General features: G+C 69.1%; 42 protein-coding genes and 1 tRNA gene. 18 read left to right on the forward strand and 25 right to left on the reverse strand.

What is annotated here, in order from left to right; all coding sequences use genetic code 11:
* Positions 1-1671 (reverse strand): Ig-like domain repeat protein (locus ACWFRB_RS20715; RefSeq protein ID WP_452643145.1); only part of this gene is annotated, 1671 nt, incomplete at its 3' end.
* A gap of 530 nt (positions 1672-2201) precedes the next feature.
* Between ACWFRB_RS20715 and ACWFRB_RS20720 the strand changes: the two genes are divergently transcribed.
* Positions 2202-3389 (forward strand): trypsin-like peptidase domain-containing protein, encoded by a 1188-nt coding sequence (locus ACWFRB_RS20720; protein ID WP_452643146.1) that lies wholly within the window; start codon positions 2202-2204, stop codon positions 3387-3389.
* Here ACWFRB_RS20720 and ACWFRB_RS20725 read toward each other — a convergent pair.
* The gene (locus ACWFRB_RS20725) at positions 3386-4786 is read right to left on the reverse strand and encodes an MFS transporter (RefSeq protein ID WP_452643147.1); all 1401 of its coding nucleotides are present in this window, start codon (positions 4784-4786) and stop codon (positions 3386-3388) included. The genes ACWFRB_RS20720 and ACWFRB_RS20725 overlap by 4 nt on opposite strands.
* A gap of 208 nt (positions 4787-4994) precedes the next feature.
* On the opposite strand from ACWFRB_RS20725, the gene nhaA reads away from it, so the two are divergent.
* Genes nhaA through ACWFRB_RS20740 form a run of 3 tightly spaced genes read left to right on the forward strand, consistent with a single transcriptional unit; the run spans position 4995 to position 7780 of the window.
* Positions 4995-6281, forward strand: coding sequence for a Na+/H+ antiporter NhaA (gene nhaA / locus ACWFRB_RS20730; RefSeq protein WP_452643148.1), 1287 nt, complete (start codon positions 4995-4997; stop codon positions 6279-6281).
* A gap of 2 nt (positions 6282-6283) precedes the next feature.
* On the forward strand, positions 6284-6817 hold the full coding sequence (locus ACWFRB_RS20735; protein WP_452643178.1) for a phage holin family protein: 534 nt from the start codon (positions 6284-6286) through the stop codon (positions 6815-6817).
* 33 nt (positions 6818-6850) lie between these two features.
* Positions 6851-7780 (forward strand): alpha/beta fold hydrolase, encoded by a 930-nt coding sequence (locus ACWFRB_RS20740; protein WP_452643149.1) that lies wholly within the window; start codon positions 6851-6853, stop codon positions 7778-7780.
* A gap of 61 nt (positions 7781-7841) precedes the next feature.
* Here ACWFRB_RS20740 and ACWFRB_RS20745 read toward each other — a convergent pair whose 3' ends face one another.
* Genes ACWFRB_RS20745 through nth form a run of 4 tightly spaced genes read right to left on the reverse strand, consistent with a single transcriptional unit; the run spans position 7842 to position 11113 of the window.
* Positions 7842-9032, reverse strand: a complete 1191-nt coding sequence (locus tag ACWFRB_RS20745) for a MarP family serine protease (RefSeq protein ID WP_452643150.1) — start codon at positions 9030-9032, stop codon at positions 7842-7844.
* The gene (locus ACWFRB_RS20750) at positions 9029-9736 is read right to left on the reverse strand and encodes an NUDIX hydrolase (RefSeq protein WP_452643179.1); all 708 of its coding nucleotides are present in this window, start codon (positions 9734-9736) and stop codon (positions 9029-9031) included. Before ACWFRB_RS20750 ends, ACWFRB_RS20745 begins: the two co-directional genes overlap by 4 nt.
* 14 nt (positions 9737-9750) lie before the next feature.
* Positions 9751-10425 (reverse strand): TlpA family protein disulfide reductase, encoded by a 675-nt coding sequence (locus ACWFRB_RS20755; protein ID WP_452643151.1) that lies wholly within the window; start codon positions 10423-10425, stop codon positions 9751-9753.
* A 7-nt stretch (positions 10426-10432) separates the two neighbouring features.
* Positions 10433-11113 carry an endonuclease III gene (gene nth / locus ACWFRB_RS20760; RefSeq protein ID WP_452643180.1) on the reverse strand — a complete coding sequence of 227 codons (681 nt, stop codon included), beginning with the start codon at positions 11111-11113 and terminating at the stop codon, positions 10433-10435.
* A 185-nt stretch (positions 11114-11298) separates the two neighbouring features.
* On the opposite strand from nth, the gene ACWFRB_RS20765 reads away from it, so the two are divergent.
* The 4 genes from ACWFRB_RS20765 to ACWFRB_RS20780 all read left to right on the forward strand — a co-directional run bounded on the left by ACWFRB_RS20765 (position 11299) and on the right by ACWFRB_RS20780 (position 14494).
* Entirely contained in the window at positions 11299-11565 is a 267-nt protein-coding gene (locus ACWFRB_RS20765; protein ID WP_452643152.1) for a hypothetical protein, read from the forward strand.
* A 179-nt stretch (positions 11566-11744) separates the two neighbouring features.
* Complete coding sequence (locus tag ACWFRB_RS20770; protein ID WP_378419686.1) at positions 11745-12419, forward strand: Crp/Fnr family transcriptional regulator; 675 nt, start codon at positions 11745-11747, stop codon at positions 12417-12419.
* A 143-nt stretch (positions 12420-12562) separates the two neighbouring features.
* Complete coding sequence (locus ACWFRB_RS20775; RefSeq protein WP_452643153.1) at positions 12563-13483, forward strand: alpha/beta hydrolase; 921 nt, start codon at positions 12563-12565, stop codon at positions 13481-13483.
* Positions 13484-13561: 78 nt separating this feature from the next.
* Positions 13562-14494: a LysR substrate-binding domain-containing protein gene (locus ACWFRB_RS20780; protein ID WP_452643154.1), complete on the forward strand. Its 933-nt coding sequence runs from the start codon at positions 13562-13564 to the stop codon at positions 14492-14494.
* A gap of 101 nt (positions 14495-14595) precedes the next feature.
* Here ACWFRB_RS20780 and ACWFRB_RS20785 read toward each other — a convergent pair whose 3' ends face one another.
* From ACWFRB_RS20785 to ACWFRB_RS20840, 12 genes are all read right to left on the reverse strand, one after another.
* Positions 14596-15936, reverse strand: coding sequence for an MFS transporter (locus ACWFRB_RS20785; protein WP_452643155.1), 1341 nt, complete (start codon positions 15934-15936; stop codon positions 14596-14598).
* A 204-nt stretch (positions 15937-16140) separates the two neighbouring features.
* Positions 16141-17136 (reverse strand): amidohydrolase family protein, encoded by a 996-nt coding sequence (locus tag ACWFRB_RS20790; RefSeq protein ID WP_452643156.1) that lies wholly within the window; start codon positions 17134-17136, stop codon positions 16141-16143.
* A gap of 3 nt (positions 17137-17139) precedes the next feature.
* Positions 17140-17661, reverse strand: a complete 522-nt coding sequence (locus ACWFRB_RS20795) for a 3-hydroxyanthranilate 3,4-dioxygenase (protein ID WP_452643157.1) — start codon at positions 17659-17661, stop codon at positions 17140-17142.
* Entirely contained in the window at positions 17658-18107 is a 450-nt protein-coding gene (locus ACWFRB_RS20800) for a RidA family protein (protein ID WP_452643158.1), read from the reverse strand. Before ACWFRB_RS20800 ends, ACWFRB_RS20795 begins: the two co-directional genes overlap by 4 nt.
* Positions 18104-18874 (reverse strand): 2-keto-4-pentenoate hydratase, encoded by a 771-nt coding sequence (locus ACWFRB_RS20805; RefSeq protein ID WP_452643159.1) that lies wholly within the window; start codon positions 18872-18874, stop codon positions 18104-18106. The genes ACWFRB_RS20800 and ACWFRB_RS20805 overlap by 4 nt, the downstream gene beginning before the upstream one ends.
* A complete protein-coding gene (locus ACWFRB_RS20810) occupies positions 18871-19680 on the reverse strand; it encodes a 2-keto-4-pentenoate hydratase (protein WP_452643160.1) in 810 nt (269 codons plus the stop codon). The genes ACWFRB_RS20805 and ACWFRB_RS20810 overlap by 4 nt, the downstream gene beginning before the upstream one ends.
* Positions 19677-21152: a 2-hydroxymuconic semialdehyde dehydrogenase gene (locus ACWFRB_RS20815; RefSeq protein WP_452643161.1), complete on the reverse strand. Its 1476-nt coding sequence runs from the start codon at positions 21150-21152 to the stop codon at positions 19677-19679. The genes ACWFRB_RS20810 and ACWFRB_RS20815 overlap by 4 nt, the downstream gene beginning before the upstream one ends.
* A 129-nt stretch (positions 21153-21281) precedes the next feature.
* Complete coding sequence (locus ACWFRB_RS20820) at positions 21282-22175, reverse strand: LLM class flavin-dependent oxidoreductase (protein ID WP_452643162.1); 894 nt, start codon at positions 22173-22175, stop codon at positions 21282-21284.
* A gap of 417 nt (positions 22176-22592) precedes the next feature.
* Positions 22593-22715, reverse strand: coding sequence for a hypothetical protein (locus ACWFRB_RS20825; protein ID WP_269321311.1), 123 nt, complete (start codon positions 22713-22715; stop codon positions 22593-22595).
* Between the two features lie 201 nt (positions 22716-22916).
* Complete coding sequence (locus ACWFRB_RS20830) at positions 22917-23702, reverse strand: MBL fold metallo-hydrolase (RefSeq protein ID WP_452643163.1); 786 nt, start codon at positions 23700-23702, stop codon at positions 22917-22919.
* 120 nt (positions 23703-23822) lie between these two features.
* Complete coding sequence (locus ACWFRB_RS20835; protein WP_072750450.1) at positions 23823-24281, reverse strand: RidA family protein; 459 nt, start codon at positions 24279-24281, stop codon at positions 23823-23825.
* A gap of 6 nt (positions 24282-24287) precedes the next feature.
* On the reverse strand, positions 24288-24452 hold the full coding sequence (locus tag ACWFRB_RS20840; RefSeq protein WP_072750449.1) for a DUF4177 domain-containing protein: 165 nt from the start codon (positions 24450-24452) through the stop codon (positions 24288-24290).
* A 54-nt stretch (positions 24453-24506) separates the two neighbouring features.
* Between ACWFRB_RS20840 and ACWFRB_RS20845 the strand changes: the two genes are divergently transcribed.
* Positions 24507-25523 carry an ArsA-related P-loop ATPase gene (locus tag ACWFRB_RS20845; protein WP_452643164.1) on the forward strand — a complete coding sequence of 339 codons (1017 nt, stop codon included), beginning with the start codon at positions 24507-24509 and terminating at the stop codon, positions 25521-25523.
* The gene (locus ACWFRB_RS20850) at positions 25520-26632 is read left to right on the forward strand and encodes an ArsA family ATPase (protein WP_452643165.1); all 1113 of its coding nucleotides are present in this window, start codon (positions 25520-25522) and stop codon (positions 26630-26632) included. Before ACWFRB_RS20845 ends, ACWFRB_RS20850 begins: the two co-directional genes overlap by 4 nt.
* Here the strand turns inward: ACWFRB_RS20850 and ACWFRB_RS20855 are convergent.
* A complete protein-coding gene (locus ACWFRB_RS20855; RefSeq protein ID WP_452643166.1) occupies positions 26611-27867 on the reverse strand; it encodes an MFS transporter in 1257 nt (418 codons plus the stop codon). The genes ACWFRB_RS20850 and ACWFRB_RS20855 overlap by 22 nt on opposite strands.
* Positions 27864-28361: a MarR family winged helix-turn-helix transcriptional regulator gene (locus ACWFRB_RS20860; RefSeq protein ID WP_452643167.1), complete on the reverse strand. Its 498-nt coding sequence runs from the start codon at positions 28359-28361 to the stop codon at positions 27864-27866. Before ACWFRB_RS20860 ends, ACWFRB_RS20855 begins: the two co-directional genes overlap by 4 nt.
* Before the next feature lie 87 nt (positions 28362-28448).
* Between ACWFRB_RS20860 and ACWFRB_RS20865 the strand changes: the two genes are divergently transcribed.
* A complete protein-coding gene (locus ACWFRB_RS20865; protein WP_452643168.1) occupies positions 28449-28898 on the forward strand; it encodes a cupin domain-containing protein in 450 nt (149 codons plus the stop codon).
* A gap of 161 nt (positions 28899-29059) precedes the next feature.
* Positions 29060-29710 carry a hypothetical protein gene (locus ACWFRB_RS20870; RefSeq protein ID WP_452643169.1) on the forward strand — a complete coding sequence of 217 codons (651 nt, stop codon included), beginning with the start codon at positions 29060-29062 and terminating at the stop codon, positions 29708-29710.
* 479 nt (positions 29711-30189) lie between these two features.
* Here ACWFRB_RS20870 and ACWFRB_RS20875 read toward each other — a convergent pair whose 3' ends face one another.
* Positions 30190-30513, reverse strand: coding sequence for a WhiB family transcriptional regulator (locus ACWFRB_RS20875; RefSeq protein ID WP_077043079.1), 324 nt, complete (start codon positions 30511-30513; stop codon positions 30190-30192).
* Between the two features lie 251 nt (positions 30514-30764).
* Here ACWFRB_RS20875 and ACWFRB_RS20880 point away from each other — a divergent pair, with 251 nt between their 5' ends.
* The gene (locus ACWFRB_RS20880; protein ID WP_452643170.1) at positions 30765-33137 is read left to right on the forward strand and encodes a penicillin-binding protein; all 2373 of its coding nucleotides are present in this window, start codon (positions 30765-30767) and stop codon (positions 33135-33137) included.
* Between the two features lie 69 nt (positions 33138-33206).
* Here ACWFRB_RS20880 and ACWFRB_RS20885 read toward each other — a convergent pair whose 3' ends face one another.
* Positions 33207-33683, reverse strand: a complete 477-nt coding sequence (locus ACWFRB_RS20885; RefSeq protein WP_077043081.1) for a GatB/YqeY domain-containing protein — start codon at positions 33681-33683, stop codon at positions 33207-33209.
* Between the two features lie 69 nt (positions 33684-33752).
* Here ACWFRB_RS20885 and ACWFRB_RS20890 point away from each other — a divergent pair, with 69 nt between their 5' ends.
* Both ACWFRB_RS20890 and ACWFRB_RS20895 read left to right on the forward strand, forming a co-directional pair.
* Entirely contained in the window at positions 33753-34715 is a 963-nt protein-coding gene (locus ACWFRB_RS20890; RefSeq protein ID WP_452643171.1) for a metallophosphoesterase, read from the forward strand.
* Between the two features lie 38 nt (positions 34716-34753).
* Positions 34754-34827, forward strand: a tRNA-Pro gene (locus ACWFRB_RS20895).
* Positions 34828-34922: 95 nt separating this feature from the next.
* Here the strand turns inward: ACWFRB_RS20895 and ACWFRB_RS20900 are convergent.
* From ACWFRB_RS20900 to ACWFRB_RS20910, 3 genes are all read right to left on the reverse strand, one after another.
* Positions 34923-35858 (reverse strand): AraC family transcriptional regulator, encoded by a 936-nt coding sequence (locus ACWFRB_RS20900; RefSeq protein WP_452643172.1) that lies wholly within the window; start codon positions 35856-35858, stop codon positions 34923-34925.
* A 49-nt stretch (positions 35859-35907) separates the two neighbouring features.
* The gene (locus tag ACWFRB_RS20905) at positions 35908-36834 is read right to left on the reverse strand and encodes an NADP-dependent oxidoreductase (protein WP_452643173.1); all 927 of its coding nucleotides are present in this window, start codon (positions 36832-36834) and stop codon (positions 35908-35910) included.
* Positions 36835-36984: 150 nt separating this feature from the next.
* On the reverse strand, positions 36985-37626 hold the full coding sequence (locus ACWFRB_RS20910) for a TetR/AcrR family transcriptional regulator (RefSeq protein WP_452643174.1): 642 nt from the start codon (positions 37624-37626) through the stop codon (positions 36985-36987).
* Between the two features lie 341 nt (positions 37627-37967).
* On the opposite strand from ACWFRB_RS20910, the gene ACWFRB_RS20915 reads away from it, so the two are divergent.
* From ACWFRB_RS20915 to ACWFRB_RS20925, 3 genes are all read left to right on the forward strand, one after another.
* Positions 37968-38378 (forward strand): VOC family protein, encoded by a 411-nt coding sequence (locus tag ACWFRB_RS20915; protein WP_452643175.1) that lies wholly within the window; start codon positions 37968-37970, stop codon positions 38376-38378.
* A gap of 258 nt (positions 38379-38636) precedes the next feature.
* Positions 38637-38834 carry a hypothetical protein gene (locus tag ACWFRB_RS20920; RefSeq protein WP_452643176.1) on the forward strand — a complete coding sequence of 66 codons (198 nt, stop codon included), beginning with the start codon at positions 38637-38639 and terminating at the stop codon, positions 38832-38834.
* 288 nt (positions 38835-39122) lie between these two features.
* Positions 39123-40517: an FAD-binding oxidoreductase gene (locus tag ACWFRB_RS20925; RefSeq protein ID WP_452643177.1), complete on the forward strand. Its 1395-nt coding sequence runs from the start codon at positions 39123-39125 to the stop codon at positions 40515-40517.
* Positions 40518-40626: the final 109 nt, after the last annotated feature.

Here is a 40626-nt window from a genome sequence, read left to right on the forward strand (position 1 = left end):
CGGTACCGGGTCCGAGCCGGGGGCGCGAACGAAGTTGTTCTCGAAGAGCGTGGCGGCGTTGTCGGCGATCTTGATCACCGAGTAGTCGAGGCCATCGATGGTTGACTTGTCGAAGGTGCCGTATTGCGCGTCGAAGCGATCGCCGACGACCTCGAATGCGATCGACGCGTAGCGGGTGCCCGCGGCAGGTGCGTCCGTGTCGCAGTGTCCGGCGGAGATGTTCACCGCGTGGCCGGATGCGTCGGTGCCGTTGAAACCGAACGAGCAGAAGCCCTTGCCCCCGTTCTCTTTCTGGGTGCCGTAGCTGTGGCCACCGAGGACAGCGTCCGCGGCCGGCGGCTTGGGCTTGGTGGTGGTGGTGGTGGTGGTGGTGGTGGTGGGGCTGTCGGCTTTGGCGACGGTGACCTGCGCGGTGGTGGTGGATCCGGTGACGCCATCGCGGCCGGAGAAGATGGCCCTCATGGTCACCTTGCCTGCGGTCTCGGGTTCCCACTCCATGGTGGCGGTGCCGTCGGCGCCGACCGGTACCTCTTCGTAGCTGTTTTTATCGTCTTCGAATACGACGTTGCCGCCCGCGGCTGCGGGGTTGACCTTCGCGGTGACGGTGGCGACCTTGCCGACCTTCGCGCCGGTCACCGGGGTGAGGGTGATGGTGGAGGCGACGATGGGGCTGTCCGCCTTGGCGACGGTGACCTCTTGGGTGGTCATGGATCCGGTGACGCCGTCGCGGCCGGAGAAGGTGGCCTTGACGGTCACCGTGCCGGCAGTGTCGGGGTACCACTGTGTGGTGGCGGTTCCGTCGGCGCCGACCGACACGCCGGAGGCGATCGGTTCGGGGTTGGCGCCGTTTACCACCTTCTCGAACAGGATCTCGCCGCCCGCTGCCGCGGGGTTGACCTTCACGGTGAGGGCGATGGCCTTGCCGACCTTCGCGCCGGTGACCGGGTTGAGGGTGGTGGTGCTCGGTTCGGCGGGCTTGGTCGGTTCGGTTGTGGTCGGCTCGGTCGGCTTAGTGGTGGTGGGTTCGGTCGGCTTGGTGGTGGTCGGCTTGGTGGGGTCGGATGAGCCGGATGAGCCGAGCCCCGGCAGGTCGGACGAGCCGCCCTGGCCCTTCGCCACATGCACGAAGCCCAGGAAGTCGGGCAGTTGCAGGCCCTGGCCCTCGGCGGTGTCCTTGACCTCGAGTGCGATGTCGTTGGCGGCGGGGTCGATCGCGGTGCCATTGATGAGAGCGGCCAACGGTGCCGGGAGCTGCTGAATCCAGCCGTTGACCTGGCCGAGCAGATCGTGCAGGGTCCGCTCGCTGCGCGACTGGTCCTTGACCTGGTAGCCGGCGGCTTCGACGGCGGTGCGAGCGGCGGCCTTGTCGGGTCCATCGGCCAGACCCACCAACGGGGTCCCGGCCGCATCGAGCCACACGCCGGCGAACGCGGTGGGGAACTTACCGCGCAGATTGTCCGCGAACGCCACCAGCTCCTGCCCGGTCTCGGCCCGGTCGAGGTACTGGGCCGGACTGAGACCGAGATCGCGCTGGATCGCGGCCACCATGTCCGCGGGCAGCGCGGGTGCCGGCGCGGTGGGTTCCGCCTGGGCGATGGCCACGGTGGGCGCGACCAGAAGCAGTGCCGCGGTGCCGATCATCGCGGCGCGGCGGGCGCGGGTACTACGCATGGGGACCTTTCGGATTGAGCGTTGCGGGTACGACCCAAGGCGGCGGGGCCGGGTCGGTCGCGGGAACTGTAGGGGTAATCCCCGCCGCTGCCTACCGAAAATTGATGGGATGAATGTCGGCTCAGCAGGGTGCGCCGGCCCGAACCTGTGGGGCGTGGTGTCACTCGGGAATGGGAAAAGGGGCCTCGGACGCGAAAGTTTGCGTCCGAGGCCCCTTTTCGGGAATCTCTGTGCGCCTAGTGGCTCGTCACGGATCGTTGGCAAGGTAGTCCCCCGACATTCCACGATTCGCCTGCGTGATCCCCAGTTACGTGTTGCGACAATCCCTGGAATCCGCCCTCGTTCGCACGGGGGCACCCGCCGTCTCCGGTCTCGCGGCCCCGCCGGCTGCCGCCGCGAACCTTCCCGGCCGTGCCGGATTGGCCTACCATGGGTCCGTCAGCGATGGCCCACAGTCCCATTCATGACGAGTGCCGAGCCGAGTGACGCTCACGGGTCAGCCGCGGGTCCGAGCTCGAACGGAGACCGTCATGCCCGATCGGCATCGGCGAACGAGGTTCGCCGCCCTGCTCGTGCTGCTGCTCGCGGCGCTCGTCGACTCCCCCGCCGTCGCGCTGGGCGACCAGGACTCGCCCGAACGTCCCGTGCCGAGCCCGGAGCAACGCGCGGCCGCTCTCGTCACCCCGTCCGTCGTCCTGGTCAAGGCGGAGGTGAGGGGTTGGGTCCGCTTTCCCGACGGCCAGTCGATCAAGGTCGATCCCTTCGTAACGGGCTGGCGCTGTAGCGGATTCGTCGTCAACCCGGACGGCTGGGTGGCCACGGCAGGCCACTGCGCCGAGGGCGCCCGCGAGGCACTCCTGCGAACCGCCGTCGACTGGGCCGTACACGTGATCCCCACCCTCGATCCCGCGCTCGTGACCGAGACCGCCCAGGCGAACTGGCGGGTCGAGGGCGACGAGCCGGGGTCGCCCCCCGCTACCGCCATGACCGTGATCGCCGGCGGGACCGCCGAGGGCGAGGCGCTCCCCGCCGAGGTCACCGGCCTGGTGCCGCTCACAGAGGGGGACGTCGCGCTGCTCAAGGTCCAGCGTGGCGGCCTGGCGGCCGCCGAGCTGAGCACCGACACCGGCGTCGACCTCGGCACGCCGGTGGTCTCGGCCGGTTTCCCCGGCACCACCGACACCGCGGCCGAGCCGTCGCTGCGACCGGTGGTCGCGGGCGGCGAGATCAGCGCCAAGAAGGCCACGGGAACGGTCCCCGTCTACCAGACCGACGCGGAGGTGTCCGAGGCCATGAGCGGAGGCCCCACCGCCGACCTCAACGGAGTGGCGATCGGGGTGAACAGCTTCGGAATCCATGGGCAGACACAGCCGTTCGCCTTCGTCGCCCCGGCACGCGGCCTCACGGATCTGATGCGAGAGAAGGGCGTCACCCCGACGCTCGGTCCTGCCGACACCGCCTACCGCACGGGGGTCGAGCACTACGTCGACGGGAACTACACCGCCGCCATCGCCGACTTCGACCAGGTGCTGTCCCTCGCGCCCGGCTATCCGGGGGCGGCGGACCTCAAGACCAGCTCCGAACAGGAGCGGGATCGGTACGGCGACGCGGCGCCGCCGGACTCGGGCCCGAATTGGGGCCTGCTCGCCGCCCTTGCGGTGCTGCTCGCGGTGGGTGCAGGCGCGGTGGTGGTGATCCGGCGCGCGGATCGCGCCTAGAGCTCGACCCCGCGCGGATCGAGCTCGGGCGCGTCCAGCGAGGCGTCCTTGGTCTCGCGCATCACCAGCAGCGCGATGAACGTCAGTGCGCTCGCCGCCAGCAGGTAGATGCCCACCCACCCGACGCCGTAGCTGGTCGCGAGCCAGGTGGCGATGAACGGCGCGACGGCCGCACCCAGGATGCTCGCCGTGTTGTAGGCGATGCCCGAGCCGGTGTAGCGCACATTGGTCGGGAACAGCTCCGGCAGCACCGCACTCATCGGACCGAAGGTGAAGCCCATCAACACCATTCCGATGATGAGGAAGACCAGCATGCGGGCGTCGGTCATCTTCTCGGGGTCGAGCGTCACCGAGAAGGTCAGCCCGAAGACCATGATCGCGCCGGTGGTGACCAACAGGGTGATGCGCCTCCCGTACCGGTCCGCGAGCCAGCCGGTGACGGGCACGCCCGCCGCGAAGAACAGCACGGCGATCAGCTGCAGCACAAGGAAATCCGAGTACTTGAAGCCGAGACCCGTGCCGCCGTCGGCGACGGTCTTGCCGGTGCCGTAGCTCAGCACCCAGGTGGTCATGATGTAGAAGAGCGTGTAGGTCGCGAGCATCACGAAGGTGCCGATGATCAGCTGACGCCAGCTCGTCTTGAACACCGTCGCCAGCGGGGTCTTGACCTTCTCGCCGCGCTCGACGGCGCGCGCGAACACCGGGGTTTCCTCCAGCTTCAGCCGCACGTACAGGCCGATGATCACCATGATCGCGCTGAGCAGGAACGGGATTCGCCATCCCCAGGTCAGGAAGGCGCTGTCCAGATCGGGGTTGGCGTTGTCGTGGCCCATGAACAGGGTGATGATCAGGAACAGCCCGTTGGCAAGGAAGAACCCGATCGGCGCGCCGAGCTGCGGCCACATCGCCGCCCACGCCCGCTTACCGGACTTCGCCGTCTCGGTCGCGAGCAGCGCCGCGCCCGACCATTCGCCGCCGAGCCCGAGACCCTGACAGAAGCGCATCAGGGCCAGCAACGCGGGGGCGATCAACCCGACCGAGTGGTACGTCGGGAGCAGCCCGATGACGAACGTCGCGATGCCCATGGTGAGCAGCGATCCGACCAGGGTGGCCTTGCGGCCGATCCGGTCGCCGTAGTGGCCGAACACGATCGAGCCGAGCGGACGGGCGACGAACGCGAGACCGAAGGTCGCCAGCGAGGCGAGCAACGCGGTGGTGCCGTTCCCCTTGGGGAAGAACAGGTGCGGGAAGACCGAGACGGCCGCCGTCGCATAGATGTAGAAGTCGTAGAACTCGATCGAGGTACCGATCATGCTGGCCACCACGATCCGACTGCGGGGCACCGCATCCTTCGCGGCAACCGCCTCGTCGACCAGCACGTCCGGGGCTTTGCTCATCCGATTCTCCTACACACCTGTTCCACGGAATGGACATCCGCCGCCCAAACCTCAGGAAGCAGATCACCCCCGCCGTTTCCGGGGCAATCCAGCGCGAGGTGTTTGCGCCGAGCGGTATCAAGATCGCGTTAAGCTGCCATCGGAGCGCCGGGAAGTCTGGTCGGCACATGGGACACCTGTACGCCCGCGACCTCAGGAGAAACCTGACGTGATCCAACCGCTCCGCTCCGAACTGACCCGGTATCTGCGCACCGAGACCGTCGGAGGGTCGATCCTGCTGGTGGCGGCGGCCGTCGCCGTCATCTGGGCGAACTCCCCGTGGGCCGACGCATATACCGCCCTGCGGGACTGGCAGGTCGGGCCGAGCGCGATCCACCTGAACCTGAGCCTGAACACCTGGGCCCAGGACGGCCTGCTGGCGGTGTTCTTCTTCGTCGCGGGTCTCGAACTCAAACGCGAACTCGTCGTGGGCGAGCTGGCCGACCGCAAGAAGGCCCTGCTGCCGATCATCGCGGCGGTCGGTGGCGTGATCCTGCCCGCGCTGATCGCGCTCGCCGTCGGCTGGGGCACCCCGGGCATCGAGCAGGCCTGGGCGATCCCGGTCGCCACGGACATCGCCTTCGCCCTCGGCGTGCTGGCGCTGACCGGATCGAGGATCCCGGCCAGCGCCAGGGTGTTCCTGCTCAGCCTCGCGGTCGTCGACGACCTGCTCGCCATCATCATCATCGCCGCGCTGTTCACCACCTCGATCGCGATGCTGTGGCTGCTCGGTGCGGTCGCCTGCCTGGCCGCCTACGCCTACGCTCAGCACCGGCGGATCACCACCCCGCTGCTGTACGTCCCACTGGCGATGCTCGCCTGGTACTCGATGCACGAGGCAGGCATCCACGCCACCCTCGCGGGCGTCGCTCTCGGCCTGCTGACAAGGGTTCGCAGGGACCCGGGCGAGGCGGAGGCCCCCGCGACGCGGCTCGAGCACCGGATCCAGCCGTTCTCCGCCGGGCTCTGCGTGCCGGTGTTCGCCCTGTTCGCCTCCGGGGTCCCGCTGGGCCGCGAGGTCCTCGAGTCGATGTTCACCGACCGCATCGCACTGGCGATCATCCTGGGCCTGCTCGTCGGCAAGACTGTCGGGATCTTCGGCGTCTCGTGGGTCGCGGTCCGGCTGGGCATAGCCACGAAGCCGGGAAACCTCGGCTTCCGCGACATGTTCGCGCTGTCGGTGCTCGGCGCGATCGGGTTCACCGTTAGCCTTCTGGTGGCCGAACTCGCGCTCGAAGGAGCCGAGGCGGAGACGGCGAAGGCTGCGGTCCTGTTGACCTCGCTGACGGCGTCGCTGATCGGCTCGGCGCTACTGTTGCGCCGGGGGCGCGTCCACCATGCGCGCGCCAAGGCGGCCGGTTCCGCGACCGGTCAGAAACGACCACACTCCGGCGAGCCGGACGACGACACACTCCGGCGAGCCGGACGACGACACACTGGAGGGGCGCAGACGTGAGCATCAGTGACCGCAACGGCGACAGGTACGACCGGCTGACCGGAGACGGGGTGCCGAACACCATCACGTCGATCCCGCTCACCGACGTCGATGCGCACGCCCCCGGCACCGCCAGCATCGGGAACCTGGTCAAGGACGCGACCACGCAGGTCTCCACCCTGGTTCGCGCCGAGGTGGCGCTCGCCAAGGCCGAGGTCACCAGCGAGGTCAAGAAGGGCCTGCAGGGTTCGCTGTTCTTCATCCTCGCCCTCACCGTCCTGCTGTTCAGCTCCTTCTTCTTTTTCTTCTTCCTCGCCGAGACCCTCGCCGTCTGGACGCCGCGCTGGCTCGCGTTCCTGATCGTGTTCCTGCTGATGGTGGTCACCACCGCGGTGCTGGCGCTGCTCGGCTACCTGCGGGTCCGAAAGCTCCGGGCCCCGGAGAAGACCATCGACTCGCTCCGCCAGGCCGCGACGGTGCTGCCGAACGCCGCGGAATCGAGCTACAAGCACGGCGACTACACGCCCGGCGAGTACGCCCGCCGGACCGCGCCCTAGCGCCGGCGTCGAACCGAGAGCAACACCCTTCCTGTGACCTACCCGGATCCCTCCACAGTCCGATTCGACGGCCCGTGGCAGCACCGCGACGTGCACGCCAACGGCATCCGCTTCCATGCGGTCGAGGCGGGCCCGTCCGACCCCGGCGCACCGCTGGTCGTCCTGCTGCACGGATTCGCCGACTTCTGGTGGTCCTGGCGCCATCAGCTGACGGCCCTCGCGGACGCCGGCTACCGCACGGTCGCGTTGGACCTGCGCGGCTACGGCGACAGCGACAAGCCGCCGCGCGGATACGACGGCTGGACCCTGGCCGGTGACGTCGCCGGGCTCATCCGCGCCCTCGGCCACACCGAGGCCACGCTCGTCGGCCACGCCGACGGTGGGCTGGTGTGCTGGGCGACGGCGGTGCTGCATCCCCGGCTGGTCAGGTCGATCGCCCTCGTCGGCTCGCCGCATCCGATCGCGCTCAAGCGGTCGGTGCTGGCCGACCGGGCCCAGCGGTCCGCCTTCCTGCCCGCCTTCCTGCGCTGCCAGCTGCCGTGGCGGCCCGAGCGGGTGTTGACCCGCGACGACGGCGCCGAGGTCGAAAGGCTGTTGCGCGGGCGATCCGGTCCGGAATGGCCGCAGACCGAGGAGTTCGCGGACGTCGTCGAGCGGGCCAGGTCCGCGATCCAGATCCCCGGCGCCGCACACTGCTCGCTGGAGTACCAACGGTGGGCGTTCCGCAGCCAGTGGCGGCCAGACGGCCGTCGGTTCATGAAGGCGATGAACCAGGTGGTGACCATCCCGGTACTGCAGATCCACGGGGACCAGGATCCCTACGTGCTGGCCGCAGCGTTGCGCCGGGACACCAGGTGGGCCCCGGGGCGGCGCCTGCACACCGTCGCGGGCGCGGGTCATTTCACCCACCAGGAGCGACCGGCCGAGGTGACCGCCGCGCTGACGGAGTTCCTCTCCCGCTGACGCGCCCGTGAGTCCTTCTGGCCCGCACAGGGGCCACAAGGACTCACGGGCGGCGAAGCCGCTAGAGGATGCAGCCGCCCGTGTTGACCGCGCTGCTCGCCGCGGAGGCCCCCGCCAGCTGGCGCGAGACCTCCTCGGCGGTGAGCACGAAGCCGGTGTCGCTGTTGTCCACGGCCGCGCCGAACACCACGCCGAGCACCCGGCCCTGCTCGTCGACCAGCGGTCCACCGGAATTGCCCTGACGGATCGAACCGCGCACCGTGTACACCTCGCGCTCGACCTCGGCGGCACGGTAGATGTCGGGGCCGGTCAGGTCCAGGGTCTCGCGCACCCTGGCCGCGCTGGCCGTGTACGGACCGCCGCCCGGGTAACCGAGGACGATCGCGCTGTCCCCGCTCCCGGCAGGCGCGGGCGCGAACGGCAGCACCGGGGACCGCAGGCCGGGGACCGCGAGCACCGCGACGTCGACGGCCGGATCGAAGAGCACCACCTCGGCGTCCAGCGGCCCGTCCGCGGTGTCCACCGAGACCCCAGTCGTCCCCGCCACGACGTGCGCGTTGGTCATGACCCGCTCAGGGGCCACCACGAAACCGGACCCCTCGAGCGCGCGCTGGCAGCTCGGCGCCACCCCGCGCACCCGGAGCACGCTGGTCTGCAGACGCTGCGCCACAGGACTGCGCAGCACGCCGGGGTCGGGCGCCTCGACGACGGCGATCGGGGTGCGGCCGAACGGCCCGATCACGTCGGGCAGCCCGGAGGTGTCCAGCAGCGCCGAGAACTCGTCCGGCAGCCTGCGCATCCAGCTGGGGGCGTACTCGTCGACCTGTGTCAGGACCCGCGACCCACGCACCGCACTGGCGACCTCTGGTTGCGAGGACGCGGTCAGCGGGATGGCCAGCAGCCAAGCGGCCACCAGGACGGCGGTGCACTGCAGGCCCGCGCCGATGACGCTGTCCACGGACCGCGCGACCGGGCTGTGCATGCCGCCGCGGGCGGCGCGGCCGAGCACCATGCCGGCGACCTCGCCGATCACCACCAGCACGACGATCAGCGTGATGCCCGCGAGCACGCGCATCCGCCCCTCGTCGACGTGCACCAGCACATGCGGCGCGATCAGGATCCCCGCGACCGCACCGAGCACGACGCCGAAGAAGGCAAGGGCCGACGCGACCGCGCCGTGCCGCCACCCCGACGTGGCCGCGAGAACGGCGATCGCGAGGATCGCGAGGTCGATCCAGGCTGAACCGGTCATCGGTCGTGTACCTCCACGATCCCCGCCTCCACCTCGGCCAACGCGACCTCGAGGTCGCGGATGTCAGAGCGGTCCCACTCGATCTCCCAGCCGGAGATCGCGATCAGCCCGGCCAGCACGCCCGCCGTGAAGCCCCACACGAGCATGTCGTCGACGAGGAACGCCGGGCCCTGGTAGCCGAGCCGGTGCCGGACCTGGAAACGGTTGTCCGGGTCGAGCAGGGTGCGCATCGGCACCCGGGCAACCCGCTCCGTCTCGGCGAGGTCCACCGCACGGACCGGGGTGGGGCGGTCCCAGTACCCGATCACCGGCGTGACATCGAAGCCCGACGGCGGGACGAAGATGCCCGGCAGCACCGCGAGGGTGCGTACCCCGGCCGGATCGAGCCCGGTCTCCTCCTCCGCCTCCCGCAGCGCGGTCCCGACGGGTCCCTCGTCCCCCGGATCGCTTGCGCCGCCGGGAAAGGCGATCTGGCCGCCGTGCTGGCGGAGGGTGGAGGCGCGCTGGAGCAGCAGCAGGTCGGCGTCCTCGGGCAGGCCACCGACCGCGATGGGATCGGCATCAGGGGAACCACCGAAGAGCACCAGCACCGCGGCCTCGCGCGCCTGCACTCCGCTCGGCGCCCGCCGCAGCAGCACCGGGTTGACGGAATTGGTGTCCGACGGCGGCAGCGTCGAGACCCGGCGCAGCCATTCCGGCGGCAGGTGGTTGGTCTCGCTCACGCGCTCACGCCCAGCTTCTCGTGCACCGCCGCGGCGATCTGGTCGGCGCTCTCGAACGGCACCGGCAGCACCCCGGCCACGGTGCCGTCGGCCCGGACCATCACGGTCACGGGCAGAACGTTCGGCGCCCCGACGGCAGCGGCGATCTTGCCCGCGCCGTCCTGCACGCCCGGCAGGTGCACGCCGTATTCGGTCAGGGCGGACAACGCGTTCCCTTCCTTGGGGTCCTGGTGGACGGTCAGCACGGTGACGGCGTCCCCGGCGCGCTGCGCATACTCCTGCAGGGCGGGTAGTTCCCTTGCACAGGGCCCGCACCAGTAGGCCCAGAGGTTGACCAGTGCCGGCTTGCCCGCCAGCGCGGCGCCGACGTCGATCGTGCCACCGTCGGAGAGGCACTCGAGCCCGATGCCTGCCAGCGGTCCGGCCGGGACCGCACCGGGTGTGGGAGTGGGGCAGGCGCTCAGCGCCGCCTCGGCACGCACGCCTGCCAGCGCCTCGGGTGTGTCGCCAGTGGCCCGCTCCTGCGGCGCGGCGGTGGAGGCGCCGATGGAGTCGGCGTAGCCGCGCGATCCGGTCTCCTCCGAGTCGCCGCGCGGCCAGATCGCGACGATCAGGGCCGCCACCACGACGAGTGCGGCCAGGCTCCATCGGCCGGTGTTCGACAATCGCACCGTCAGCTCACCGACCCGCCAGCTCGAGCAGATGTTCGGTCTCGGGGCCCTTCACCAGGGCGGCAGCGGCCACCGGGTCGGTGGGTCCGATGCCGTAGGAGGGACAGTCCTTGGCCAGCAGGCACACCCCGCAGGCCGGCTTCTTCGCGTGGCAGACCCGGCGGCCGTGGAAGATCACCCGGTGCGAGAGGTCGGTCCATTCCTTGCGCGGGATGAGTTCGCCGACCACGCGCTCGACCTTCACCGGGTCCTCCTCCTGCGTCCAGCCCCACCTCCGGACGAGCCTGCCGAAGTGGGTGTCAACGGTGATCCCGGGCACACCGAACGCGTTCCCGAGGACCACGTTGGCCGTCTTCCTGCCGAAGCCCGGCAGCGTCACCAGATTCTTCAGGTCGCCGGGCACCTCGCCGTCGAACCGCTCGAGCAGCGCCTGCCCGAGTCCGATGATCGAGTTCGCCTTGTTCCGGTAGAAGCCGGTGCTCCGGATGTACTCCTCCAGCTCCGCCCGGTCCGCCTCGGCGTAGTCGCGGGCGGTGCGGTAGCGGGCGAACAGCGCGGGCGTCACCTGGTTAACCCGCACGTCAGTGCACTGCGCGGACAGGATCGTCGCCACCGACAGCTCGAGCGGGGTGGTGAAGTCGAGCTCGCAGTAGACGTGCGGGAAGGCCACGGTCAGCGTGCGGTACATCCGCCTTGCCCTGCGCACGAGGCCGAGCCGGGTCTCCTCCTTTGCCGGTCGCGAGGTCGGCGCCGCCCCACGCGGGGCCGGGGTCTGCGATTCGGTGGTGGACACCGGATCAACTCTACGGACGGCGCCAAACGGAACTGGACATCGTTTCGCTTCTGAGACAAACGCCGTGTTTACTACCCGGTATGCAAGGACTGGCTGTGGTGCTCTTCCCAGTGCTGCTCATTCTTTTTGCACTGGCAATGGAGCGGGTGGAGTTCCGGCTGCGCCGGCTGACCGTGCGCGAGCAGGAGGTCCAGGAGTTCCTGGACAAGGCGAGTCACGCCGACGTCGCCACCCTGGCCAACGAGGGGCTGCCGCGGGCGCTCGCCCGGTTCCACCTCCGCCGCAGGCGCGGCGCCGAGGATGAGGACGAGGACGAATCGCAGGCGCCGGAGCAGCGCGCGAGCTGACCTCTCCGGAGTGTCGGACCACGTTCGGCATGCGACGCGTGGCGTCGGTCACTAGTCTTCGACGTCGGGACGATAGACTTCCAGCGAGTACTCAACGAAAGGTCGGCGCGTTCGTGCGTCGATCACGTCGGGGGAGACCACACGATGGGCGTCCCCCAACGACCGAAGAAGGAGCACACGTGGACGAGATCCTGGCCAGAGCCGGAATCTTCCAGGGAGTCGAACCGTCGGCGGTAGCCGCGCTGGTCAAGCAGCTGCAGCCCGTCGACTTCCCTCGTGGGCACGTGATCTTCAACGAGGGTGAGCCCGGCGACCGGCTGTACATCATCGTGTCCGGCAAGATCAAGCTCGGACGCCGCTCCCCCGACGGTCGCGAGAACCTGCTCACGATCATGGGTCCGTCCGACATGTTCGGCGAGCTCTCGATCTTCGACCCGGGTCCGCGTACCTCGACCGCCACCACGGTCACCGAGGTCCGCGCGGTGCAGATGGACCGCGAGGCCCTCAAGTCGTGGATCGATCAGCGCCCCGAGATCGCGGAGCAGCTGCTGCGCGTGCTGGCCCGTCGCCTGCGCCGCACCAACAACAACCTCGCGGACCTGATCTTCACCGACGTCCCCGGCCGTGTCGCCAAGGCGCTGCTGCAGCTCGCCCAGCGCTTCGGCACCCAGGAGGCCGGGTCGCTGCGCGTGACGCACGACCTCACCCAGGAAGAGATCGCCCAGCTGGTCGGCGCCTCCCGCGAGACCGTGAACAAGGCGCTCGCCGACTTCGCGCACCGCGGCTGGCTGCGGCTCGAGGGCAAGAGCGTGCTGATCTCCGACTCGGAGCGTCTGGCCCGACGGGCGCGGTAACTCCCCCACGAACACGAATCGGCCACCCCGGATCTCCGGGGTGGCCGATTTTGCGTTGGGGCCAGTTCCTATAGGCAAACGGGCATGACAGAGAGCAGGCTTTGCATTCGACAGGCATGGAGCCGAGGCCGCAGTATCGAGGGATGAGATCCGTTGCAGCGCGGACGTCCGGGACCGAGCATCCATTGTCCGATCCGCAGACCGACGTCGAGTATAACGTCCGAAACACCGTCTCCCCAGAGCTTTTCGACGCGATCATCGGCGAGTACCTCACCCGATCCGAGAGCGCGGTAGCGGGCCTACGCGGATTCACCGACATCTACTACGACCCGCGTAGCCAACAGAAGTTGGACGTGTGGGGAACGTCGGACGAGCTGAGGCCCGTGTTCATCGCCATCCACGGCGGCTACTGGCGCGCGCTGTCTCGACACCACACCGCCTTCATGGCGCGCGCCCTCGACGCGGAGGGAATCGCCACCGTCACCGTCGACTACGGCCTCGCACCGGAGACGCCGCTCGAGGAAATCGTCCGCCAGGTCCGGGCGGCGGTCGCATGGGTCCACCACCACGGTTCCGGCCATGGACTCGACCCCGATCGCATCGTGGTCGGCGGGAGTTCCGCCGGAGGGCACCTCACCGGCGCCCTCATGGTCCCGGGCTGGCAGCGTGCGCTCGACCTGCCCGAGAACGTCGTGCGTGGCGCCATGCCGATCAGCGGACTGTTCGACCTCCGCCCCCTCGTCGACTCGTTCGCGAACGAATGGCTCGGGCTCGACATCGACCGAGCACTCGCGCTGAGCCCACTGCATCTCGCGGACGGACCGGGACCGACGGCAGTCATCGCGGTGGCGGAACACGACGGCGCCGGCTTCCTCACGCAGACCCGCAGGTTCCACGATGTCTGGGCGCAACGCTCCCCCTGCACGCTGCTCGTCGTTCCCGATCGCAACCACTACGACATCTTTCTCGATCTGGCCGACTCCACGACGGCGCTCAATCGCGCCCTCGTTCGGATGATCAACGGGCTCGCGGAACAGCGCTCCCCCGCCGGCTACCAGCCATAGCAAAACAGGCATAGCGCGAACCGAGAAGCGTCGGGTCCAGCTATTGCCTGGGCTCCGGATCCCGATAGGCTCGGCCGCATGGACATGCCCAAACTGCTCGACGGGCGGCTCAAGCTGCGGCACCTCGTGCTCGTCGATGCGCTGACGAAGCAGGGCAGCGTGGTCGGCGCCGCCGCCGCGCTGCACGTGACCCAGCCCGTGGCCACCCGCAGCCTGCACGACCTGGAATCGATCCTCGGTGTGGAGCTGTACGAGCGCGGCCCGCGCGGCATCACGCCGACGATCTTCGGCGAAGCGTTCACATCGCATGCGAGGGCTGTCATCGCCCAGCTGACGCAGGCAGGCAGGCATGTCGTCGAGCTGGCCGACGCCGATCGCGGGACCGTGGTGGTCGGCACCCACCTCGCCGGGTCGAACGTCCTGCTCCCGGGAGCCATCGCCCGCCTGAAGGTGGAGCGGCCGCTGCTCACCGTGATCGTGCGCGAGGGCACCCCCGAGACACTGCTCGTCGAGCTCGAGTCCGGCCGTGTCGACCTGATCGTCGGCCGTCTGACCTCCCCCACCGACCAGTCCGCGATCCGCGACACTCTCTACGAGGAATCGGTGGAACTCGTCACGCGCGCGGATCACCCTCTGGCCGAGCTCGGCAGCCTGACGCTCGCCGACCTGGCCGACTACCCGTGGATCCTGCCCGGCGTCGAGACCGAGCTGCGTCGCGAGCTGGAGGAGTTCTTCGCCAGGAACGACATGCCCCTACCCGAGAACCGGGTGGAGGCCACCTCGTTCCTCACCGTCCGCCAGCTGCTGATCGAGACGGACATGATCGCAGTGCTGCCCAGCCTGATCCCGCGCGATGACGCCCGGCTGACCACGCTCCCGGTGACGCTGGATCCGATCGGGCACAGCGTCGGGATCACGCTCTCCCCCGGCCGCACGCTCAGCCCGTCCGCCGAGGCCCTCGTCGGCAACCTGCGTCGCATCGCCGCCGAGATCGCTCCGGCGGACCGGTGACCGCGACGACCGCGATCACCGGTCAGGATCCGAAGATCACACGATGAGCCGCACACCCTCGGGGTGAGCGGCTCATCGAGGAACTCGTCGGTTGCCGGGTACTACGCGGGGACCCGCTCCTTGGCGTCCTCGATCTGGGGCCCGCGCGAGGTCGACGGCACGAGCCGGAACAGCGCGATCGCGCCGACGAGGCTGATCGAGCAGATGGCGACCAGGTACCAGGTGACGCCGACCGAGGAACCTGTCGCGTTCAGCAGCGCGGTCGCGATCATCGGCGCCAGGCCACCGCCGAGGATGGCGGCGGTCTGCAGGATGAGCGACGAGCCCGAATAACGCACCCGGGCCGGGAAGGTGTCCGCGATGATGCTGCCCTGCACGCAGTGCGTGACCGGGATGATCAGGCCCATGCCGAGGAAGGCGATCACGGCGAGCACCGAGTTCTCGGTGTTGAGCAGCGGGAAGAAGGCGATGCACCACAACAGGATCGCGGCCGACCCGGCGATGAACATGGTCCGTCTGCCGTAGCGATCCGCGACCATCGTCCACACGGGGATCGTCGCGAACCACAGCACCGCCGCGGCCGTCACGCTCAGCACCAGGAACTGCTTGTCGTATCCCAGGTGCTGGGTGCCGTAGGACAGGGTGAACACCATGAAGGCATAGGCGACGGCGGAGTTGGCCACCACCGCGAGCAGTGTCAGGGAAAGCCGGGGGAATCCGACCTTGAGCGATTCCTTCAGCGGGAAGCGAACCACGTCGCCCTTCTCGAGAATCCCTGCGAACGAGGGCGATTCGGTCACGCGGAGCCTGATCAGCAGACCGATCGCGACGAGGACGAAGCTCAGCAGGAACGGGATACGCCAGCCCCACGATGCGAATGCCGCGTCCGAGAGCACCGCGTTCGTCGTCAGGAAGATCGCATTCGCGAGCACGAGCCCGGCGGGCGTCCCCATCTGGGGGAACCCGGCATAGAGATTCTTCTTGCCTTCGGGCGCGTGCTCCATCGACATCAGGGTGGCGCCGGCACCCTCACCGCCCAGGCCGATGCCCTGCACGATCCGCAGCGCCACCAGCAGGACCGGGGCCCAGAATCCGATCGAGTCGTAGTTGGGGATGAGACCGATGAGCGTGGATCCGATGCCCATCATCAGGAGCGACACGACCAGGGTGGCCTTGCGACCGATTCGGTCGCCGAAATGCCCGAACACCAGGCCGCCAAGGGGGCGCGCGATGAACCCGACCGCGAAGGTACTGAACGCCGCGAGGGTGCCGACCGATGGACTCAGGCTGGGGAAGAACTGCTTGTTGAAGATGAGCGCGGCCGCGGTGCCATAGAGGAAGAAGTCGTACCATTCGAGCGTCGTGCCCGCGAGGGTGGCCATGGCCACCCGGCTGCGGGCGGCCGCGACTGGGCCGGGGCTGTGTGCCGGATTCTCGTTCATCGGTGACCTATCGTTTTGGGAGACAGCGAGTGTGGGTTCAGCGGGGGTGCTGGCCGGAGTTCCTCCCCGCTGCGTAGCCGAGGGTGCGAGGTGGTGCCGATCACAGTTTCTGCCCGTGAGCCATGACACACAAATGCCGATTCAAAGATCTGCCATTGCGATTTGGGCATACCTCGCGGCGCGGCTCGGCCACCGCGGCGGCGCCTACGAAAGGCCCAGGAAGCGTTCCGCGTTGCCACGGGAGATCAACTGTCGCGCAGCATCATCGAGAAATTCACTCTTGCGCACCACTTCTCCGACGGGTCGCTCCCCCAACGGGTAGGGGTAGTCGCTACCCACCATCACCCGCTCCACCCCAATGGTGTCGACCAGCAGGCGCAACGCTCTTTCGTCGAAGACGACGGAGTCCACATAGAAGCGGCCCAGGTAATGCGACGGCGGGAACTCGGACGTCCCGATCACATCGTTGCGGCCATGCCAGGCGTTCTCCATCCGCCCCAGCCAGAACGCGAAAGATCCACCGCCGTGGGCGAATCCGATCTTCAGGCTGTCATCGATCCGATCGAACACGCCGCCGAGGATCAAGGCCAGGATCGAGAGGTGGGTCTCGGCAGGCATCGCGGTCAGCCACTGTGCCATCCACCGATCCAGCCGAGGGGAATTCGCCATGTCCCACGGGTGCACGAACACCGGCACTCCCAGTGAGGCGCAGTGCTGCAGGAAGGTGACCACGCCCTCGCTGTCGAGGTCCAGGTCTCCGACGTGATTGCCGATCTCGACGCCACGATGCCCGTTGGCGATGCACCTCTCGAGCTCACGGCACGCGGCATCGGTGTCCTGCAACGGGACCTGGCAGAACGGGATCAGCCGATCCGAGGCGGGTGCGACGATGTCCAGGGCCAGGTCGTTGAGGATCCGCGCGATCCGCTCCCCCTGCTCACCGGTCCGCCCATAGTTGAAGAACGCCGGGGTGGGCGAGACCACCTGCAGTTGGACACCGTCCGCGTCCATGTCCCGCAGCCGGGTCCCGGCATCCCAGGCGTCCGCCTGGATCCGGCGGAACTCCTTGGTGCCCATCATGATCATCGCCTCGGACTCGGATTCGATCCGCAGCCACGGCGCCTCCGGTCCCGCGTCCGACGTCAGGTCGGGCCACCCTTTCGGCACGTAGTGGGTGTGGACGTCGATCATTCCGCTCACGACTCACCCCTTACCCGGATGCAGGGTTCCGCAGCTCACGCAGGTGCGGGCGTCGACGTTGTCGTAGAACTGGGTGAACACCGGGGGCAGGTCGGCGACGATGTCGCGGACCTGGAGCTCGACCTCGTGGATCAGAGCGTTGCAGTTCATGCAGTACCACTGGAACTTCTCGAGCGTGCCCTCCTCACGAACCCGCTCGATGACCAGGCCGATCGAGCCCGCGGTCGGTCGCTGCGGCGAATGCGGCAGATTCCCTGGCAGCAACCAGGTCTCCCCCTCGCGAATGTGCACCCTCTCGGGGCCGTTCTCGGTCATGACATCGACGTGGATGTCGCCCTTGAGCTGATAGAACCACTCCTCGTAGGGGTCGAGGTGATAATCCGTGCGCTCGTTCGGCCCGCCGACGACCTGGACGATGAAGTCGCTGCCGAGCGCCATGGTCTGGTTGTTCACCGGGGGCTTGAGCAGATGCTCGTTGTCGGCGATCCACTTCTGGAAGTTGATGGTCGGCGGGATGCTGGTCATGAGGCGGCCTCCGGGTTCTGGTTCTTCTGGCGAGGGGCTGGCAGGTATGCGACGCCTTGCATTTCGATCAGCAAGTGCGGGTGCGGCAGCTGATGCACCGCAACGGTGGTTCGAGTGGGGCCGGTCTCGTCGAACAGCTCGGCGTACACCTCGTTGTAGCCGCCGAAGTCGTTCATGGACACCAGGTACGTGGTGACCTGGGCCAGGTCGGCGAGGTCGGCCCCGACCTCGCCGAGGATGGCGCGCATGTTCTCGATGACCGCGCGCGTCTGAGCCCGGATGTCCAGCGCGGTGGTGCCCATCTCGTCGACCTCGACACCGACGAAGGTGTTGTCCTGGCGTCGCGAACTGGTCCCCGAGACGTACACGAAATCACCGACGACCTTGACGTGCGGGAACCGGCCCCGCGGGGTGGCCAGACGGTCGATCACCTTGGCGTCGCTCATTTCGTCCCCTTCACACTGACGCGGCCGAGGCCGGCGATGTGGCACTGTGCGACCTCGGCGGTCAGCGTGAGCGCCGCGGTGGCCGCGCCCGCGAGCACCACCTGCCCCGCGCGCAGCGGGATCGCCCGTCGACGCGCCATGTCCACCAGCGCGTGCAGCGCGCGCACCGGATTGCCGAGGATCGCCGACGTGGATCCGACCACCGCCTGGCCGCCCACCTCGAGCCGTACCGCTCGGTTGTCGACATCCTGCGGCTTCTGCCACTGCCCGATCACGTAGCCGGCGGCCGAGGTGTTGTCGGCCACCACGTCGGTGTAGGTGAATCGGAAGTCCCGGTAACGGGAGTCGATGATCTCCATGGCAGGCGCGACCGCATCCACACAGGACACGATGTCCACGGCCGGATCGTCCAGGTCCACGTCGCGCGCGAGCCGATAGGCGATCTCCGGCTCGATCTTCGGGTGGATGAACCGGGCCAGGTCGACGTCGCCGCCGTCCTCGATCCGCATGGCATCGGTGAGCTGCCCGACGATCACATCGGAGACACCCATCTGGGCCATCTTGGCCTTGCTCGTGAAGCCGAGCTTGACCCCGACGAGCAACTCGCCCCGGCCCAGTCGGCGGCCGATCACCGCGTTCTGGATCCGATACGCGTCGTCGATGTCGATCTGGTGGCTGTCCGCGAGACTGGGCGTGTCGCTGACCGTCCGCTGGGCGAGGTCCAGCCGGTCGCCGAGGCCGTCGATGTCCACTGTTTCTCTGCTCATCTGCTCTCCTCCTCGATCACGGCGTCGACCTCGCCCATTCCGTCGAGCCTGAGCCGGAAGGTGCCGGCCGAGGTGATCGGAACCATGGGCCCCAGCGCGCCGGACATGACGACGTCGCCGGCGTGCAACGGCTGTTCACGTGTGACCAGCTCCCGCGCCAACCAGGCGACGGCCACGACCGGGGACCCGAGGCAGGCGTGACCCGCGCCGAAGGACACCGGCTCGCCGTCCCGTTCGAGGGTCATCCCGACCCGGGACAGGTCACGTCCGGTCAGCGAGTACGGGGTTGTCCCCAGGACCACGGCCCCGCTCGACGCGTTGTCCGCGACCGTGTCGGTGATCGTCAGGTCCCAGTCCGCGATCCGAGAGTCGACGATCTCGACTGCGGGCAGCACGAACTCGGTGGCGCGCAGGACGTCCGCGACGGTAGCGCCCGGCCGGTCGATGTCCCGGCCGAGCACGAACGCGATCTCGCCCTCGGCCCGCGGCTGCAGGAACCGCGCTGCTGGCACCGGCTCGGTGTGGCCGTACATCATGTCGTCGAGCAGTACGCCGAAGTCCGGCCGGAAGACACCGAACTGCTGCTGGACCGCAGGAGCGGTGAGCCCGATCTTCGCGCCGACGACGCGCGCTCCGCTGCCGACCTGGCCGGCGACCATCCGTCGCTGCACCTCGTACGCGGCGTCGAGGTCGCTCTCGCCCAGGTACTCGCGCACCGGCGCGGCGGGCACCATCGATGCCCTGGCCGCGATGAGCCGTTCGGCCGCGGCGTCGACCGCGGCCGTCGATCCCAACGTCACAGTCACAGTTGCACACACACATTCGTGGGTTCGGTGTAGAAGTGGAGAGAGGATTCGCCGCCTTCGCGGCCGATCCCGGAGAGCCCGGCACCGCCGAACGGCGAACGCAGTTCACGGGTGAACCAGGTATTGACCCAGGAGATGCCGACCCGCATCCGCTGCGCGACCCGGTGTCCGCGACGCAGGTCATTGGTCCACACCGCCGCCGCGAGGCCGTATTCGGTGTCGTTGGCGAGCGCGATCGCCTCCTCCTCGGTGTCGAAGGGGATCAGCGCCGCGACCGGACCGAAGATCTCTTCTCGCACTGCGCGATCGGCGTTCGTCAGCCCGGTCCAGAGGGTCGGCTCGATCCAGGAGCCGCCGGCGAGGTCCGAGCCGAGGTCGGGCACCCCACCGCCGGTGAGCACCTTCGCCCCGGCCTGTTCGGCGATCTGGAAGTAGCCGCGCACCTTCTCCCGGTGGGCCTGCGAGATCAGCGGACCGGTGGTGGTCGTGGCGTCCGCAGGCGCGCCGAGCCGAAGTCCCTCGGCGCGTTCGACCAGCCCGGCCGCGATGTCGTCGAAGATGCTGCGTTGCACGTACACCCGCTCGGTGCACAGGCACACCTGCCCGGTGTTGGCGAACACCGACCGGGTCAGCCCGGTGAGCGCCTCGTCGATGTCGACGTCGTCGAACACCACCGCGGCGTTCTTGCCGCCGAGCTCGAAGGAGACCGGTCGGACCCGCGGCGCCACGGTCTTCATCACGTGCGATCCGGTCGCGGACGAGCCGGTGAAGGTGACTCCGTCGATGCCCGGATGATCCGTGAGGAACTCCCCGGCCGAGTCCCGACCGAACCCGTGCACCACGTTGTAGACGCCCGCAGGGAGACCGACCTCCTCCAACACCTCCGCGAGGAGCGTTGCGGTGGAGGGGGTCTCCTCGCTCGGCTTGACGACGACGGCGTTCCCGCAGGCCAGCGCGGGCGCCACCTTCCAGGTGAGCAGCAGCAGCGGCAGGTTCCACGGCACGATCACCGCGACCACCCCCAGGGGCTTGCGCACCGCGTAGTTCAACGCCTGCCGCCCGCCGCCGAGGTCGGTGAGGAACGACTCCTGCCCCGCGGCGACGATCACATCCGCAAAGGTGCGGAAGTTGGTCAGCGCGCGGGCCACGTCGAGCTCGCGGGCCTGCGTGACCGGCTTACCCGTGTCGGCCATCTCGGCCGCGACGAACTCCTCGAACCGCTCCTCGATCCGATCGGCCGCCCGACGCAGCAGAGCCGCTCGTTCCCGCACGGGGGTGTCGGCCCAGCCGTTGTCCAGTGCGCGCCGGGCCGATCGCACGGCGCGGTCGACGAGAGCGATGTCCGCCTCGTGTACCCGGGCGACCACCCGGCCGGTGGCCGGGTCGAGATTCTCGAAGCTGCGCTCCGGGTCCGGGTCGACGAAGCCGCCGTCCACGTAATTGCGAATCCAGGCTTCGCGCGATGTGGTCATGGACCCATGATTGGCGGTCAATCCATGCCGAACAAATGCGAAATCGATCGTGCCCTATAGCAGTTTGCGCATACCTCACTGTGCACTCGTCTCCTCGGTACCCCGGCATGCGCCGTAGCCGGTCCCGAGTCAGCCCCGCTTCCCCGCGACCGCCTCGCGAACCGCAGGCACCACCTCGACCGCCCACTTCTGGTGCTGAAACAGGTCGTCGCCCTCGGCGCCGAACACGAAGGCGTCCATGCCCGATTCGAGCACCAGCTCGGTCAGCTCGTCGACCCACTGCTCGACCGGGCCGTTGAGGAACCCACTGCTCGGTCCGTCGGTGATGGCGCCGAACACGTTGTAGATCCGCTGGATCGCCGCGGGGTCGCGGCCGGCCGCCGTCGCGGACTCGTCGATGCGCGCGTGCAGTCCGGGCAGGACCGGCGGCGGAAAGTAGCTGACCGACGGGACCCAGCCGTCGGCCGCACGGCCGAGCACGCCGAGCATCCGCGGACCCCCGACCCCCAGCCACAGCCCGATGTCGTGCACGGGCCGCGGCCCCGGATGCGCACCGGAGAGCCGGTAGTGCTCGCCCGCGTACCGCACCGATTTCTCGTCCGACCACATGAGCCGGATGACGTCGACGGCCTCGGACAACGCGCTCGCGGCCTCACCGGGCGTGCGTTCCGGTCCGCCCATCCCCCCGATCGCAGGCCAGAACGCACCTGCCCCGAGCGCCAGCTCGAACCGCCCGCCCGAGATCACGTCCAGGCTCGCGGCCGCCTTCGCCATCACCGCGGGCGGTTGCAGCGGCAGGCACGCCACGTCGGGGAACACCCGAACCCGGGTGGTGCGCGCCAGCACCACGGCCATCAGCGACCAGGTGTCCAGGAATCGCTTCTGATACGGATGGTCCTGGATGCCGACGAGATCGAGTCCCTCGTCATCCGCCATCGCGACGAGGTCGAGGATCTCGTCGACCCGGTCGGTATCCGGGGTGGGGAACATGCCGAACTGCAGTGGACGTCCGTAGTCGGTCATCGCCGCGCTCCTCGGTTTCGACTGCGCCTGATGTCCACAGTCACCGGCCTGGCCCGAATGCGCAACGGTCGCCGCGGGATCGGGGGGAAAGGACCGATCTCGCGGCGACCGTCGGCGCCGTGCGCGCGGAGGCTACTTGGGCTCCACCGGGCTCAACGAGCCGCCGGCCAGGTTGCCGAGGAAGTCCCCGAGAACGGGCACGAGGGCCTTGAACACGTCGCCAAGATCGGAAACAGATCCCATGGTCATACTCCTTGAAGTCGAGGTGCGCCGGTGATCCGGTGGCTACGGGTTGGGGGTCTCGCCTGCGCCGGCCGAGCCGGAGTTGAGGCCGGTGAACAGATTCGTCAGGGAGTCGATCAACACGGTGAGGTTCTCGACAGAGGTCATCGTTGTCTCCAGTTCGTGGTCGGTCGGTCAGTTCGCCGCGCTGACGGAATCGAGGCCCTCGATGGCCTTCATCAGCGGGAGAAGCTTGAGCATGTCGAGCAGGCCGAAACCGGCGCCGTTTGCGTCGAGCAGGTTCTCAACGGATCCCATGGGGCACTCCTAACATCGCGTTGTGATGTGGCACACAGATCGTGCCGGACGCAAAGCTATTAGTTAGGCGTAGGAAGTGTCCAGTAGTCCGTTACGCGCGGTTACAGAGAAGTTCGCACCCCTGGGCCGGAACGCGCAGGTAGGCCAATGCAAAATGGGTCACAAGATCATCGATCTTGTGACCCATCTCACTATCGGGATTCAGCGGCGCAGATACTCCAACTGCACCCGCACGGACTGCTCGGCGACCGGCCACAGGCTCTGATCGACATCGGAGTAGACGTGCTCGACCACCGCGCGCGGGTCTGCGTCGGCGCCGAGGACCTCGAGCGCCGCGCGCACCTGATCGAGGCGCTCCTCGCGGTGGCTCAGGTACTGCTGCGCCACCGTCTGCAGGTCCGGCAGGTCGGGTCCGTGCCCGGGCAGCACCGCGCGGCCCGTGCCCAGGTCGATGAGCGCGCGCAGCGAGGCCAGGTAATCGCCGAGGTCCCCGTCGGAGGCGTCCAGGACGGTGGTGCCCCGACCCAGGATGGTGTCGCCGGTCAGCACCGACCCCTCCCCCTCGATCACGAACGAGGTCGAGTCCTTGGTGTGCCCGGGTGTGCGCAGCACCCGGATCGCGAGGCCGACCTCTTCGATGAGCTCACCGTCCGGCAGGCCCGCATCGGTGTGCGTGCGGAACCGCGGGTCCACGGACCGGACAGGGCTGCCGGTGAGCGCGGCGAATCGCTCGACGCCCCCGGTGTGGTCCCTGTGTCGGTGCGTGATCAGGGTCAGCGCCACCGGGCCGACGGCCGCCACCCGCAGCAGGTGCTCCTCGTCGGCGTCACCCGGATCGATCACCACACATTCCTCGCGGCCGGGCGCCCGCAGGATCCAGGTGTTGGTGCCGTCGAGCGTCATCATGCCCGGGTTGTTCTCCAGCATCACCGCCGCGATCGGGGTGACCTGGCGCAGCTGGGCGTACGCCGGATGTGCCGTGGTCATGGGCTCACTGTACGACCCGGCGGTGCCGCGGGCGTTGGGCCGCATGCGGATTGAAACCTGGCGTCGGCGCCCGTGCGCGGGCCCACCGTCGGCGGGCGATCGCGCACGGGCGCGCCGCGGCTAGCGGACCTCGGCGATGACCTCGACCTCGACCGGCGCGTTCAGCGGCAGCTCGGCCACGCCGACAGCGGATCGGGCATGCACGCCCGCGTCGCCGAATACCTCGCCGAACAGCTCGGAGGCGCCGTTGATGACGCCGGGCTGCCCGGTGAACCCCTCCGCGGAGGCCACGAAGCCGACCACCTTGACGATGCGCACCACCGAGTCGAGCCCGACCAGCGCGTCGATCGCGGCGAGCGCGTTGAGCGCACAGGTGCGGGCGGCGTCCTTCGCCGTGTCCACGGAGACCGCGCCGCCCACCTTGCCTGCCTGCTGCAGTTCACCGTCGATGAAGGGCAGCTGGCCGGAGGTGTAGACGAGGTTCCCGGTCCGTACCGCGGGAACGTAGGCCGCGACCGGCGCCGCCACCGCGGGCAGCTCGATCCGCAGCTCGGCGAGCCTGGACGTCCAGTCGGTCATGCCCGATCAGCCCTTCGGACGCTTCAGGTAGGCCACGTGCTGCTCGCCGGTCGGGCCGGGCAGGACCGACACCAGTTCCCAGCCGTCGCCACCCCACTGATCGAGGATCTGCTTGGTCGCGTGGGTCAACAGTGGAACGGTGGCATATTCCCAGGTAGTCAATTCGCTCATGCCGCTGAGCCTAGTCGGCCGACGCCGCGCTTCCGCGACTTATAGGCTCGGGGGGTGGCAGCACCCGCGACAGCACCCGTATACGAGTGGCCCGCCAAGGCGGACAAGGCTCGGCTGCATTTCGTCTCAGGCAAGGGCGGCACCGGAAAGTCCACGGTCGCGGCCGCTTTGGCGCTCGCGCTGGCCGCGGGCGGCCGGCGGGTCCTACTCGTCGAGGTCGAGGGCAGGCAGTCCATCGCGCAGCTCTTCGACGTACCCCCGCTGCCGCCCGAGGAAACCAAGATCGCCACGGCCGACGACGGCGGCGAGGTCTTCGCGCTCGCCCTCGACATCGAGCACGCGTTCCTCGAGTACCTGGACATGTTCTACAACCTCGGCTTCGCCGGTCGGGCCATGCGCAAGCTCGGCGCCATCGAGTTCGCCACCACCATCGCGCCCGGCCTCCGGGACGTGCTGGTCACCGGCAAGATCAAGGAGTGTGTGGTGCGCACGGACAAGTCGGGCGCCCGGATCTACGACGAGGTCGTCGTCGACTCCCCGCCCACCGGCCGGATCGGCAGCTTCCTCGACGTGACGAAGGCGATGGCCGACCTCGCCAAGGGTGGACCGGTGTACTCGCAGTCCGAGGGGGTGGTCCGGCTGCTGCACTCCGACGAGACGATGGTGCACCTGGTGACCCTGCTCGAGGCGCTGCCCGTGCAGGAGACGACCGACGCGGTCGTGGAGCTGGAGGCGGCCGACCTTCGGCTCGGCACGGTGATCGTCAACCGCAGCGGCACCGCCTACCTGCCGACCAAGGCGATGGCGCAGGCCGCCGACGGCACCATCGACGCGGACGCCGTGCGGGCCGGGCTGGACGCCGCCGGAATCTCGCTGTCCGAGGCCGACTTCGCGGGCCTGCTCACCGAGACCATCGAGTACGCCTCGACGCTGCGCGCGCAGGATGACAGCGCCGCCACCCTCGACGAGCTGGACGTCGCGCGGCTGCACCTGACGGCGCTGACCGACGGCATCGACCTCGGTGGGCTGTACGAGCTGGCCGAGCAGCTGGCCGAGCAGGGCGTCCGATGACCACGACTCTCGATGTCGACGCGATCCTCACCGACCCCACGTCACGGATCGTGGTGTGTTGCGGGGCGGGCGGCGTCGGCAAGACGACCACCGCCGCGTCGATGGCGCTGCGCGCGGCCGAGGAGGGGCGCCGGGTCGTGGTGCTCACCATCGATCCCGCCCGCAGGCTCGCCCAGGCGCTCGGGGTGCGCGAACTCGACAACTCCCCGCAGCCGGTGCAGCTGGCCCCTGGCGCCACCGGCGAGCTGCACGCGATGATGCTGAACATGCGTCGCACGTTCGACGACATGGTGCTCGAGCACTCCGCCCCGGACACCGCGCAGCAGATCCTCGCCAACCCCTTCTATCAAACGGTGGCCACCTCGTTCTCCGGCACGCAGGAGTACATGGCCATGGAGAAGCTGGGTCAGCTGGCCGCCAGCGACGAGTGGGATCTGGTGGTCGTGGACACCCCGCCCTCGCGCAACGCGCTCGACTTCCTCGATGCCCCGCAACGCCTCGGCGCGTTCCTCGACGGCCGGATGATCCGAATGCTCTCCGCCCCTGGCCGCGGGATCGGACGCCTGGTCACCGGCGCGATGGGCCTGGCGCTCAAGGCGGTGAACACCATCGTCGGCAGCCAGATGCTGTCCGACGCATCGGCGTTCGTGCAGTCATTCGAGTCGATGTTCGGCGGGTTCCGGGAGCGGGCCAACCACACCTATCAACTGCTCCGCGCGGAGGGCACCCATTTCCTGGTGATCGCGGCGGCCGAGCCGGACGCGCTCCGGGAGGCGTCGTTCTTCGTCGATCGGCTGTCCACCGAGGGGATGCCGCTGGCGGGGCTGGTGCTCAACCGGACCCATCCGACCCTGACTTCCCTGTCGGCGGATCGGGCCACGGCCGCGGCCGATCAGCTGAAGGAACGGGGCGAGCACCCGTTGGCGGCGGCGGTCCTGAAGATCCACGCCGAACGGGCCCGCACCGCGCAGCGGGAGCTGCGATTGCTCGGCCGGTTCACGGGCGCGCATCCCCGGGTGCCGGTGGTCGGCGTGCCGTCGTTGCCGTTCGAGGTCTCCGACCTCGAGGCGCTGCGGGCAGTCGCCGATCAGCTGACCGGCCGGGGCTGACCGACCTCGTCGACCGCCGCCCGCCGGGGTTGCCGCACCACGAGCGCGGCGGCGCCTGCGGCGACCAGGCAGGCGGCCGCGCCCATGGCGAGCGCGACCCGGCCGCCGAACTGCTCGGCGACGGCACCCGCGATCGGCCCGCCGATCGGCGTCGACCCGAGGAACGCCACCGACCACAGGGCCATCACCCGGCCGCGCATGCCGGGTTCGGCCTCGAGCTGCAGGGTGCTGTTCCCGATGGAGAGGAATCCGACGCTCGCGGCACCGACCAGCACCAGGATCGCCAGCTCGAGCCATAGGGTCGGAGCGGCGGCGGCCGCGGCGATCAGCACCCCGAACAGCGTCGCCGCCCAGACCAGCGCGGGAATCCCGGTCTTGCCGCGGGCGGCGACGAACAGCCCGCCGACCACCGCACCGAATCCCATCGCCGCGGTCATGAATCCGTAGACGCTGGCGTCGCCACCGAAGGTGTCGCGCGCGAGCACCGGCAGCACCACCTGGAACTCGTAGGCTAGGCAGCCGACCAGCGCCATCATCAGCAGCGGGACCAGCAGTGCCGGGGTGCGCCGCACGTACCGCAGGCCCTCCCGCAGCTGACCCGGCCTGCGCTGCGCGGGCGGCGAGGGACGCAGGGCGCCGAGGTCGAGGGTCACCAGCGACACGACCACCGCGACGAAACTGACCGCGTTCAGGAGGAAGCAGAGTCCGAGCCCGCCTGCCGCGATGATGATGCCCGCGATCGCGGGCCCGACCGCGCGGGCCACATTGACCAGGACCGAGTTCAGGCTGACCGCGTTGCGCAGGTCCTCCGGTCCGACCATCTCCAGAACGAACGCCTGTCGTGCGGGGTTCTCGAAACTGTTGTTCACCCCGAGCAGGAACGCGAGCACGTACACCTGCCACAGCGTCACCGTGTGGGTCACCGTCAGAATCCCGAGCACCAGCGCGAGCACGCCCATCATCGACTGCAGCCCGATCATCAGCCTGCGCTTGTCCAGGCGGTCGGCCACGACGCCGCCGTACGGGCCGAACAGCAGTACCGGCAGGGTCTGCAGCGCGATCACCAGGCCGAGCGCGGTGCCCGATCCGGTCAGCTGGAGCACCAACCACGCCTGCGCGACGGCCTGCATCCAGGTGCCGATCATCGACACCGCCTGCCCGCCGTAGTACCGGCGGAAGTTCGGGGTGGCGAGGGACGCGAAGGTGCGGTGCGCGGTCGCGGCGAGCGTGGTCACGGCCGGCCGCGTGCGACGGTGCCCGTCCCGGATCCGGCGGGCTGCGGCGCGATCTCCCTGGCCAGCGACTCGAGCGCGGGCAGCGCGGATCGAAGGGCCTGCGCCTGCTCCTCCGGTAGCCGGGCCAGTGCGTCGGTGAACAGTCGGGTCCGTTCGCCGCGGAGCCTGCGATGCATCAGCTCGCCCGCCTCGGTGACCTGCACCTGCGCGACCCGGCGGTCCCCCGGATCGGTCGAACGCTCGAGCAGGCCGTCGGCCTCGAGCTTGCCGACCACCCGCGAGAGCATGGTGGGGTTCAGTCCCTCGGTCTCGGCGAGCGCGCCCAACCGCAGCGGGCCCAGTCGCGCGACGGTGCCGAGCACGGAGAGCTGCGTCCTGGTCATGCCGTCGCCCGAGACCTGCCGGTCGACCAACCGGGCGATCCGGGCGAGGGCGATCTTGAGGTGGGTGACCTCGTCCTCCGAGTACTCCGCCACCATCGCCGCCCCTCCCACATTAATTGCCTATCGGCAAGCATATAACTTGGGAGGAAACGTGTCGACCGCCTGACGGGAAGGCCCGGCGCTGCAATGATCGGTGCCATGACGGACCTGCCCGACTGGTCGCGCGAGCTGAACCTCGCGCCACACCCCGAGGGCGGCTGGTATCGGGAGACCTGGCGCAGCGACATCACCGTCCCGGCGACCTCCCTGCCCGGCGACTACCCCGGCGCCCGGGCCGCCGGGACCGCGATCCTGTTCCTGCTGATGCCCGGCCAACAGTCCGCATGGCACACCGTGCGCAGCGAGGAGATCTGGCTCCACCACCGCGGCGGCCCGCTCCACCTGGACCTCGGCGGGGACGGCGACCGGCCCGGCCGGGTGACCGAACACGTCCTCGGCGCCGACATCGTCGCCGGCCAGGCGCCGCAGCTGGTGGTCCCGGCGCGACACTGGCAGCGGGCCCGCCCGGCCGGAGACGAACCGGCCCTGGTCAGCTGCGTGGTGGTACCGGGATTCGACTTCGCTGACTTCCGCCTCATCGACGACTAGCGCCCCCTCCGACTCCCACCCCTCAGGTCGATTCTCGTATCGTTTAACGCAATTGCTTACTGCCGCAATTCTTTTGAAGCGCCTATGGGTGTGCGCGGGTGCACCTATGCTCCTCCCCGCATGGGGCGGTGTTCGTCCCATCGAAAAATCTGGAGGTTGGGATGATTCGTTCGGTTGCGGGTCGGGTGGCCGCGGTCGCGGTTACGGCTCTCATGGTCGGTGGAGGTGCGGCGGTCGGATCCGGTACCGCGTCCGCCAATCTGATCGAGGTCATGGTGGTCAAGCGCTTCGGGGATATCTCCGTGACCAGGATCACGAGCGCATACGCCCCTGCGCCCGCGTACGTGCAGCCGGGCAAGGCGATCACGATCACGAACGAGTTCCAGGTCATCGAGGGACCCGATCGACTGCTCACCCGCGTCACCGATCACAGTCCGGAGGGCCTCGAGTACGTCCCGGGCAGCGCGAGGGTGAGTATTCAGCACGGCTACACGTTGCCCGCGGAAAATGTGCCGGTCACACCTGAGCTCGGCCCCGGCACGGTCACGGCGTCGGCCGCACCCGGGGCGGGATGGACGATGACACCCGGTGGCACACGGGTTCTCTTCTCGGCCACCTATCGCGCCCCCGACACCGCCCAGGACGGATCGAGGCCGGCCAACGGCGTCACCTTCGACGTCGCCGGACAGGAGCAGAGCGTGGAGTGGAACCCCAGTAGCCTGCCCATCGAGATCGGCGAGCGACCCATCCCCTCCGGCGGGTCCGGCTCTTCGGACTTCTCCAGTTCCCGTGCCGACACGCCGATCGGGTGATGACGGGGTGACCTGACGCTCACTCAGTCCAGATCGTCCTCGTCACCGCGGGCTGCGACGCGCCGCAGCCCGCGGTTGGCCTCCTCGGGTCGGCGCCCGCAGCGCGGGTGTCCACCCGCTCGCCCCGCATCGCTGCACCACGTCGGCCACGACACGCCACAGGCGTCCGGATCCATCAATGACCCGGCGATCAGCTCATTGGCTCGCGGGGCCGGGACCCCGCGGAGTACATCAGTGTCCACATGCCTACTTGTCGCCGATGCCGCCCCTGGTTCACGGGGCCGGCTCAGGCCGAGCACGAGGCGGGCCTCCCGCAGATAACAGCACGGTCACGTGACCATTAGGTCCACGGGGAAAACCGGCAGGAGTTTCTGCGGGTGAAAAGAATCGAGCGGGTTCTTACAGCCGATATCGCGGGGTGTCGTTACCTCAGCGGACCGGCCCGGCCGGGGCTTTTCGCCCCAGCCGGCGAGCCGGTGTCAGACGGCGTTGGACTGCGACCGCTGGGTGTCGAAGAAGTCGGCCCAGGACTCGACCTCGGGGTGCTGCTTGAGCAGGGCACGGCGCTGACGCTCGGTCATGCCTCCCCACACACCGAACTCGACCCTGTTGTCGAGGGCGTCGGCCCCGCACTGCATGAGAACCGGGCAATGCCGACAAATCGTGGCGGCCTTGCGCTGCGCTGCGCCACGAACGAACAACTGGTCAGGATCAACTGCCCGGCATCTGGCCTGTGCGACCCAAGCGATGCGGGCCTCGGCTTCCTCAACGTCCAACCGGTGGGCCGTGGTGATAACGGTCATTCTGGTGCCCCTCTGCAGTCCAAGCGTCGCCCTCGCTGACGCTCTGGAATTACGTATGACCCGCCGTATCACAGCGAGTCACACCACATTCCTCAACGAGTGTTATCTCTATCACACTCAGAAGACAACTTAGGCATTGAAGATCGCCTAGCGCAAGATGCTGAGGCATTTTTTTGGTACGGACGTCCATCAAGTGCTGCATGCGGCCCACATCTGCAGGTCGCGGACGCTCGTCCACGTAGGCTGTCCCCGTGCCGATCGCAAAAACTGTCGCGAAGCTCGCCGGATGCTCCGCTCTCGCAGGAGCGCTCCTCGCGGGCGTCATGTTCCCCCTGGCCGGCGGGTTCGGAATCCTCTCGAACCGGGCCGCCGATACCGTCGACAACGTCTCGGCCGAGCTGGTACAGGGCGACGCCCCCACCGTCTCGACCATGGTCGACGCGGCGGGCAACCCCATCGCCTGGCTCTATGAGCAGCGCCGATTCGAGGTGCCCAGCGACAAGATCTCCAACAACATGAAGCTGGCGATCGTCTCGGTCGAGGACAAGCGGTTCGCCGATCACCAGGGCGTGGACTGGCAGGGCACGCTGCGCGCCTTCCTGACGAACACCACAAGCGGTCAGGTCCAGCAGGGCGCCTCCACGATCGACCAGCAGTATGTGAAGAACTACCAGCTGCTGGTCGTCGCCAAGACCGACGCGGAGCGCCGGGCCGCCATCGAGACGACCCCGGCCCGCAAGGTGCGCGAGATCCGGATGGCGTTGACCCTGGACAAGAAGCTGACGAAGGACGAGATCCTCACCCGGTACCTGAACCTGGTGCCGTTCGGCAACGCCTCGTTCGGCATCCAGGACGCGGCGCGCACCTACTTCGGGGTCGACGCGAAGGATCTCGGGCTCACCCAGTCGGCGATGCTCGCCGGCATGGTGCAGTCCAGCTCCGCACTGAACCCGTACACCAACCCCGAGGGCGTGCTCGAGCGCCGAAACATCGTGCTCGACACCATGATCGCGAACATCCCCGACCGCGCAGACGAGATCCGCGCGGCCAAGGAGGAGCCGCTCGGCGTCCTCCCGGAGCCGAACACGCTGCCCCGCGGCTGCATCGCCGCGGGTGACCGCGGCTTCTTCTGTGACTACGCGCTGCAGTACCTGGCCAACTCCGGGATCAGTCGCGAGCAGGTCAACAAGGGCGGCTACCTGATCAAGACCACCCTCGACCCCGTGCTGCAGAACTCGGTGCACAGCGCCCTCACCACCACGGCCAACCCCAAGGTCGACGGGGTCGCCGAGGTGATGAACGTCGTGCAGCCGGGGCAGGATCAGCACCGGGTGCTGGCGATGAGCAGCAGCCGGACCTACGGCCTCAACGGCGAGATCAACGAGACCGTGCAGCCGCAGCCGTACTCATTGGTCGGCAGCGGCGCGGGTTCCGTGTTCAAGCTCTTCACCACGGCCGCGGCGATGGAGAAGGGCCTCGGCACCAACGCGACCCTCCAGGTCCCCGGCCGCGCCGAGGTCAAGGGCATGGGCTTCGGCGGCGCAAAGGGCTGCCCGGCCAACATGTACTGCGTCGAGAATGCCGGTAAGTACCCCGCCTCGATGTCGGTGACCGACGCCCTCGCCCAGTCCCCGAACACCGCGTTCGTCAAGCTGATCGAGCAGGTGGGCGTCGCCCCGACCGTCGACATGGCGGTGCGCCTCGGGATGCGCTCCTACGCACAGCCGGGCACCTCCGGTCACGACAACCAGTCGATGGCGGACTTCCAGAAGGAGCAGAACCTCGGCTCGTTCACCCTCGGCCCGACCTGGATCAACCCGCTCGAGCTCTCGAACGTCGCCGCGACCCTCGCCTCGCACGGAAAGTGGTGCCCGCCAACGCCGATCGACTCGATCGTCGACCGCAGCGGCAAGCCTGTCTCCATCACGCAGCAGGCCTGTGAGCAGGTCGTCGAGCCCGGCCTGGCCGACACCCTCGCCAACGCGATGAGCAAGGACGACAAGCCCGGTGGCACCTCGGCCGGCGCCGCCGGATCCGTCGGATGGACGCTGCCCATGGCAGGCAAGACCGGCACCACCGAGTCGCACATGTCCTCGGCATTCGTCGGCTTCACCAACAACCTGGCGGCCAGCGTCTACGTGTACGCGGATTCGCCGACCCCCCGCGAGATCTGCACCTCGCCGCTGCGACAGTGCGGCGACGGCAACGTGTTCGGCGGTAACGAACCCGCAAGGGCCTGGTACCTCGCGATGAAGCCGGTGGTCGACAAGTACGGTCCGACCTCGCTGCCGCCGATCGACCCGAAGTACCAGCGCGGATCGAAGAACGGTCAGGTGCCGGAGGTGGCCGGGATGACCCAGTCGCAGGCGACCGGGGCGCTGCAGGCGGCCGGGTTCACCGTCAACGCCGTCACCATGTCGGGACCGTCGCCACGCGGCAACGTGCTGAGCACCTCGCCCGCAGGCTCGGCGGTACCGGGTTCGGCGATCACCCTCTACGTCAGCGACGGTTCGGCCAAGTCGGCCGCGCCTGCTGCACCGGCGCCCGGGCCCGCGGCGGCGGCCCCGCCGCCGATCCAGATCCCCGGCCTGCCGCCGATCCAGCTCCCCCCGCTGCCGCGCTGAGGCGGCTGCGCCGCCCGTGAGTGCTTGTGGACCCCATAGGGTCCGGAAGCACTCACGGGCGCGGAGCGCCTAGAGCCGGTCCTTGACGGCCTTCGAGACGCGGGTGCCGTCGGCCTTGCCCGCCGCGAGCGCGGTGGCGGCCTTCATGACCTGACCCATCTGCCGCATCCCCGGCCGCTCCCCGATCTCCTCCGCGACCTGTGCGATCGCGGTGTCCGCGACGTCGGCCAGCTCGGCGTCGGTCAACGGGGTCGGGAGGTACTCGTCGATGATCTGCGCCTCGGCACGCTCGGTCGCGGCCAGCTCGCCGCGCCCCGCCTCGGTGTAGATCTCCGCGGACTCGCCGCGCTTCTTGGACTCCTTCGCCAGGACCTTCAGGACCTCTTCGTCGGTGAGTTCGCGGGCCTCCTTGCCGGAGACCTCCTCGGTCTGCACGGCGGCGAGCAGCATCCGCAGGGTCTGCAGACGGAGCGCGTCCTTGGCCTTCATGGCGGCCGTCATGTCGGCCCGGAGGGTGGATTTGAGGGAGGAAGTCGAATCGGACATGGTGCCGAACGCTACGCGCTCCGTGCACTGACGCGCATGTCGATTGCACCCGCTGCGTATCCTGAAATGGTGTTAGACGACTCACGCAACGTGCTCCGGGGAACAGCGGCCGGACTGGCGGGCGCCGCGGCGCTCGGAATCGGGTATGCCTCGCTGATCGAGCGGAACGCATTCACCCTGCGTGAGGTCACCATGCCGGTCCTCGAACCGGGGTCGTCGTCGCTGCGGGTGCTGCACATCAGCGACCTGCACATGATGCCGAATCAGAAGCTCAAGCAGAACTGGCTGCGCGAGCTCGACCGGCTCGACCCCGACCTGGTGGTGAACACCGGCGACAACCTGTCGCACCAGCGTGCGGTGCCCGCAGTGGTGCAGTCGCTGAGCAGCCTGCTCGGCCGCCCCGGGTTGTTCGTCTTCGGCAGCAACGACTACTTCGCCCCGAAGCCGAAGAACCCGTTCAAGTACTTCAAGAAGGAACACAAGCGCACCCACGGCGAGCCCCTGCCCTGGCAGGACCTGCGCGCGGCCTTCACCGAGCGCGGCTGGCTGGACGTCACGCACACCCGGCGCGAGCTGGAGGTCGCCGGGATCCGGATCGCCACGGCGGGCGTCGACGATCCGCACCTCAAGCGGGATCGCTACGACACCATCGCCGGGCCGCCGAACCCGATGGCCAACCTCAAGCTCGGCATCACCCACTCGCCGGAGCCGCGCGTGCTGGACCGGTTCGCGGAGGACGGTTACGACCTGGTGCTCGCCGGACACACCCACGGCGGCCAGCTGTGCCTGCCGTTCTACGGTGCGCTGGTCACCAACTGCCAGATCGACCGCTCGCGGGTCAAGGGCCCGTCCAAGTGGGGAGCGCACACCCAGCTGCACGTCTCCGCTGGCATCGGCACCTCCCCGTACGCGCCTGCCCGGTTCTGCTGCCGCCCGGAGGCGACGCTGCTGACCCTGGTCGCGGCGCCGAACAAGGGCCCCAGTAAGGGCGTGCGACCAGGCGTTTCGTCTTCCGCGGCAGTCGTGCGCTAGACTTTCGCTCGCTGCCCGATGAGGGCAGATGCAGGGCACGGGGTGTGGCGCAGCTTGGTAGCGCGCTTCGTTCGGGACGAAGAGGTCGTGGGTTCAAATCCCGCCACCCCGACAGTGCTTTCGAAGGCGTCATCCGCTCAGGCGGGTGGCGCCTTCGCTGCGTTCGGGCCCCGGCCACATCGGTTTCACACGGGCTTTGCCGCGACCTCAGGCCGCTCGTGCCTCGCGCCGGTACGCCCCGGGAGCGAGCCCGTACTCGCGCTTGAACGCCTTCGCGAAGGCGAACTCCGAGCCGTATCCGGCCCGGCCCGCGACCACGCTCAGCGGGGCATCCGATTCGCGCAGCAGCCGAGCCGCCGTCGTCATCCGCCATCGGGTCAGGTAGGCCATCGGCGGCTCCCCGACCAGCGCGGTGAAGCGCCGGGAGAACGCCGCCCTGGACAGCCCGGCGCGGTCGGCCAGCGACTCGACCGACCACGCGGCCGCGGGATCGTCGTGGATCGCCGCCAGCGCGGGCGCGACCGCTCGGTCGGCGAGCGCGGCGGCCCAGCCCTCAGCGCTCGCCGACGGCTGGGCCTCGAACCAGGCCCGCAGGATGTACAACAGCAGTGAGTCGATCAGCGTGGGCACGATGCCGTCCGATCCGATCCGCGGGTTCTCCAACTCGGCCCCGAGCAGCTGCACGGCCGCGCTGAGCTCGGGATGCCTGCCGTGCCCGGTCTGCAGGTGGACCACCTCCGGCAACTGCCGCACCAGCGGGTGCGGGCGCCGCTGGTCGAGGTGGTAGTTGCCGCACAGCAAGCTGGTCAGCGGCCCGTCGCCGCCCAGCGACACCGTGCCGATCGGTGAGCCCGGGTCGAACCGCTGGGCGGTCTCCTGCACCGGCGGGGTGGTCGGATGGTCGGCAAGGATGTGCCCGCGCCCGTCGCGCAGGAAGATCACGTCGCCCGGGCTCAACGCGATCGGCGACAGGTGCGGCGAATCCTCCAAGGGCACCAGCCAGCAGGTGCCGTGCAGCACCACGTGGAATCCCGCCCCGGCGACCGGCGGCAGCCGCAGGCCCCACGGGGCACGACCGTCGGTGCGCACGGACGACGGATGCCCGGTACGCATCGAGCCCAGCGCCTCGGTCAGGATGTCCACGCGGTGCCTCCTCGTCTCGACGGCAACGATACGGTCCTGGCATCGGCGCTCACGCGACCGTGAGCACCACCTTGCCCTGGGTCCGGCCCGAGCCGACCAGCTCGTGCGCCCGGCCCGCCTCCGCCAACGGGAACGTCGCGTCCAGGTGCGGACGGATCCGACCGGCGTCGACGAGTGCGGCGATCGCCTCGAGCGAGGCGTAGTCCGGCTCCACCGACACCCCGGCGAAGCGCCGCCCCGCGGCCTCGACTTCCGCGGCGAGCTGCCGGTCACCGTGCTCCATGATGCTGACCAGCGTGCCGCCCTGGCGCAGCACGCCAAGCGAGCGCCTGCCCTGCGAGGTGGAGTCGAAGACCACGTCGACGTCGCGCACCACCTCCGCGAAATCGGTCTCGCGGTAGTCGATCACCTCGTCGGCGCCCAGACCGCGCACGAACTCGTGCCGGGACGCACCGGCCAGGGCGATCACGTGCGCGCCCCGCGCCTTGGCGATCTGCACCGCGAGGTGGCCGACGCCGCCTGCCGCCCGGGTGATCAGCACCCGGTCGCCCTCGCCGACCCGCGCCGCGTCCACCAGCCCCTGCCAGGCGGTGAGCCCGGCGAGCGGGAGTGCGGCCGCCTGCACGTGGTCGATGGTGGCCGGCTTGCGGGCCACCTGCCGCGAGGGGGCGACCACGTACTCGGCATAGCCGGTGGCCGCACGGGGGAAGAACGGCATCCCGAACACCTCGTCGCCGACGCGGAACCGGGCGCCGGGCCCTGCCTCCTCGACAACGCCCGAAACGTCCCAGCCGACCCCGAAGCTCGGCTCACCCAGCAGCGGGTACGCACCCGACCGCACCGCCACGTCCACGGGGTTCACCCCGCTCGCGTGCACCCGGATGAGCACCTCGCCGCCGCGCGGCTCCGGCCGCTCGATCTGTACGGCCTCGAGCACCTCGGGGCCGCCGAACTCGTTCTGGATGACTGCCAGCATTGCGAACACTCCTCTGTCGATCGGGTTGGTGTTCTCAACCGTAGGGAGATCTGACGAGCCGGAGAATGTCTCAATTGCTTGGAAACATGTCCGATCGTCGCGCCTGCAAGCATCCTCGGCAGCCGGGCCGTCGCGGCCCCACCGCTCCGGTCACTCGCCCGCGCGCACCGCGTAGTCCGCCAGCGCCGGCTCGATGAGGTCGAAGGCCCGCCGCCCCGATTCACCGACGCGCTCGGCGATCTCGCCGTTGCCGAGACCGTCGAGCGTGAACCGCACGACGTCCCCGAAGAGCACCCGGTGGACGCCACCGAGCACGGCAGCGACCGCGCGTGCGGTGATGTCACCCGGCACCGCGCCGGTCTCGACCGCCAGGACCGCCGCCAGCGATTCCTCGCGCTGCTCGTTCAGCTCACGCAGCCGCGCGGTCAGGGTGGGGCTGTCGGCGATCATCCGGGCGAAGGGCATCCCCGAGAAGCCGATCACGGGATCCTGGCGCTGCACGTCCGCCGCGAAGACCCGGCGTAGCGCCGCCAACGCGGACTCCCCCGGCTCTCGTTCCGCCACCGTCCTCGCGAGCCCGAACGTGAACACCTCGTGGTGATCGAGGGCCAGATCCTCCTTGCGCGCAAAGTAGTTGGTGACGGTCTTCTTGGCCACCCGCGCCGCGGACGCGATGTCCGCGATGGTCGTCTCCTCGAATCCGCGCTCGAGGAACAGCTCGGTCGCCCGGTCAGAGATCTCCTGCCGGGTCTCCTGCTTCTTCAGTTCCCGCAACCCCACGCCATCTGCCATGAGTGCAGCCTCCCATAGGTTGGACGTCTTTTTATATCCAACGTAAGAATTTCATTGACCTTAGATGCGTCGAATGTATAATTACGTCCGTTGTAAGTTTTCAACCGACAGAACAGGGGCTCCCGTGACCGCCAACCCGCACTCCCTGCCCAGCACCCTCGCCGCCGCATCCAACACCCCGGGTGCACCGAAGCTCCCCCGGTCCCGCCGCCCGCACCAGCCACTCCCCGGCCGCGCCAATCCGGTACGCCGCCCATTCGGCGCACCGCGGCGCCACGGCTACTGACCTCGGGTACCCCGCCGCGCCACACCCTCACCCACCTCTCTCGGAGGAGACACCCATGCAGGTCACCGCTTCCACCATCTCGCTCACCGTCGACGACGTCGCCGCGTCGAGCGCGTTCTTCGTCACCCACCTCGGCTACCGCGAGCAGGCCGCGGCGGACGGCTTCGCCTCACTGAACCGGCCCGACGCGGCGGTCGACATCGTCCTGCTCCAGCGCGGGATCGAGGTGCTGCCCGAGGGGTTCCGCGACCGCCACGCGGACGGCCTCATCCTCGCGTTCACCGTCGACGATCTCGCCGCGCAGGAGGCCCGGATCAAGTCGGAGGGCGTCGAGATCACGATGGCGCTGCGGGAAGAACCCTGGGGCGAGAAGTTGTTCCAGGTGACCGACCCCAACGGCATCGTCGTCCAGTTCGTCGAATGGGCCGACCAGGACGCGCCCGAGGGCGCGGCGGCGCTCGCCTGAAGACCCCCGCTCGCCCGAGGCCCTCCGGTGCCGTCCCGACCTCGGGGCGCGCCGGAGGGCTCCGGCGATCCACACCATCACCCCGCGAAGACCATCATCTTTCGCTCGACTTCTCGGTGATCCAGGCCGGTTCCGCACCGCCATCTTGCGGCACCGTTGCGATGCCCGCGTCCGCGCGGAGACCCGCGGGGATCCACCGCGCCGGCACGAGCGCTATGTGCTGTAATAGCGAGGCTTGGGGGGGATTCCGGAGGGGGAATGATGTCCGATCCATTGCAGGTTGGCCCTGCCGATCTCGATGCGTTTCCATCGACGGTGCGTGATCCCGCCGATCAGAACGAGTCCGCCCGGGACTTTCGGGGCGAATGGCTGAACCTGTCCAGCACGAGTGGCCGCCTCTTCTTCGCGATCACCCAGGCAATTCAGAAGACGCGGTGCAGGCTCGACGCCAACTGAACGGAATCCGAGTCACTCATTGCTCACCAAATAGAGAGTGACCCTGGACATCTGGACCGAACTCCGGTCCACGATCCGGGCAGGCGCCACGAGCGCTGGGGGTTCCCTTTTCGTTCGGCGACCTTGCCGCGCCCAAACGCCACCGAATACGATTGACGCACGTCACAGGTGCCTTGTTCGGGGCGCCGTCGCGGTCCGGTCGGCACCGAGGTCCGGCGTTCTCGGACAGTGGGGAGCATCGCACGACCGCACGCAATGCGGAGCCGGCCCCGACGGACGGAGAGCGTGATGACTGAGGTGAGCGACGACCTCGGTGTGCTGAGGTCGGCGATCGGCGGGCCGGTGTTCGGCCCCGACGACACCGGATACGACGAGGCCAGATCGATCTGGAACGGCGACATCGATCGCCGTCCGCTCTGCGTCGCGCGATGTGTGTCCGCTGGTGACGTCGGTTCCGCGCTTGGCTTCGCCCGGGATCGGGGACTCGAGGTCTCGATCCGGGGCGGCGGGCACGCCTACAGCGGCACCTCCATCAGCGAGGGCGGCCTGATGATCGACCTCAGCGCGATGAACGGCGCCTCGGTGGAACCCGAGACCGGGATGGCACGGATCGGCGGCGGCGCCACGATGGCCGACCTGGACGCCGCGACCCAGGCACACGGGCTGGCCGTGACCGGCGGGGTGATCAGCCACACCGGGGTCGGCGGGCTCACCCTCGGCGGCGGCATGGGTTGGCTGACCCGCCTCGCGGGGCTGTCCATCGACAACCTGGCCTCGGCCGAGGTGGTGCTCGCGGACGGCAGCGTCGTCCGGGCCTCCGACGACGAGCACCCCGATCTGTTCTGGGCGCTGCGAGGCGGCGGCGGGAACTTCGGGGTGGTCACCGAGTTCGAGTACCGCCTCCACCCGGTCGGCCCCGAGGTGAACCTCGGGTTGTTCTTCTGGTCGCTCGACGACGGCGCCGCCGCGCTTCGCCTGTGCCAGGAATTCATCCCGACACTGCCGGCAAGAGCCGGCTGCCTGATCGCGGCCGGGATGTGCGCGCCGCCGGAACCCTTTGTGCCCGAGGAGTTCCGGGGAATGCCCGGCCACGCGCTCATCATCGCCGGATACTCGTCGTCGGCAGAACACGCGTCCACCGTGGCACCGATCAGGGACGCCCTGGCGCCACTGTTCGAGTTCGTCACCCCGATCCCCTACACCGGACTGCAGCAGATGCTCGACGGCGCCGCACCCTGGGGCATCCTCGGGTACGAGAAGGCGCTCGACCTCGATGCCCTCACGGATGAGGTGATCGCCGTGATCGTCGAGCAGGCGCCACGCAAGAGCTCTCCGCTCTCGTTCATGCCGATCTTCCGCCTCGACGGGGCCTTCACGGCGGTTGGAGAGGAGGACACGGCCTTCGGCGGCGCCCGCACGCCGCACTACGTCTGCAACATCACCGGAATGTCCGACACCCCAGAGGTATTCGCCGCGGACAGGGCCTGGACCCGATCGATCTGGGAGGCACTCCGACCGCTCTCGTCGAACCAGGGCAGCTACGTCAACTTCATGGCGGAACCCGACGAGGACCGGGTCCGTGCCGCGTACGGCCCCGGCAAGTACGACCGGCTGGCCGCGGTCAAGACACGTTACGACCCCGGCAACACCTTCCACCTCAATGCCAACATCAGGCCGGCCTGAGCAACGGGGCTAGTTGTACTGCCCAGGCAGGTTGGTTGAGGGATTGCGACGACACGCTGTGACTGGTCGTTGAACAGCGAAGGTCTCCTGTCGTGAAGTGGAGCTGCTT

The organism is Rhodococcus sp. NPDC055112 (assembly GCF_053607505.1).

Bases quoted from the DNA above. Each gene is read 5' to 3' on its own strand.
- ACWFRB_RS20915 (WP_452643175.1), top strand. From the start codon at position 37,968: ATGCAGGTCACCGCTTCCACCATCTCGCTCACCGTCGACGACGTCGCC.
- ACWFRB_RS20920 (WP_452643176.1), top strand. From the start codon at position 38,637: ATGATGTCCGATCCATTGCAGGTTGGCCCTGCCGATCTCGATGCGTTT.
- ACWFRB_RS20780 (WP_452643154.1), top strand. From the start codon at position 13,562: ATGGACATGCCCAAACTGCTCGACGGGCGGCTCAAGCTGCGGCACCTC.
- ACWFRB_RS20800 (WP_452643158.1), bottom strand. From the start codon at position 18,107: ATGAGCGACGCCAAGGTGATCGACCGTCTGGCCACCCCGCGGGGCCGG.
- ACWFRB_RS20805 (WP_452643159.1), bottom strand. From the start codon at position 18,874: ATGAGCAGAGAAACAGTGGACATCGACGGCCTCGGCGACCGGCTGGAC.
- ACWFRB_RS20825 (WP_269321311.1), bottom strand. From the start codon at position 22,715: ATGGGATCCGTTGAGAACCTGCTCGACGCAAACGGCGCCGGTTTCGGC.
- ACWFRB_RS20830 (WP_452643163.1), bottom strand. From the start codon at position 23,702: ATGACCACGGCACATCCGGCGTACGCCCAGCTGCGCCAGGTCACCCCG.
- ACWFRB_RS20885 (WP_077043081.1), bottom strand. From the start codon at position 33,683: ATGTCCGATTCGACTTCCTCCCTCAAATCCACCCTCCGGGCCGACATG.
- nth (WP_452643180.1), bottom strand. From the start codon at position 11,113: ATGTACCGCACGCTGACCGTGGCCTTCCCGCACGTCTACTGCGAGCTC.
- ACWFRB_RS20910 (WP_452643174.1), bottom strand. From the start codon at position 37,626: ATGGCAGATGGCGTGGGGTTGCGGGAACTGAAGAAGCAGGAGACCCGG.
- ACWFRB_RS20905 (WP_452643173.1), bottom strand. From the start codon at position 36,834: ATGCTGGCAGTCATCCAGAACGAGTTCGGCGGCCCCGAGGTGCTCGAG.
- ACWFRB_RS20725 (WP_452643147.1), bottom strand. From the start codon at position 4,786: ATGAGCAAAGCCCCGGACGTGCTGGTCGACGAGGCGGTTGCCGCGAAG.
- ACWFRB_RS20720 (WP_452643146.1), top strand. From the start codon at position 2,202: ATGCCCGATCGGCATCGGCGAACGAGGTTCGCCGCCCTGCTCGTGCTG.
- ACWFRB_RS20745 (WP_452643150.1), bottom strand. From the start codon at position 9,032: ATGACCGGTTCAGCCTGGATCGACCTCGCGATCCTCGCGATCGCCGTT.
- ACWFRB_RS20835 (WP_072750450.1), bottom strand. From the start codon at position 24,281: ATGACCGACTGGACGTCCAGGCTCGCCGAGCTGCGGATCGAGCTGCCC.
- ACWFRB_RS20775 (WP_452643153.1), top strand. From the start codon at position 12,563: ATGAGATCCGTTGCAGCGCGGACGTCCGGGACCGAGCATCCATTGTCC.
- ACWFRB_RS20840 (WP_072750449.1), bottom strand. From the start codon at position 24,452: ATGAGCGAATTGACTACCTGGGAATATGCCACCGTTCCACTGTTGACC.
- ACWFRB_RS20795 (WP_452643157.1), bottom strand. From the start codon at position 17,661: ATGACCAGCATCCCGCCGACCATCAACTTCCAGAAGTGGATCGCCGAC.
- ACWFRB_RS20850 (WP_452643165.1), top strand. From the start codon at position 25,520: ATGACCACGACTCTCGATGTCGACGCGATCCTCACCGACCCCACGTCA.
- ACWFRB_RS20865 (WP_452643168.1), top strand. From the start codon at position 28,449: ATGACGGACCTGCCCGACTGGTCGCGCGAGCTGAACCTCGCGCCACAC.
- ACWFRB_RS20785 (WP_452643155.1), bottom strand. From the start codon at position 15,936: ATGAACGAGAATCCGGCACACAGCCCCGGCCCAGTCGCGGCCGCCCGC.
- ACWFRB_RS20875 (WP_077043079.1), bottom strand. From the start codon at position 30,513: ATGACCGTTATCACCACGGCCCACCGGTTGGACGTTGAGGAAGCCGAG.
- ACWFRB_RS20820 (WP_452643162.1), bottom strand. From the start codon at position 22,175: ATGACCGACTACGGACGTCCACTGCAGTTCGGCATGTTCCCCACCCCG.
- ACWFRB_RS20765 (WP_452643152.1), top strand. From the start codon at position 11,299: ATGCAAGGACTGGCTGTGGTGCTCTTCCCAGTGCTGCTCATTCTTTTT.
- ACWFRB_RS20870 (WP_452643169.1), top strand. From the start codon at position 29,060: ATGATTCGTTCGGTTGCGGGTCGGGTGGCCGCGGTCGCGGTTACGGCT.
- ACWFRB_RS20925 (WP_452643177.1), top strand. From the start codon at position 39,123: ATGACTGAGGTGAGCGACGACCTCGGTGTGCTGAGGTCGGCGATCGGC.
- ACWFRB_RS20815 (WP_452643161.1), bottom strand. From the start codon at position 21,152: ATGACCACATCGCGCGAAGCCTGGATTCGCAATTACGTGGACGGCGGC.